Here is a 53,623-nt window from a genome sequence, read left to right on the forward strand (position 1 = left end):
CATCTGGTGCAGGAGTAAATATTATGACCCTTCAGGAAGCCCTCAACGTTTTCAACCTGTCAGGCACCATCACCACCGAAGCCATCAAAAACGCTTACAAAAAGCTGTGCCTGAAATATCACCCAGATCGCAACCCGGCCGGCAACGACATGATGAAGCTGGTCAACGCCGCCTATGAGTGGCTTAACCGCAACGCAGACCGCATTAACGAAGGCTTCAGCCACACCGAAGGCGCATATGACTACGCGGCGAAGTTCGGCGGCGTGCTGGAGCAGCTGCGCGCGCTGGAAGGACTGGAGCTGGAAATCATCGGCAACTGGATCTGGATCAGCGGCGAAACCAAAGCCAACAAAGAGGCGCTGAAAGAAATCGGCTGCCGCTATGCCGCTAAGAAGGTCTGCTGGTACTTCCGCCCGGAAGAGCACCGCAGCCTGGGGAACCGTAAAAGTCACTCAATGGATGAGATCCGCGACATGCACGGCACGCAGGGCCGAGAAAGCACTGGCGGCCGCCGTCACCTCAGCGGCCGTAAACGCCAGCCGGCAGCCCTAACAGGCGCGTAAAAATCCGGCGGCGGGCACGGCCCGCCGCCTTCTTCCGGGCCGGTACGCCGCCGCCCGCCTCCTTCTGCCAGAGTGAGCAACCCCATGACCAAGACAGATGATTATGTTTTTAACGTCCCGTGCGCTATCGGCACCCAGGGATCACAACCCTTCATGCTGCTCAGCGTGCCGTTCCGCGCACTGCGCCGCCTTCTTGTGCTGGACAATAGCGGTCACGTCCTGGACCGGTCACAGCGCGAGCTGAACCCGGCCCGCGTGCGCAAAATCGGTCGCTATCTCACCGATGCGATGCAGAACGGCCAGCCCTTTATCCTGCCGCCGCTGATTGGCAACTGTAACAGCCCGATCAGGTTTGTCGAGTCTGACGTTAGCGGCGTTGGTCGGGCAGAATTGCCAATGGATGCCGTGATAGAGCTGTTCGACGGCCAGCACCGCAGTAACGCGATCATTCAATACTGTAGCAGCGTGGACACCGGCAATCAGATCGGCCTGATGCTGTTCCAGAACGTTGGATTAAAGCAGCGCCAGCAATTTTTCTCAGACATCAATAACACCGCCACCAAGCCTAGCGCGGCGATCAGCATGGCCTATGACACCCGCGACGAGCTGGCGCGGACCGTAAAGGCGATGTTAGGTGACAGCCCGGCGCTGGCCGCAATCACGGACTATGAACACAACACCGTGCCGGCCAGCAGCGAACACCTGGTTAGCTTCAAACCGCTTTGCGATGCCACAGCGCGATTTATTGGTACAGGTGACGAGCGGTTAGACCAAGGCCAGATCGGCGCCATATGGACCAGCTGGATGCAGTTAACCGGGGCAAATGCGGTGCAGGGCATCAGGATCGGTGAATACCGCAAAGAATTCATCCAGTTCTACGGGGTAATGATCAATGCGTTCGGCTTGGCGGTCCAGGCGCTCCGCCAGTCACTTTCACCGTCCGAGGTGGCCGCACAGATAGCCCTGACAGCGAAGGGTGCTGACCAGGCAGCCAAGGAACGATTTTTTGCGCTGAGTGCATGGGAAGGATGCTGTGTGATGCAAACCGAAACAGGGCTGAAGATCCAGGCTGACATTGCCGCACAGCGCCGGGCTGGTGTCCGACTGACTGACGCGCTGCAGGCAGGCCAGCTGGGTTAGTCTGAAAAGGGCCAGGGAAGGCCAGAGCATCAGATAACCGCAGGGAGCAATTTAAAAACGCATACAAGCGCCTCAGCGCGCTCTCAGACGCTCAGATTTAAAATTCCCTTATCCCTGTAGTATTATCCTTTCCTCGTCTCAGAATGTAGCACAGCGCATTTTACGCGGTCTGTTAAAGCTCCGGCTTTGCGGTTTTAACCCTCCATAACCCCGACCCCGGGCCCCCTTCGGCTCCTGCCCTCGCGGGCAGTCGTCGAGCCTCACTCCGCTAACCGGCAAAGCCGGTAAGCTCCGCCGAACCCAGAAGCGGGTTCGGGCCTGCCGGCTAGAGTCTGATGGTAAAGGTCAAACCCTGCAACCGGCTCACGCCGGTGCGTAATTCACCCAGGCAGAGGTGCCGCCGGGGCCCAAAGGCAGACGGCCAAGGCAGTCTCTGACGCTTCCCTGCATTCCGGCCAATCTTTACTCATTTGCCCTTGCACGAATGACCAGACCGGAAAGATTAAATCCGCGTCAGGGAAGGTCTTAAAACCAAAAAGAGGCGTCAGAAAGACATAACGGACTGATAACAGCTAATGCTGGTAACAATATAATTAATATAAATCATGCGCTTATCAGATGACTTTTATTGCTTTTGGTGGTCAAGGGACGTATTATGCTTATATCGAAACGCGCAATGACGTTTCGCGGCAGCGCCCCGACTGGCGCAGGAGTTCACATTATGCATAGCAGTGTTTATAACCCGTCCGCCCTGGTCACCACGTACCGCAAATACAACGCGGGCATGTCATCCGGCCACACGCTTAATCTGACCGATTTCAGCGATAAAGATGAGTTCATTGCCCGTTTTCGTGAGTTAAACAAGGACGAAGCCGAGCCTGAGCTGATGATCCTTGATACAGAGGACATTCCCGGCCTGATGGCTTCAGAATCCAGCATTAGCTGGACTTTCATTGATGCGTTTCGCGCAGCACGTGACGAACGCTGTGAGGCGGCGTTGATGGCCTGGTATGACGCAGGCAACGAGGGCGATTTTGATGCCTTTCAGGCTGCCTATGTAGGCGAAGCAGAAAACGAAGAGGCGTATGCGATCGAATACGTTGAAGATCACTGCTTACTGGAAGGAATGCCCGCAGAACTGCGCATGTATTTTGATTACGAGGCATACGGGCGTGATCTCTTTCTCAACGGTCTGACGTTGTCCGGCGGCTACGTGTTCCGCTCCCTGTAATCATCATCGCCCCGTTAAGGGGCGATTCTCCCAGGCACAGAAGAAACAGAAATTATGAATCTGACCAGAATCGTTATGATCGGGTTAACCCTGCTCACGTTGACCGTTCACGCCAACGCTTTGCCGGTGCGGTTTTTTTTCCGGGATGCGGTGCCGGTGACCATCCCCCTTGACGAGCCTGCCACGGGCTGCAAAGTGTCCGGGCAGATTGTTCATCCGGTTGAGCGACCGGCGGCAAAGGTTGTCTGGTTCAGCGAGCGAACATGCGGGAAAGCGCGATTTGCTGTGAGCTTGATCAGCGGTGAGATAAGCGCGCCAGATAACATCATTCATAAAGGGGCAAAATTCGATGTCGCCCCGGCGAAGGTGCAAATCCTGGAGGCCTACAGTTTGTAGTAAAGAATCCGAGAACTGACAGCGTCAGAGAAGATGTAACACATTAAAAATAGGCGCATTTTGCGCCTTCCCTTTTTATCAGAATGATTGAAAATAGCTTGCAAGGGTGGTCAAAAGACGTATAATGTTCTTTATCGAGACGGCAAGAATGCAGTTTCGCGGCAGCGCCCCGACCGGCGCAGGAGTAGACAATATGGCTTCACATCATCAGACCTTTACCTCCCGCACAGATCGCCAGCCCACCCATAAAATTGTGATCAAAACAGACCCGGATGCTGAGCATGGCACAGCCTTTTTAGCATACTCAGTCGAAGAAATGACGGCTGTACGTAACGGAATATCAATTACCGCGCAGCTGTTTGAGCGGGCGATATTTATCGAGATTTTTGAGGCCGAAAAACCCCATTAATGATCGCGCGGGCCGTCAGTCTTCGGCCCGCAAACTAATCTGAACCAGCACAGGGCTGGTTTCACGGCAGCACCCCGACTGGTGCAGGAGAAAAATATGAGCTTTGAACCTACTATCCCCGCTATTACCGCCGCAGACGTCAAATCCAAGGAGCGCATGAAATTTCTGCCGACGCTCTTCGGGGGGGCTTATCTGCGGGGGGAATCAGCCGTTTACAGCCTGGCTCAATACTATAGCGAGGATTACCAGGGCGGCAGCTGGCGCTTTGCAGAACTGTCCTGCGGCGGCGGTTTTATGTACCCAGACGGCGACCGCACTTATCAGGTTGATGTTCAGGGGAATGGCTTTAACGGGCGTATGAGCGCCGAAGTTTTTGGCATGTTTATTACTTCTATGGCGCTAAATCGCCTCAGCTGGCAGGTTTATGAAGCCAGTCAGCAAGCGAAGGCTAAAAATCGCCAGGCGATGTATGACAGTCAGCAATCGCTATGCGACAGACTGATCAGGCACCAGGAGTTTTTAAAAGCCTATGCCGATCAGCACCCCGAATCGCATCAGTTTTATCGCGCCATCGACTAATCAGAAGCGCCCGGCAGGGGCGCTTTTTTATTATTATCGCTATTGATGATTGGTGGTCAAAGGACGTATAATTGACTTTGGGAACAGCAACAAAGCAATTCCCCGGCAGCGCCCCGACTGGCGCAGGATCAAAGGCTATGACCGAAAAAGAAGAACTGGAAAAGCTGGCACGCATCAGGGAAAAACTGGCGCGGGATATGGCGTCGCCATTACCTGCCGGATACCGGACATATACGGGGTACGCGCTGAAACATTGGGAGGCGACTGCCTACAACCGCTATACCGAAGAGGCAGCAAAACCCGGCAACAGCTTGGCAGCGACAGAGTTTTATCTCGATCGGCGGCACAAATTTTTTATGCTGTGCAGCGAAGAAATTTAAGACAGGGGGCGAAGCCCCCGACGTCAGAGAAAGCAAAGGGGTTAACGCCCTGAAGAGCTGATATAAGCCTTTTAAAGGGTGGTCAAAAGACGTATAATAGAATCCAGAAACAGCAATAACGCTGTTATACGGCAGCACCCCGACTGGTGCAGGAACTGACATCATGACTACTTCACACCATTCCGGTCCGCGCGCGAATATCACCGTTCTGGTCATTAGCCTGGCCACGGGTTACGGCATCCATTTTTGCTGTCATGAGAAGCTAAGCGGGCCAGATGCTGATCTCTGGTTTCCTATGTTCGCTGAAGCGGATCTGTTTAGCACCGTTGAAAATATTATGCTGATGAATAATGTTGCTCATAACGTGACCAGTATTTCACTGGTAAACAGCCACCCGAACTGTCGGGATTTCGACGTAATCTATAACAAGAAAGGATAATTAAAATAACTTGGAAGTATCAAAATGATACTTCCTTTTTTTATTTTGAATCACAAAATCATTGATTTGGTAGGTCAAAAGACGTAATATGTAATCTCGAAACGGCATCGAGCAGTTTCGCGGCAGCGCCCCGACTGGTGCAGGAGTTTAAAATATGACTACGATCCTTCCTTTTTACGTCGCCCTTTCTGCTTTCGCAGCCTCAGCAATTGTTTTTCCAAGAGTGACCCTAAAACAGGGCATGGAAGAGCTGGCCAAATTCCAGTTTCTCAGTACCTCAGCTTTAACATTCATTACCGGTAGCTTTCTGGTTTCCTGCGGTGATGCTCATCAGGCCTTTTCATTTGTTGAAGCTGTGATCACCTGTGCTGGCATCAGTTCAGTGGATTGCGGGCTTCTGTTATGGCGATACAGCAAACGCCAGAACCGTCGCCAGAAATATCAAAACAGCTAAATCTCAGGCGCTCCGGGAGGGGCGCCGCTTTGTTAAATGGGGAAAGAAAATGCCGGAATATTCCTTAGTAACGATTGATACGATCTCGCGCCGCCGATCATTAGGCAACTATCCGCGCGTACTGTATCACCCACGTAAGGCCGTCACGCTGATGCAGCTCCTTGACCAGGCTGCCGCTAAATGGGCTAGAAGTGAAGGGATTCATAGCAGGGTGAGCTTTGAATCATTGGACGAGCCGACAGTAACGCGAAACGGCAAAATCGAGATAGGGCTAGTCGTGGGGCGAATACGCAGTGTGCCGAAAATCAGAAACGGGATGGCGCGCGATCTTTCCGGCGTAGTTGAGATCCGATTTAAAGAAACGATGAAACCATAGCTTGCAAAAAGTAGGTCAAAAGACGTATAATGTTTTTACTGAAGCGGCACTATTGCCGCTTCACGGCAGCGCCCCGACTGGCGCAGGAGTTAAAAAATGGAAATGAAATTAGCCGAAGTAAAACACCTTCCCGAAGCCGATCAGAAAAAAGTGAACGCGATTCTGGCGCTCGCAGAACCCCACCTGATCGCCGATCAGTTTACCGTTATTTTTTATTCAGCCGACTCAATCCAGGTGGAATGGCGTACTAAATCAGGCCAGTTAATCTGGCGTGATTTTACGTTTGCCCGCGACTTCATTAAAGGCTTTCAGCAGGCCATTGACTCACACGTTCGCTACTGATTTTACGGGGGGCATAGCCCCCCAACTACAGATTTCTTTTGTCATATTTTTTTGCGAGCGTTAATGAACATGCAAAACATCAATGAAGTGACTCTTCTCGGCGAACTTACTGGCAATCTAAAGTTAACTTTTAGCGGTAACGAGCTGTATCTACGTTTCACCCTGGCAACTTACGAAAAACTGTATAACCCACTTCGTAAAAGGTATTTACCTGCGACAGAGCTGCATAACGTTGTAGTTTACGGCGAGCTTGCTAATAAGCTCGGTCATGAGCTGTCTCCGGGATTACAGGTTTATGTTCGGGGTAAACAAAAGCACACCGAAGAAGGCAATCAGACGACTGAAGTTAGCACTGTTAACAGTGGAGCGGCATTTGTCATGGGCGGTCTTGTGTCTAAAAAGGAGTTAAAAAGTAATACGAAAGATAGTGCTGTCGGGAAGAATAATATTCCGCCGTCTCAATCACTGAATTGTCCAGATCTGTGTATAGAGGAATGTCCTCGTGTAGCTGTTATCTGTACCGGACACATTAACGAGCAAGACGCGCTTATCATGCCAGAACTGTGCTGGAACAGCCTGGACGAACGGGGAAAATGCTGGATTCAAAACACGCCAACAGGATGGATTCTGCGAATAAATAACTGCATTGATTGGGAGGAGGAGTTGATACAAAGCGGCATCAGCTATTTTGCTATCCACAATCTGGCAACCCTTAAAAAGGCAGGTTTTGACTGGATCCATTTTGATGCAGGCGCGCAGGTGGTTAAAGGGCTTAACTACTGGGAATGGTAACTAGTCTGAGCATTGGGAGAGTGAGCATTACAGAGAACATTAGCTAAGGAGAAGGAGGAAAAGAAACAAAGAAGTGGTTTTGATAGGTGCCGGGCTGCTGTAACAGCCCGGCGAGTTGACAAAACAAAATATGAGGATTTTATATGTCGATTGCCATTGTACACCTGGCTGAAGATCTTGCAAAGGGAGAGCGGCGAAGAGTGCCGCCAATGAACGGGACTGAATGGAAACATTTCTGTTTCTGGCTTGAATATTATATGGGTTACAGCATGTAAAAAGGACGGCGCTCAGGTAGCGCCGTCACTTTATAGGATTACGGTTTTATGATGATTCACGCCGAACATCATTATCAGATCAGTTACTGATTATCGGCCGCTGTCTTACTATCGCCAGCCGATTTTGCCGCCCCCCGCTTTTCCTGACGCTTCTTTTTACCTGCTGTTATTTCCTTCAAATCGCGCAGTGTTACATCTACAAAACCAAAATTTTTCAGGTGCTCATGCACCTCGTTAAGGGTGTAACCTTTGCTTGTCATTAGCGCATTAATATCGTCGCGAAGTGCATCAAGTACGTCCTTTTTTTGCAGTCGTTCCTGCGTCACGTCCGGCAGATCGGAAAGTTTCCCTCGCATCGATTCAATGTCGGTCTGGCTATATTGCTTTGCTTTGCTGAGTGTCATCATAATTCCTTGATATGGAAAATTATCATTCTACTTTCCACTTTTACCATTTCAAGATAAAGCTCATCCAACCGCTTATTTAGGTCGGTATTTACTGCCATCCTCCAGATTTTCCCACCTCACTTGACGTTCTACACCCAAAAAGTGCCAGTCTAACCGGCTTTAATAGCACTAACATATGGCAAACAACCTTCAGGCATGTGGCGAACCGGCAGCTCATCTGGTAAAATTCTGCCATTGAATTAAAACATCGGACAGGAAATGTTTTGTCATTACCGCCTGCACGCAGACGGTAACGCCAAAACGACCTGCTCAGCGCTCCGCCCCGAGACCCGGGTAATGTGCCAAGGTTGAGTTATGTCGAAAAGCGAGAAGCGTCAGAAGAACACACTCATTCAGCTTCGCTGTACTGAAGCTGAAGCAGAGGCCATTAAGAATAAAGCGATAGTGGCCGGGCTGACGACGTCAGAGTATCTCAGGCGTACCGCACTCAACCGCCGTATTCAGGTGCGTACAGACATCCGGATGATGAATGAGATTAAACGCCTCGGCGGTTTACAAAAGCATCTCTACACGCAGATGCAGGAAGGCATGACGACTGAGCTAAGCCGTCAGTTTTCGGAGGTGCTTGTAGAGATTGCAAGAGCACTTAACGCGCTGGACATGACGCCAGTAGATGCAAAGGAAATAAAAGACTGATGAACGTCATCATTCCACCAAAGCGCCGCGATAAAAAAACCAGCTTTAAGAAGCTGGTTAACTATGTGAGTACGCGAGATGATAAGAAAGCTACTGACGTAGTCACGTCTGATAATGATGTGCATACTTCATCAGCTTCCAATGTATCAACTTCCGGATTTGGTCAGCTGGTTGATTACGTCGGACGCAAAACAACTGAGAGTAAATCCCAGATTTTCAGCATTTCACCAGAGGGCATTCAGCGCGTGCTTTCTGGTGAAGTGCTGTGTGAAACCAACTGCTTTTCACTTGATTCCGCTGCGTCTGAGATGAACATGACGGCGATGCAGAACCGTCGCTGTAAAGATGCGGTTTATCACTACATCCTTTCTTGGCAGGCTGACGAAGATCCAACTCCTGATGCCATTTTTGCTTCAGTGCGCCACACCCTTAAGGAGCTGGGGATGGCGGAGCATCAGTACGTTGCTGCTATTCATCGCGATACTGATAATGTGCATTGCCACGTCTCTGCTAATCGTGTTCATCCTGAAACTTTCCGCGCACAGAACATCTGGAATGATGCAGACACCTTGCAGAAATCCTGCCGCGTACTTGAACGTGAGCTGGGCTTTAAAGTCGATAACGGCAGCTGGCAAATGGATCCCAATGGCGAATTGCATCGTACTCATCGTGATATGCCTGCGGCTCCACGCGGTGCGGCTAAGCGTGAAATCTTTTCTGATAAAGAAAGCCTTCATGGTTATGCGGTTCGTGAAACTCGACAGATGATTAGTGACTTCCATGAGCAGGGATCTCTCAACTGGTCTCTGCTGCACAACCTGATGTATACGCGCGGGCTTGGCGTACGCGAGCAGAACGGTGGCCTTGCCGTGTTTGACCTGCTTAATCCTGATGGAGTAAGTGTGAAGGCATCAGATATTCATCCAGCCATCAGCAATCAGGCAATGACAGCACAGCATGGAGTTTTCCAGCCTGCACCTCCGGTTTCTAACCCTGATAGTGATGACGACGGCATTCTGCTGATTGATAAGTTTTACGTGCCACAGCTGCATGTTCGCGATCAGGAAGCCCGCCGTGAACGTCGTGAGGCACGTGCTGTAGCACGCGAAATTCTCCGCGCTCGTTATGATGCCTATCGCTCTGGCTGGCAAAAGCCTGATCTGCGTGGCAGTGAACAGTTCCGTGAGATTTCTGCACACTGCATAGCGATGAAATCACACGTACGTGAAGCTGTTCGCGATCCGCTAATGCGTAAGCTGATGTATCGTGTTGCTGAATTTGAAAAGTTGAAGGCTACTGCTGAACTGCGACTGAAACTGCGCGAAGAACGACAGACGCTGCACGATGCTGGCGCGCTTCGTCCGCTCAGCTGGAAGTCCTGGGTTGAACAGGAAGCAGTTAAAGGAGACGCGGCTGCACTCAGTCAGTTACGAGGCTGGTCTTATCGCAATAATCGTGCAGCACGTAAGCAACAAAGCTCATGGCCAGAAGCTAATGCTGTCATTCATTTTGGACCGGGCGATAATGTTCCGACATTCAGGTCGAGCGAACACGAGACGCGTCTATTACGTGACGGCACTGTAAGTTATTTGCGTGACGGACAACCCGCCGTGACTGATTTTGGTGACAGGGTAGAGGTCTATTCAGCGCCCGACAGTAAATCCGATCGTTTCAATAATGATTTAGCGGCTGAGCTTACTTCATGGCGCAATGGAGATAGTGTAACCCTGACTGGTGAGCAGAGAGCTGTGAACCGTGTGCTGTATTCGGGTGTGATACGTAATCTGACTAAGCGAGACGGGAATACATTTTCGGTCAGCGATCCCGAGCAGATGGCCAGCGTGCGTTCAACTGAAATGAGCTTAAGCCAATCTGGAGTGCAGCCGGAGCAGAAACAGGCACAGGTTCAGTTCAGCAGCGATGATGAATTGCGCCCTGTGAATAAAGATTTACCACGACCATGAGGAGATTTAAAACAAAGACATAACTCAAATTAAAGTTCTATGTCGCTGATTGCACAGGCTGGACCCCTGTACAACCAGCTAACCACATCAACCTGACTAGGAGGCTGCTATGGCTGCCGTGGATCCTATTGTATATGCACAATTGTGCAAGTATTTTCCTGCATTAACCCCAAAGCAGGCTACAAACGTTTGTTTCTATTCTATGGGTGCAAACCATCAGGACATCTCAAGCCTTCTTGAAACTGCTCCTGTCACAGTCAAAAAGTCTCTGGAGTCTGTACAGAAGCATTTCAATACTGACTCCCTTCCTGAGCTCAAAACTGTGTTTTGGGCTGGCTTCACTTTCCGGCAGATCTGCGCTAAGTACAGTATTAACTGTGATGAAGTATTTACTTCATTACGTACTGAAGCTCTTATCTCTCTTAAACCGTTCTTCCCCGAGCTTAATAAAAACCAAATGCTGGGTGCAATTCTTTACTCAGTGGGGTTTCCTGCAGCTGAGATAGCTGTCAAAGGTCGCTTCTCTGTTGCTCAGATTGAGCAACTGCTTGCTGAAGCAATGGCAGCTATGGGGGTTGCATCCGAGATCTTACTCAGGATGTTAATTACAAGTCGGTTTATTCTGGATTTGTGTTAGTTAAGGACAGTTAAGCTTCTGTAAGGTTTTTTAATTCAGGGTGCAAATTAATTTTTGCGCCTTTTTTTTGATTAAATATATGATAATTAATGTTTTTTATTCTTTGTGACTATCCTCATTGATACTGTTTATTTATCCAGTATCTTTTAAGGTAGTTTGAATTTTAGGACCAATCTTATCTAATACGCATCACTTACTTAATCCTTACAAAATTCGAACTCGGAGTACATATGGCGGCAAGCAAACCTCAGAAAGGCATCGCTATGATGCTGTACATGCCGTCTGAACTTAATGATCTTCTGACAGCCTCTGCTAAAAGGTCAGGTCGAGCAAAAACAACAGAAGCACTATTTCGGCTGGAAGATCATCTGAAGCTTTATGATTCACTCGCCTCACCAGGGCAACGTTTTACTGCCGAAGATAACGGCAAAAATTAAATAAGTAATCCTGCCGGTGTCTTTAATACCGGCTCTCTTATTTTGTCAAAAATGCGCAATCGCGCAGGGCATCCCATTATCTTTTTTCGGGGTCCAGCTCTTTAACAACGTGCCCGTTATTACCCTGATCTCAAGGTCCTCTCTTGCCGGCATGCAATACCGGTGCGCGGAAGATGTCCGGAGGCTACGTCATGGCCTGCAACACATCAGGGGAACCTGCCGGGAGGCGGGGCAGTGAAAGGAGCTACTGTACTCATTTCACTGGCCGGGACAGTGCAAAGTCGGAATTGTGGCGCGTTACCGTTATACCCCTACGTACAAATGCGATGTATTCATTTCAGGCCCCGGGGCGATCCGTCGGGCTCCCTGTATCTGGAGAAGATTAGCCCTGCACCAGAGTGCGGTCGTGAACGGGCATCCCTGACGGTATCAATCCACATAACGCACAGTGACACTTAGAAGTCTGTGCTTGCCCACTCAAGTGAGTGGGTAAGCCCGGAATTACTGAATTTTTGTTGATAGCTGATGCCCGGATGACGGGCAGAATTTTGGGGTGAATCGTGAATCTATCTAAAAACAAACGCGAAGCTCTGAGGAACCAGTTTGGTGGCTGCTGCGCTTATTGCGGTGAGCAGCTGCCCGATCGCGGCTGGCATGCAGAACTTATTGGCGAGGAATATATCAGCGGCGGGCTTGCGGCGGTTTGCCGAGACTGCAGTGTTACCAAAGGAAATGCAACACCTGAGGCTTTCAGAGCCATCCTGGCAGAGCAGGTTGAACGGGCGCAGCGCAGCAGCATCAACTTTCGCACAGCTTTACGCTTTGGCCTGGTCTGTAAGGTTAAAGAGCCGGTGCAGTTCTGGTTTGAACGTCAGCAGAGATCACAATCTATGACTACGCGCCCTTATACAGACTCAGCCTTCCTTAACAGCCCGCTTGCCTAACCTCAGCGCTTTACTCAAACCCGGGAAAACATGATTATGAATTCTCTTCAGCGCACCTGCATTCTTCTCGCGCTTGTCTCTCCTTTGGTTTTAACTTCATGTGTTCAAAAAGATGTGTCGCAGCCAGAAAAATCGTCCTGCAGCAATCAGTGTGGCAGCGGCGTTAACATTAGCGTGAGTGCATGGCGCTTCACCTCATCGCAGAGCAGCAGTCCTGAAGAGTTACTGAAAATACCTTCAGATTCTGTCATTCCGTCGCTGAATTCAGGATCTTTACGCGTCATCAGGCCCAATCAGGTAGATGCAACCAAGGTGCTACTGAATAAACGGGCTGAATTCATAACGTCTTCAACCGCATGGACTAAAGATATGCAGCCGCTGCCGGTAAGCGTAAATAATGCTTCCGAAGAATTGAACGCTGTGGTTATCCCTTATCCTCAGTTGAAAGAAAATGGCCCCCGCATAGTTAGTTATGAGCTGAGCTCCACGGTGCCTCTACGTGAAAGTAAATCGCCTGATGATAAATCGTTTAACCCAGGGCGGGTTAGATTGCCTTCAGGCGGGGCATTACTGCTTGTACAGCACAACACCGCGGGGAGCATTATCTGGCTCATACAGTCCGGAAAATGAACCTGATGATGCCGGCCGCACAACCGGCATTGTCACTTCTAAACATGACGCCCCATTGAAAAGCGCACTTGCCCTGACCGGCCAGTGCGCTTTTCGTTGCGGCGGACCTGCGGCCAGCGCACGCGGTCAGACTGACATCGGCTTAAATTTTTTTAATACGATGCGTAGAGTCTAAATAACGCCGCTCTGGCGTCTGTCAGTCTGGCCAGAGCACCGGGAGGCACCCGGCGCCGCAACATCCCTTCTGAATGGCGGGTATCCCGCTTTTTGCACAGTCAATGCCGGGCAGCCTGAGGCCACCGGGCAGACAGTGCCGGCCATGAGCTATCCGGAGTCTTCTCTATGTCACTTATTGAACGGGCAGGGCTGTTTCCGGCCCTGTTTCTGACCGGCTGTGCTCAGCAGGCGGTCATCACAGGGCCGCCGTCGGGCGGTGTGGTGGACGGCATGCTCTCGCGTAGCGCGGCCGACATCAGCGCCATGCAGTACCGCATACATCAGAGCAGCCCCTCAGCTCAGCGTCCCGTGTCGCAGGCAAGTGTGAAACCAACTGCGCCATTGTTATCACGTCCGGCTGTCGCCCCTGCTTCACTTCTGAAAACATCGGGCACGCTTTCGCCATCGTCAGCTGCTGGAGCGGGGCCTGCAGACGGCTTTGTGCGGCAGAGTGGCGTGGCGCCAACGCTCCGTGCAGCTCTACGCAAAATCGTCCCGCCCGGGCATACCGTCGTGTTTGATAAGGCTGTTTCAGCAGACGCGCCGGAGTTATGGCAATGGACGGGTAACGATCGCTGGCCGTTCGTCATCAATAAGCTGCTGGCCACGCGCGGCATGAAAGCGACTGTGAACGAGAAAACGGGAACGGTTACCGTTGAGCCTGCGCAGCGCGCGCAGACAACGCGCGCACGCGGTCAGGGAACGTCATCGCCCGTGCCAGCGGTGGGGCCCATTAAGCCAGTACCAGCCACTGTGCCCAATAATCCGGCCACGTCGGCGCCAGCAAAAACAGCTACCCGGACGGGAACCGGACGTAACCCGTTCCGCGACGATGCCACCGCAAAAGCCGCTGGCGCCGCGAGCGTGCCGGTTTTACCTGCCGCAATACGCGCTCCCGTCGTGCCGGTTACCCCGTTACCAGTAGTTCAGGTGCGACACTGGCGCATTGAAACCGGCAGCACAGTGAAGGACTGGCTTTACAGTCAGGCCGCTACAGAGACGTGTACCGTGCCCGGTATTAAAAACTGGACCGTCGCCTGGCTGACGCCGACCAACTACCGGATTGATGCACCTCTCACCTTTGACGGCAGTTTCCGGGAAATGCTGAACCGACTTTTCACCCTCTACGGTACGGCAAAGGTGCCTCTCTATGCCGGCGTACGTGCCGCACAGTGCGTGGTGTCGGTGGACGATAAGGAGGTTCAGTAATGTTCATGTACTGGCTGCTGGTTATCTTTGCAGGATTCCTGCTGGGCGGACTTTCTACTGACCAGCGGGCCGTGCATGAGGCAGGGCAGCTGCAGGACCAGACGCAAAGTCTCCAGGCTACGCAGATGGTGCGCTATATGAACCGCATCAACGACTGGCGCTATCTTAACCCCACGGCGGATAACGTCAGCGTCAGTGATACGCAGCTCACAGGCTGGAAGAGCGTTTCGGGCCTCAGTAACGTGATCGCCGGCGGCAGAACATACGTGTGGCGCGCCGGAGAACCCGGGCTGATGGCGGCGCTGCTGACGCAGACCCGTCAATCCGCCCTCGCAGGACACGTAGTCTCTCGCCGCCTGCTCGACAATAGTGGCACCGATATGCAGCTTACCGTTCCCTCCGTCATCCCCGACGGCAGCGTGGTATGGGTTAACTGACTTTCCCTTTCTTACAGGACACAGCAATGAAATTACCTCACCGGCTGACCGCGGCGGCGGCGCTCTGCCTGCTGGCCAGCGGCTGCAGCACGCTTGATCGCGTGGATGCCACTGAAAAACGGGCGGGCGCCGCCGAGGCGCAGGCCGATGCCCATAAACGCGCGCTTGAAAGCGGGCAGGTTGTGCGCGATCTGACGTCACAGTGGATTAATCCGGTTCCCATCAGCGGAGTTGCCGGGCAGCGCTCTGAGCTCCCTCCGTGCGCGATCAAAATCAACCGCCCGGGCATGGTGTCGCTTGCCTACGTCAGCTCCTTCATTACTGACCAGTGCCGCATTCCGGTTGTTGTAACGCCAGACGCCCAGGCAGCGATGGCTGGCAGTGGAGGTGGCGGCAAAACAGAAAAAATTTCCGGCCCATTGCCGGCTCCAGATGCCAGCGGCATGGTGCCGCTGGCTGCAATGGGACAGACCAGCAGTCAGCCGGTTGCTGTGCCTCAGGGCGAGGGCGGTCTGCGCGGCGTCAGCTGGAATGGCTCGCTCAGCGGCCTGCTGGACAACGTAACTACGCGTCTCGGTCTGTCCTGGCGCTACGAGTACGGACATATCGCTATCTTCTGGCTCGATACCCGAAACTTCGCCATCAACTTTATGGACAGCGACGCGAGTTTCGTGTCGAAAACGGTGAGTGGCACAACGACGTCTACCGGGACCAGCGGCGGAGGTGGCGGTAACACAGGAGACAACAGCACCAGTCAGACTACTACGGCGACCATCAAATCTAACATCTTTAAGGATGTGGAAAATACGGTGAAGTCGATGCTGACGCCGGGCTCCGGGCGTCTCAACCTGTCAGCCGGCGTCCTTACTGTTACCGATACGCCGCGCGTGCTCGATGCCATTGGCCGCTACATAGACGATCGCAACCGCGAGCTTAACCGTCAGGTGATGATTTCGGTGAAGGTCTTCAGCATCGAGAATCGTCATCAGAACCAGCTGGGCATTGACTGGAATGCGGTACTGAACACGGGCAGTGTCGGAATGTCACTGACCAGCCCGTTTACCGGTGCTGCAGCGGATGCGCTGAGCGGCGGTGTGGCCATTCTGGACGGCAAAGGCCAGGGCACGCAGACGTTTCTTAAAGCCCTCGACGAGCAGGCAAAGCTCAGCGTGGTTACCTCCGCCTCGGCGCTGACCACTAACCTGTCTGCCGTGCCGGTACAGAACGCCATTCAACAGGATTACGTACCAAATATCAGTACAAGCCAGACAGCGAACGTCGGGACCAGTACCTCAATTACCACAGCAACGATCACCACCGGCTTTAACATGACCGCATTGCCGTTGTTGTTCCCTAACTCACCGAAGATGCAGCTGGAATTCTCCATCAGCATGTCGGACGACCCGACATTCACGGCATTTACTTCCGGTGGCCAGAACGCGCAGCTGGCCAAGACAACCCCTAAAACCATCGTTCAGCGAGTGATCATTCAATCCGGCCAGACGCTGGTGCTGAGTGGCTATGAGCAGTTAAGTGACTCCGCTAACCGGCAGGGAACAGGCAGCTACAGCTTCTTTGGCCTGGGCGGCGGCGCGCGCGGCGACGACGGGCGACGCATGTTCATCATTCTCGTGACGCCTGTGGTGCTGGGATAAGGAGACGTTATGGCTTCTGAACTGACGCAGCCGACGATCAGTGTAGTCCCTTCGGGGAAATACGCGCTGATTGCTGGCCTGCACTGGCAGTGGGTAGCTGCGCGGGGTAGCCGGCGCATGAGAATTGAGGCCCGGGATCAACTGGCGAGCTACTGGCTGGCTCTGCCTGCGGGTACGGCTGATGAGCCGGCGACCTGGCTCGGCGCGCTTGCCGACGACGCGGCGGGCCTGCCAAAGGGTAAACGCCCGGCCTCGCTTACGGCAGCGGTGCTCGGGAGCATACCTGCCGACTGCTGGGGCATTTTTCTGCTTCCCGGCGGAAATTACTGGTTTATGGCAGTTACCGGCGGTCACCCCTCGCCCTATGGCGATGTGACGGGCGATGCTGCCACCGTTCTCCGGGCAGCTGAACAATTCCGGGACGCGGCGCCAGCGCCTTCTGCGGGCTGGGTAGTGTTCGACCCGGATTCAATGCTGGAGATGCCGGATGCACGCCGTGATCCGCTTACAGCTCTGCTTCCAGCAACTGTGCCATCCCGGGCACTGCTGAATAAAACTGACAGTCGTACAACATCCCGCTTACTGCTACTGGGCGTGGTGTGTGTGGTGGCAGCCTGGTATGGCAACCACTGGCTTGAAGTCAGAAAGAAAGCGCAGCATGACGCGTGGGTACAGGCTGAACTGACCCGCGCCCGTGAGGCGGCAGCACTCAAGCCTGCCACACTGGCTAAGCCTTGGGGCGGTCAGCCGGACTTCTCAGGCATGCTCAGCGCGTGCGTGAAGCAGTGGCGCCAGGCGCCGCTGTCGATTGCCGGCTGGGTATTCAGCCAGGTTATCTGCGAGTCAACGGGACAGCTCACGCTTCACTATGCTCTGCCGGATGGCGGAACGGTCGGTGACTTTGCCGCCCGGCTGCCACAGCTTTACGGTCCAGGTATGCAGGCTATTTTCAACATGCCCGGCCCCTCTGATGACGCTTCCTTCAAAGAATCTGTGCGTTTTACTCCGGTCTTGCCTGAGGCGCTGTTGCCTGGTGACGAGCAGCTGCGACGCATGACCAGCTATGCGCAACGCCTGCGGGCGAACCTGCGCTTCAGTGAACCAACCCTGCTGACTCAGACTGTCGGCCAGGACCAGATCCCGCTGCCCTGGAAGCGTTACAGCTTTACGTTCATTACCGATATCCCGCCGGACCGGCTGTTTGACGCCTCGCGTTTCCCGGGCAACGGACTGCGGCTGAGTTCCGTAAAGGCCGAGCTGCACAGCAGCCGGCTGACCTATACCCTGGAAGGAATGCTCTATGCAGAGAAATAAGTGGCGCCCCCTGCTGCTGCCCGCGGTTTTCATCAGCCAGCTGGCTGCTGCCAGCCCGACGGCATCAGTGCCGCCGGCCGTGCAGAATGAGGTTAAAAAGGAGAATGCCCTGATCGGTGCTGGCATTCCTGCATCCCCAGCTGAAGCCGTGAGGCCAGCGGATCCCGTGACGCAGGACAACAGCTTCGGACGTCTTGAGGATATTCAGACCAAAACGGTGCTGTATGAGTTCCAGCTTGCACAGGCTAAGGCGCTCAATGAACTACAAAAAAACGGTTATGACGCGGTGCTGGGTGGCCCCTTCAATCCGCAGCCGGCAACACCGACGAAGGACAGTGCCGCTGCAAAACCGGCGGAGGAAAGTCGCGCGCTGCCGCTGATTGTGGAGATATCCGGCGGACAGCAGCTTTCCGCGACGCTTCAGCTTGACGGTGGAAATCAGGTTCGCGTGCAGGCAGGCAGCCGCATTCCTGGTACTGCCTGGACGGTAGCTAAAATCACATTCGGTGAGGTGACGGTCAGCAGCCCTGACAAAGGCCTCGTGTCACTGGCATTCGCGGGGTAAGCGCATGGAATTCAGCGAAGAAACTGTGAATTTGCTTCACCTGGACGACAGAGATCCGGAGCAGGTGAGGCTGTACGTTTCAACCGAACACCGCGCCAGTCCGGCTGTGCAGTCTGAAATTGCCCGCGCCCGGCGCCAGATCCCGGGTCTCGATATACAACCTGTTCACCTGAGCGAGTTGCGCCGACAGCAGACTGGTCGCGCTGGCATCGCCACCGCAGGCGACTGGTCGCCGGAGCAGAGACAAGTTGTGAGTTTCATGCGTCGCGCAGGGGAACTGCACGCTTCTGACATCCACATCCTCATCGGAACCGATAACATCACGTCGGTAGTATTCCGCATCCACGGTGATCTTGAACTGCAAGCTGAGCTGGACGTTGAGGAGGGCATGAGCCTTGCCTCAACCATCGTCATGTCTATGTGTGACGTTGCGCCTCAGGCTTTCAGTGAAACCGATGAACAGGACGGACGCCTGCGTAATGAGTTCGTGTCGGCTCTGAACCTTTATGCGGCGCGCTACTCAGCTGTGCCTACAGAGTCCGGGCTTTACGTCGTGTTGCGCGTCATTCTTGATGAAAGTCAGGATATACCCTCGCTGGATACGCTGGGCTACCTGCCAGAACAGCAAAAGCTGATCCGTCGAATGCTTAAGCGTCCTGAGGGCATCATCATCACGGCGGGCCCCACTGGATCAGGCAAAAGCACCACAATGCGAACCTTTTGTCAGATGTATGTAGAGATGACCGGTGGCAAGCGCAGGCTGATAACTGTGGAAGACCCGGTTGAAGGTAAGGTGCCGGGAGCTATACAGACAACGATCATAGCCGACCGTAACGATCCTGAATCTGTAACCCGCGCCTGGCAGCGTCGCCTTTCTGCACTCAAGCGACTGGACTACAACGCTGCGGTGATCGGGGAGATACGTGATACCTGGTCTGCTAATGCCAGCATCAGCGAAGCAAAGAGTGGAACGCTGGTCAAGACAACGACGCACGCCAATGACGGAACCGGCATCATTGATCGCCTGACCGATACGCTGGGCATAGCGCCGGGGATGGTCCTGGATCCACAGGTAGTTATTGGCCTCATCGCGCAGCGCCTGGTACAGATGCTTTGCCCATCCTGCAAAAAAGGGTGGGCAGACGTCAGAGATACCCTTTCCGAAGACGATCGCGAGCTGGTTGAGACCCAATGCAACACTGAAACCGTTGCGTTTCGCAACCATGAAGGCTGCAGCGCACCGGGCTGCTGGCGCGGAATCACCGGGCGCAAGGTTATTGCGGAAGTCATCCGTCCTGACGCCCGCTTTATGCAGCTCTATCGCGATCATGGCAAGCTCGCGGCGCGAAGCTATTGGGTACATCACATGGGCGGTATTACGCGCGGAGCACACCTTATGCGTTATATCGCGGCCGGGGAGGCTGACCCCATCGATGCAGATAAGCTCAGTCCGCTCGATGAAGACGCCCTGAACCTTCTGCCGCCCAAAGCCCTGGCGCTTTACGGGGCCGGAGGTGGCCATGAATGACTTTATTCGCCAGTGGCGTGAGCGGCTTCAGGGATCGTTTGCGAAAGGCAGCGCGCGTTCTGAAGGGCTGGGCCGCTGGATAGGACAGAAAACCTTCAGCACAGCTGACCGCATGACGCTGTATGAAGATCTGGCATTTCTCCTGGAGAACAACCAGAAGACGGAGGACGCAATTGCGGGTATGCAGCGCACCCGGCGCCGGCGTAACGATGCCGTATCACTTTGTCTGGCTGACATCAGGCACGCGCTTACCCGCGGCCGCGGTCTTGATGTGGGGCTTGCCGGCTGGATCCCTTCTCAGGAGGCAACCATCCTGCGCGCAGGTCGCGCGGCGAAAGACCTGCGCGGGGCCCTGCTGCGGGCAATTGAGGTAGTGAAAGGCATTGGCGAGATGAAAGCCACGGCGGCAGTAAACCTGACCTATCCGGCGATGCTGCTGGCCGGAACGTTTTACATGATGCAGATGGTTTACGATCGCTTTCTGCCGCGGCTGGAACAGCTTGCTCCGCCCAATCTCTGGACCGGCCCGCTGTGGTGGCTTGGCGCCATTACCCACTTCTTTATCGGTAACAGGTACGTGCTTGCAGCGGGTCTTGCGGCCTTTTGCATATGGGTTATCTGGTCGCTGCCCCGGCTTACCGGGAAAATCAGACAACACGTGCTGGACAGGCTGCTTCCGTGGAGTCTTTACCGGGAGATGCAGGGTGTATCGTTTCTGCTAAATCTCAGCGCGCTGCTGCGTGCGAACGTGCGTACGGAGGAGGCGCTCGATATGCTCAGCCGCAACGCTACGCCCTGGCTGTATGAACGGCTGACAGCGACACGGCGTCAGGTAGCCCGAGGCAAACATCTCGGCCAGGCGCTGGCAGACAGTGGCTATGCGTTTCCTTCGCGCGAGGCTATCGACAGGCTGCTGCTGCTGACCTCCAATCAGGGGGGCGAAGATAATATCGAAAACTTCGCGCGCATGTGGCTCACCAAATCTATCAACCGCATCAAGCGGATTTCCCGGCTTTTGCAGCTGCTCGGCATGCTCGTCACCGCCGGTTATCTCATGCTCACGTTTATTGCAACCCAGGATCTGGGCTCGCTAATCGGCAACCGTTAACTTTTCATCCAATGAGGTCTTTATCATGTCACAACCTTTAAAACGATCTGCCGTCCACCGCGGCGCCCTTAACCTGCAGGAAGCGGTGATTGTGGGCATTGCTGCGCTTCTCGTACTTGTATATGTGCTGGCATCCGGTAACGGATTGTTCAGCCGGTCTGACTATACGGAGGAGATGTCAAACGCCGGTGAGCTGATGACAAACACCCGCGGCATGCTCAAAACCAGCGGCACGTATCAGTTCAGCTCGGCCGCCACCATGACCGGCGCACTGGTGCAGTTCGGCGGCGCGCCGGGCAGCATGGCAGTGATCGGGACCAAATCATCCGGCAGTGCATCGCTGAATAACCGCTGGGGCGGCAGCGTCACGGTTCAGCCGGTCGCAACCTCCGGCGGGCAGAATACCGCCTTTTCCCTGACCTATACGCAGGTACCGCAGGAAGCCTGCGCGCAGCTGGCGCAGAAAATGAGTGGCGCTAATAACGTAGCGTCAACCAGCATCAACGGGAGCGCGACAAGCGGTGCGGTCAGCGCGTCGGTAGCTGCCGCACAATGCACAGCTGACAGTGGCTCAACCGGCACTAACACGCTGGTCTTTACCAGCAGTACCTGACGGGAGGGCCGGGGGAAACCCCGGCCTGCACCTTCTTACTGATTTCTGCTCTTTTCACGGTATGCATCATGAAGAAACTTTTCACCCTGCTGCTGGCCAGCGGATTGATGCTGTGCGCTTCCCGCTCCGCGCAGGCATTCTGCTATAACGAAGCCGGCGCTCGTTATCACGTAGATCCACAACTACTGCGCTCTATCAGTAAGGTGGAAAGCGGCTTCAATCCTGTAGCTATCGGCTATAACCGCAATAAAAAAGGGCTGGTTACCAGTCGGGATTTTGGCCTGATGCAGATTAATTCTACGCACGTACCGCAGCTGCGTGCCATGGGCGTGCTGCAGAGCGAGCAGGACCTGCTGACCAAACCCTGCCTGAACGTTATGGTCGGTGCCTGGATTCTGGCCAAGCACCTTCAGGTTTGCGGTGTGACATGGGAGTGTCTTGGCAGCTATAACGCTGGCTTTGCCGACGACAATACCGCCCGCCGCATGATCTATGCGCGCAAGGTTTACGCCGATTACATGGCGCGCCGCTGACCTCCTACACGGAATAATTCATGACTTCATTTACAGACGGTCCGGCTACTGCTGTGTGGCTTGCCTGCTGCGCTGGGCTGTTTTCGCTGCAGGCACTTCAGGTCGGCCGCTTTCTGAGGATGCACGATGGTCCGCCCCTGACCTGGCCGCTTCTGACGCCGGTTGTCCTGATATACCTGCTTACAGCCGGCTGGCTGCTGGCGCTTGCTCCGGGTTTACCTTTCAGCTCCGTACTTAGAAGTGTCGCCCTGCTTGTGCTGGCGGTGCCGCTCACCCTTACAGACCTGCGCTGCCAGTGGCTGCCAATGCGTTACACGGTGATGTTCTGGCTCGGCGGGCTGACGTCTGCCGCGTTGCCTGATGCAGTGCTGCCGCTTAAGGATGCAGTGTCGGCCAGTCTGTTAGCGTTTGCACTCTCCGGCGCCGTGCGCTGGCTGGCTAACTTCCGTCAGGATGAGGAACGTATGGGGCTGGGTGATGTTTACCTGATGGCCGGTCTTTGTGCCTGGCTACCCTGGCGGAGCGCGTGCTACGCCGCCGCCGGCGGACTGCTGCTGTGTTGTCTGTGTGCCGCGCTGACGCGCCAGACATCAAAACCATTTGCACCGGCACTGTTTGGTTACCTGTGCGGCATAAGCCTTTTCTTTCCCCAACTACTGGCGGGATTGCTCTGATGAAATTACTGAAACGTAAGCCGCGGACGGTACATCGCGGCAACATGCTGCTTCAGCTCGGCATCGTGATGGCCATCATCCTTTTTATCGCACCGGGTGCCATGGATCGCTATGCCGGCATGCAGCAGGAAAAGGTCTGGACCGGGACGGCGTCGCACCTGAGCTTCGTGGCCCAGGCTGGCAAGCGCTACGTGCGCGATAACCGTGACAAGCTGCTGACGCAGGTCGCTGGCGGTCCGGTCATCGTTACCGGCGCCACATTACGCTCGCAGGGCTATCTGCCCGCCGGATTTTCGCTGACAAATGACAGTGGCCAGACTTATCAGCTGGCGGTGGCCAGAGACCCCGGACAGGCCAGCCAGCTGGTCGCGTTTGTGCTAACAACTGGCGGCAGCCAAATCCCTTATAAAGGTCTGCGTCAGATAGCTGCAGATGCTGATGGCATGGGTGGCTATATATGGCCGGCAAACAACGCGGTTGGTGCTGACGGTGGTTGGCAGGCAAAGCTCGGTGACTACGGGTTGAGCGCGCAGCAGGGGCATCTCGCTGCATTCCTTTCGGCCGATGCTCTGGGAACGGATGCTGACGAAAGCGACAGGCTATATCGTTATCAGGTGACAGGTCGTCCGGATCTTAACCGCATGCATACTGCCATCGATATGAACGGCAACAACATTAACAGCGGCGGCACGGTGAATGCGGCAACAGGTGCCTTTACCGGACAGGTGTCTGCAGGCAGCAACGTGACCGCTGGCGGCTCGGTAATCGCCAACGGCGATGTTAATGCCGGAAATAACGTTAATGCGAACAATGGTATCACTGCCAATAACGATATCCGTAGCAACAACGGATGGATAATTACTCGCGGAGATAAAGGCTGGCTTAACGAGTCCCACGGCGGCGGGTTTTATATGTCCGACAACGATTGGGTTAGGTCGGTAAATAACAAAAATATTTACACCGGCGGACAGATGAGGGCCGGCAGTCTGCGCTCCGACGGCGATGTTTCTGCAGGTGGCGTCCTGAGTCAGGATCAGGTGAACACAGTGGGGGCGGCCTGTGGGCAGTTAGGGGCAATAAGTCATGATGCAACGGGTGCGCTTCTGGCCTGCCAGTCGGGTATCTGGCAGAGTTCAGTCACTTCAAAAGATATTGTCTCAGCATCAACCATAACCAAACGATTTTCAGCGGCAACTGCAACATGTCCGGCACCAAAGAAAGTTGTGGGTGGCGGCGGAAATTGCGAAAGCATTACCAATCAGGGAACTGTGTGGCTTGTAACATCGATACCATCGGGTGACGCGTCCTGGTTTGCATATTGTGACTCCACAAAAGAGCAAATGATTCGTTCAACCAGTTATGCCATTTGTGAGTAAATCGGCCAACTGACATGCCTTCCTGGCATTCATCTAAATCATTTCCTGCACTGCCGCTGAGTTCTACTACGGCGAATGCGCCTCGCGCAAATCTAACCTCTCCGGAATCAACATGAAATTATCAATTTTCTCAGCCTGCCTGTGCGCTTTTTTGTTGTCTGGCTGTCAGTCCGCTACCGGTAATTACAATGGCAGAGATGTTAAGCAAGCGGAACAACCTCATCCGGCTGCTGATGCCAAAAACCGGGTTAAGCTCCAACTGCAACAATTATGGCTTGAAGGCGATATGAATGGTGCCTCATCGCTGCCTTTTGCTGCTATCCGTGCCGACAGCGATCGCATAACGCTTAGCTGGAACGGCGACGCGGTAGAGCTGCTGAGTGCGCTGGCCCGCGCTCGTGGACAGACGTTCAGCTACACCGGCGTGCGACTGCCGCTCCCGCTCGACATTGATGTGCAAAGCATCACTTACGCAAACCTGCTGCGCATCATCCAGATGCAGACTGCATGGCGCGCGGCGCTGGTGACGTATCCCGGTCAGATGGTGCTGCAGTTTATGCCTTCACTTCCTGCAGAACCCGTCCGCCATAAAAAAGGGAGCAGACGATGAAAGCCCGACTCTGTGTCCTGCTACTGCCTGCGTTGCTTGCAGGTTGTGCGGGATTTCACCTGTCAAAGCCGACCCCGGCATATGGCCCTGACGGCGCTCCGCCGCCCGGACCCGAGGCTTACCTGTCGCCCAAAAAACAGGATACGTCTGACGTCTCTGATAACCGCCGGCAAATGCTTACCGAAGGCGGGCGTACTACCGGTTTTCGTGGCGGTAAGGCACAGCGGGCGTGGGAGCTGCGCCGCGATCTTGACGCGCGCGCTAAGCAACTCGATGCCACTTATGACTTTCGCCCGCTTATCAGCAGCCGCGGATGGCTTCCGCCAGTTATCACGGAAGCCACCGACGTGGCGCACGTCACGCCCGATCAAATACGCACCGCGAGTCGCGTGTACGAAATTATCCAGCCTGAACGCTTTGTCAGTAACCCGCCAACGTGGCGCAGCTGGCTCATGGCCGGGCTGAGTACCGTCCCTCCGGACGAACCGACGGGCGGACTTGTGCCTGAAAACGGTGTGCAGCGGGACATATGGCAGGCTGCAGTAAATGAAGGCTGGGCGGAGGGGCGCCAGAGCGCTGACGAGACGCTGGAGGCCAACGTCAACCGGCTCACTCGTGACTATAACGGGATGCTTACTTACATCCTGCTGCGCCGGCAGAACCTCATCACTGCGCCGGTAGTTACGGAGCAACAGCAGACTGTTACCGGCAATAGTAACAAGCTCACTACCGGCGACCGCGAGCGTCGTCTGGAATCCCATGCAGGATTCATTACTGACAAATCGAAATGGAAACCGGTTATTAATACGGAGAAACGTTAATGTCAGCAGAATTCACCCCTTTTAACTTCAGTAGTGGCCTGAGCGCCGACACGCTGCGCAGCTTTATGGTCTGGTGCGCACGCAATCATGTAAGCGACATTCACCTGCAGGGCGACAATCATTTTGTGGTTGGCCGTTACGGGCGGCTGCTACGCGCAAGCCCGTTTTCCGTGGCTGATGACACTATGTCCAAGCTGATGGATGACATATTTTCTCCGGAGATGCGTCCTAAAGTGCGCGGGGGAATATCAATAGACCGTGCGCTGCAGCTCGACGGCGATGCAAATAATCGCTGGGGCCTGGATCGCGGTGAGCGAGTCCGCTTTCGCGTGAACCTGCTGCAGGGTACGGCGGGGCGTCAGAAAACGATAGGCTGGACGATGCGGGTTATCCCGTCAGAAATCCCGCCTCTTGAGGGCATGGGACTTGAGCCGGAACTGATGGAAAACATTCTGCCGGAAAAAGGCCTTGCCTTATGGGGCGGCATTACCGGATCCGGAAAAAGCACGGCGCTTGCTTCTACGTACCGGTACTGCCTGGACACCTTTCCAGACCGTAAAGTCACAACGAAAGAAGATCCGATTGAGTTTATCCTCGGGCGCCCGAACGATGTTTTGCCGCCGCTGCAGTCACAGGTAGGTGAAGACATTCCGGATTTTGCAACCGGTATCCGCGCTGACCTGCGCCGCGCCCCGTCGGTTATGGGCGTGGGGGAAATGCGCGACCGCGAAACTATCGATGCCGGTATCCGCGCCGGACAGCTTGGTCACTTATGCCTTTCCACAACTCATATCGACTCGCCCGGGGAGGTATTTGCTCGCCTGCTTATGGAATTCCCGCATGAAAGTCGTGATGCCATGGCGTGGGCGCTGCTGGGCGTGCTGCAGTATGTGGTAGTGCAAACGCTGTTACGTACAACTGATGGAAAGCGCACGGCGGTGCGAGAGTACATCGTTATTGATCATGCCCTGCGTGAAAAGCTGGGCGGCAAGCCCTGGTCACAATGGGGCGCGCACGTAAACAGCATTATCCGGCTGGAAAAACGCCGCATCGTGGATCAGGCCTGGCGGCTCTGTGTTGAGGGCCGTATTGCTCCCGCGGAGCTCAATATGGTGATGTCTCCAAGCCAGCGCCGCGAATTTGAGGTGGCGGCATGAATGACCTCAGGAAAGAAGACTATCCCCCCGGTTTCTGGCGCAATTCAGGCAAAAGCCTGACGTTTATAGGCATCCCCGCCTGGTTATTTCTGCTTTATCTCTTCTGGTTCCGTTTCCCCTGTATGGAGACGATTTATATCGTCTCCGGCGTGATAGCGGTTTTTCGCCTGCTGAAAATGTTTGGCTGGAGCCTGGTAGAGATGCTCACACGGCTTGTACGTCTGCTCCGCGGAAGGTCACTGAGCGGGCGCCCATGGTGGTATCGCCGTTTTACCGATGGCGAGTAGCCATTTCCCGACACATCGTAAGGAGGCAGTATGAAAACCGTTGATTACCCGGTCTGGCTTGCCGTGCTGCCGGATCAGCGTGACGCCGCGCGTGCTGACGCCGGAAAACATCCGGAAGGGGGAAACGCAATAAAGTGGAGCCCTGAAGATAAGCTCTGGTATGCCCGCCCGGGGGCCGACCTGGACCGGCTAAAGGCATGGATGCCGGATCCGGCCAGACGCAGTGGCGGAGGCGATCCGGAAACCGAATTCCTGGACGCCTTAACCGACGCAGGACTGATTATCGATGGTCTGCCGATTATGGATGGTGAGATACACCGCGTATCCGTTACAGACGGACCGAAGGGCAACGGTGACGGCGTCTACAAAGGGTTTCTTAACGGGAAAGTTCCTGGCGGTTGGTTTATCAACTACTGGACTGCTAAAACACATAAGGACATCACAAAATGGAAAGCGTCAGGGGGAGAATCAGATCCTGTCGCCCGCCTCCACATGCAAGCCGTTGCCCGACAGTCCAGGGATGACTCTGCCCGGGCGCTTGCTGCAACGCATGCCCGTCAGACAGCGAAGGCGCACGCGCTTTATGACAAGCTGCCGCCTGCTGATCCAGCGCACGCTTATTTCATCCGTAAGGGCGTGACGGCCGATGATGATATTCGGCAGACGCGTAACGGTGCGCTGGTCATACCGCTTTATGACGTTGACGGCCAATTCCGCACACTGCAGTACATCCCCCCGGACGGCGAAAAATACCTTTATAAAGAAGCGCCCAAAGCTGGCCATTTCAACGTGGTTGGGGGCGCGCTGCGCAACGGTGAACCTGTTCTTTATGCTGAGGGATATGCCACTGCGAGGAGTATTAATCAGTTAACCGGGCTTCCGGTCGTAATGACAGTAGATGCCGGCAACATGCTAAACGTTGCAGACGTTCTTTTTGCCAAATATCCGAACAGTCCTCACATCTTTATGGCGGATGACGATCACCAGAAACCGGTTAACACGGGCAAGGTTATGGCCGACCAGGCTGCCTTTACTACCGCCGGAATGGTGCTGATGCCGGAGCTCTCTGAGGCTGAGCGGCAGGCCGGAATGACCGATTTTAACGATATTCACCAGGCCCGCGGCGCAGAAGTATTACGCGCCACCCTTATTCCTCGACTTAATGATGCTCTTTATAAGCTCAACTACAAGGAAACAGTTATGGCTACTCCTGACGACATAACCCCTGCGCAAGAAAACACTCCGGAACCTTTAGCTGCATTACAGCCGGCGGCAAATCCTGCTGCGGCATCGCTACCGGTTGATGAGCCGAACGTCTCTCCTGCGGCAAAGCCTGACAGAGCACCGGAAACAAATGCAGCAGGCACGGAGTTGGCCGCTGAACGTGCAGACACTAAAGCGGTCCGTAATTCGGGGAGCGCGTTGGCGAAGTCAGAGGAAATACTGGCGCTGAGCGCGCAGGGAATGAAGGCCGGACAGATAGCTAAAGAGCTCGGCATCGGGCAGACCAGTGTGTACCGTATTCTGAAATCGCAAAAAGCAGAAGCGGATGAAATCACACCTTCTGTGCAGGAGGTATCGAACAGCGAAACGGCTAGCCGGGCCGTGCCGGAACCAGAACAGCCCCCTGCCGAGCCTCAAACCGTTTCCCCTCAGGCTCCGGATAAAGCAATCGCCGATCCCGAGCCTGCTACCGTTCAGCCGGATGTTAATGTTTCCCAGCCAGCACCTCAGATGGCCGAGGCGGAAACGATCGCCGTGCCGGCATCAACCGCTACGCAGGCGTCGCCAGCTCCCTCAGGCCCCTATGACAACTACATGGGACTTTATGGGACGGGGGCGGAATTGCGGGATCGGCTGGCTGCGCTGACTACGGGTGAGACTTCACCGGCGGCGTTGCTCAGGGACATTAACTCGCTTCGCGTGCGGGTAGACAGCGCTGGGATTGCCAGCGTCTATTCACGCGAGCACATGAAAGAAATGCAGCAGGTATTTAATCGTCTGACGCAGGGCGGGATGGCTGGCGCAGATGTGATGGATAAAGGTGCAGTCAGCCGCCTGCGTAGCCTGATAGGTCAGCGTGATACATGGAACTCACTGCATCCTACCAGCGGCAGCCTTGACGTTAATACCATACCGGCGAAGGTGGCGCAGCAATATGCGTTGCTCGCCACGGGAGACATTACGCGGGCGCAGTTTGATCGCGAAGTGCGGATGCTTTACGGCGAATTTACCCGGGCCGAACCGGAGCGATTTACCGGTAGCCGTCACGCAGAAACCCGCACAGTCTTTGATCGCATGGCAGCGCTTCAGAGCTCCGAGCGTGCGGCACAATTTACGGCGGCAACAGCGGTCAGCATGACTCAGCTTCCTCCGGCATCAGCGGAAGATCTGAACTCAACGGCGTTATACCGGCTCCAGAATGAATTGCGCGACGGGTTCGTGTCGCTGGCTCGCGGCGAATCGTCAGCGTCGTTGCTGACAGAAAATGTAGCGCGGCTTCAGGCAAAACTCGATGAGGCTAAAGCGCAAGGGGTTTATGCAGAAAGCCATCTGAATGAGATTCAGGGCGCGTTTGACAGGGTGACGCAAAACGGTCTCGCAGGCATGCCTGCTCAGGATTCAGCGGCACCACTCGGTGATTTTGCTTCGCGCTATCCCGCATCAGCCTCGCTCGATGTCGCCACAGTGCCGGCGCGCGTTGAAGCTCAGTATGCAATGCTAATCCGCGGCGACGTCAGTCGCGCACAGTTTGAGGAAAATCTGGCGGTTCTGCGCAACGAAGTTGTGCGTCAGACAGAAAGCGGACGAGTGAGCCCGGAGGCATTAGTGGCCGCAGAAGGTGTTTTTGCAAACCTGAGTGCGTTTTCTGCGACGGCAACTGCCTCTGACGTCATACCTCAGCCTGCAGCAGCGCAGCCCGTCATGCCAGCTGAATCCGCACCAGTAAATGCGGCTGCAGCGACCGCTGATGCCGCGCCGGCAGCACCGGAAGCTATGCGCGATCCAGCTCCAGAAGAGACTGCCAGCTTTACCGAGCCTGATAAATCCGGACCGGCACCGGAGGTTATCACCTCTGCAGCGGAATCCGCGCCGGCGGTAGCAGAGACGGTACAGGATGCTGCGCCAGCAATGTCTGCCGCACAGCCTGTGATTTCTGCTGAGCCTGAAACATCTGTACCAACACCGGATGCGACGTCCACGTCGCCAGTACAGGCAGAAGAGATACATGATGCGATTCCTTCAGAGCCGACGGCTCCTGCTGCAGAAGCGCGCCTGATGAGTGAAGTTCCGGCAGCAGAACGCAGTGCAGAACCTGACAGCAGCCCGGCAATCCCGGCAACGCCACTCACCGCTGCCTTCGGGGAAGAGAATGCCATTCTGGTAGAAGCCCGCCGTGTGGCGCCGCAGCCTGAAGATACCCCGGCGGCAAACGCCGCGCGAACCGACCAGGATAAGCTGCTGAGCCGGGTCTCACATGAAGATCACCCTGATGGCAAAAGCATAATTTATCGTCTCGATAGTGAGCCGGCGTTTATCGATCGCGGAAACCGTCTGGTCATGGCCGAAGGCGCCAGCGCACACGAAGAAAAGGTTCTGGCTGCACTGCTGACCGCTGCGAAGTTTTATCACGGCAAAATTGAGCTGACCGGCAGTGATGAATTTAAGGCGTTTGCCATCAGCGTTATCGTGAATAACGGGCTGCAGGTGAGTATGAAAAACCCGAGTCAGCAGCTTGCACTTGAAGAGGCAAGGCGTGCAGCGGGTCAGCCAGTCGTAACACCGGACACAGTTCGCGGGGATCCGATTGCGCCAGTCACCGCGTCTGCACCCGTTGCAGCCAGCACGGCACCGCCTGTTACTCCGGCTGCTGCTGCGCCGGCGATGGCAGAAGCTCCCGCTTCCGGAAAGATGACGCCGACACCGGAATCCTCATTACCGGTGAATCCAGAAAAACCGGCCATTCGTCCTGACATCCATACCCCCGCTGAAAAAGCGCGCGAGCCCGTTACAGGCAAGGTCACGGCCTGCGGACAGGCGCCTTTCCGCTTTGAGCAAGAAGAGCAATTAAGCACTTTCATCACGTTGCGCACCCGTGAAGGCTCGCAGACGTTCTGGGGGAAAGAACTTGCGGGTTTAATACGTGAAACACGCCTGCGAGAGGGCCAGATGGTGACGCTGCAGTGGATGGGGCAGCAGCCCGTGACGGTTAATAAGCCGGTAAAAGATACCCAAGGGAATTTTACTGGCCATTATGAAGAAATACAGACCAAACGGAATCAATGGGCGCTGACCTCTGCGCGTGGAAACCGCGTACAGACCGGCGGCGATGAAATGATTAAGCTCTCAGCCTTCAGTGCGAACCGTTATACGCAGGTGCAGCATGCACTGGTCAGCCAGCTCGGCATCAGCATTGACGCCCCGCCAAAACCCGCCGACGGCCTTTTCTGGATCCGGCCTGACGGGCAGGGCAGCGCCAGCGCCGGCGATGCGCTTTCAGCGCCGCGACCACCTCACAATGAGGATGCGGGTAAGCCGGTCATGACCGCATGGGGCGATGACGGCAAACCAGATTTATATCTGGTGCAGGGCGACGGTAACTATCTGCAGGGCGTTGTGCGTCAGAACGACAGCTATCAGCATGTGCTGGTCAGCCTGCCGGACAGTAAAGAGGCGCCAAAGATGGTTATCAACCTCCTGACGCCTGACGGTGCGCAGCCCATCGGCAGCGGTAACGGCATTAACCGGTCCGACGGTAAGCCGGTGCCGCGTGAGCACGTGGTCTTCCGCGTGACCGGGGATGAGAAGCAGCGAATTGCGAAACTGCATGAGCCTGCCAGCATTCCTCCGGCTCTGCATGCCCGCCTGGGTTATGACGAACGCTATAAAGCTGAAACTGTTTACCCAAAGGAGCAGCCGGCAGCAGCACCACAGGCAGCACCGGTCACGCCGCCGCGGCCGGCCCAGTAATCGATCCCACCGGAGTATTCACATGAAAAAAATCCCGACCGCCTTTATGGCGGTCTTTTTATGCTTCGCCTCTTTTACGACCAGTGCGGCCAGCTGTCGCGCTGCCTCTGCAGCACAGGCTGGCAGTGAGGCAGGCTATAACGCCGCGAAGAAGGCCAGCGATGCCTGGTCACAACGTGAAAGTCAGATGTCAGATCAAATGCAGAACTGTCTTTCAGGCATCCGGGATATTTCCGTGAGCCTGCCGCACTTCCCCAGCCTGCAGGACATCATGAATCAGGCGTCAGAGAAGGTCTGCAGTGCAATGACCGACAAAATCAACAGCTACCTGCCGGACAATATCGATCCGTGGCAGTCCTACGGCATGTAAGGAGTAACACATGCAAACCCCTGCAGCGGCTCAGCCGCCTGATGTTTCCGCTCCTGTCCAGATCAAGCCGGATATTTATGAGCATGCCGTTCAGGCTCAGCATGAGCGCACGCTGGGCGCTGAGTTCGCCCGCAAATGCCTGAAAAATTTAGGCTGGAGTCAGGTACTCAACGTTATCCAGGCAATCACTATCGGTTTGCTCTTTTGGGCCTACATACATCTGCCGCAGCATTACGTCGCGACGGAAAACGGCCGCATTACGCCTTTCTACCCGACGGACAAACCGGTCTGGAGCGAAAGCGACGTCAGGCAGTTTGGTGCTGATACGATCAGTAAAGCCTTTACGCTCGACTTCGTGCATTACCGCGATCAGATGACCGCCGTCTCCCCTGATTTCTCAGAGGAAGGTTTTGCCGGTTATAACCAGGCGCTGACGACGGGCTCCAACATTCTGTCGCTCGTCAGGGACAAGCGTATGAACCTCACCAATACCGTTGAGCCTGGTGTAATAGCGCGCCGGGGTGTGATTGGCGACCGGTACACCTGGGAGTTCCAGTACCCGGTTACGATGCGCCTTCAGGGACAGAACAGCAGCAGCCCGCCGCTGCGCTACATATTTACGCTGCGCATTCAGCAGGCCGATGTGCGACTGAAGCCGCGCGGTCTGGAGGTCACGCAGACTATCACCAACAATGCAGGATAAGGACGGTTTATGAGCAACATTCGCACTCTGGTACTGGCTCTGTGTCTGGGGCTGTGTGGCAGCGCGTGCGCTGCAACGACGGGTGAGACGCCGGCCGGCAGCAGTACGGCGGGGCCACTGCCCGGGCAGGCGCTCCCGCTGCCAACGTCTGCCGCATACGATGAGGCGCAGGCAACGCTGTCACCACTCTCTGCAGATGAAATCCGGCAGTTGCGCGCGCAGCAGGCTGAACAGAATCGGGCAATAGCCACGCCGGGCATCACGGCCGTGCCTCGTATCACAGCACAAACCTTAAGCCTGCAGCCGGGCGCGAGCCTTCCCCTGGTGCGTACAGCCGTGAACTGGCCTGCGACAGTCAGCTTTATTGACAGTACCGGTGCTCCCTGGAGTCTGCTCGGTGATCCGGTCAGCGGATCGCCGGATATCAAGGTGAAATGGTTGCCCGGAACCTCCTTCATGATTATCACGGCGAACCGCGACTTCGTGAGCACGCTCGTTACCGTGGGCCTGAAAGGGCTTTCCGTTCCGCTGCAGATTAGCGTGATGAGCGGTGAGCCAGACACAGCGAAAAAGACATGGACGGTTGACGCGCGGCTTGATCTGCGCGTGCCCCGCCGCGGGCCGGACGCTGTGGCCGACGCGCCATCGCCGTCACGCATCGGGCTTCACGATGATGTTCTGCAGGCATTTCTGGACGGGGTGCCGCCTTCCGGGGCTAAACGCCTGAAGACTACAGGCAGTGTGCCGGACACGGTGGTGTGGCAGCAGGGCGATGACCTGTATATCCGCTCGCGGGCAGATATCCGGGACGAATTCGATACCACGCTGTCCTCTGCAGATGGCACTCATTTGTGGAAGCTGCCGCTGACGCCTCGCGTCGCATTTTCCGTTGACGGGCGTACTGAGGCCCTCAGCATTGCCCTGGAGTAATCATGAGCGATCAACAAAATACCGGCGGGCGCAGTATCCGCCTGATGATGGGGCTGATAGCGCTTGGCGCAGTTGTGCTGACAGGTGGAGGTTATCTGTTATGGACATGGCTTGCAGCGCCACCGCCCGCGCCATCCAGCATAGATATGAACAACCTCGGTGCCACAGCTCAGAATAATGCGCAGGAGCAGCAGGCCTATCGCGATCTTATCCGTGAAAACAATGCGAGGGGTGCGCATGACGCCTCAGCGAGCAATCAGAGCTTTATCAGCAGCATTCCGCTGGAGCAGGACGTCATAAAACCTGCGGAAGTTAAGTTGAGGCCGGCTCAGGATAAACCGAAGGTTATACCGCCACCGCAAAATACCGGCAGTGGCCGCACGCAGGAGCAGCAGAAGGCGCTTGCAGAAGCCCGGCAGAAAGCGCTGGGCACACTGCTGGCGAAAATGCAGCAGCCTCCTGAAACGGGCGAGCTGCCGGGGGCGGAGTTACTTGGTGGAAAGGAAAGCAGCTGGGCCGCCTGGCGCGATTCGCTGCCCGGCAGCGAAGTTCAGCTGGCCGCCGCGCGCAGCCGGCAGGACACGCTGAATGCTCCGCCGGCATCTGTGGTAGTGGAACCTTACTGGCGAGGGCCCGGGGAAATCTGTACGGGTGTTGACTCAGATAACGGCGCCACGCCGGTGCTGGGCTGTATTAAAACGGGTCCGTATGCAGGAGCGGTGCTTAAGGCGCCCGAAGGCGCGAAGCTCTCAGGCGATGGCGTCATTATTCACTTTACCTCTATGACCCTGAACAGGAAGGCCTACAAAATCGATGCTTACGGGCTGGATGACAAGACGCTCGTGGCCAACATCGCATCTGACGTCAGTCATCACTACGGTCGTCGCATCCTGCTGCCCGCCATCCTCAAGGGGATCGGTGCGACAGGCGAGCTTTATGCGCAGTCGAATACACAGGTTCTGACTAACGGATTCAATACTGTTACCGCGCGGCCTTCTGCGCCGGACGGTTCAGCGGTAGCAGGCGTTATCGTTGGCGGTGCGGCAGAGCAGGCCGCGCAGGTGCTGACGAACGATGCGGGCCGTCTGCCGGATCGTACGGTCACGGTAGATTACGGCAAAGTAGTAGCTATTCAGTTCATGAGCGGCGTGTACAGCACCGATGCCGAAGCGCCGCACGGAGCAGCATCAGGTAACCCTGGTGCAGCAGCTCCGGCTGGCTGGCGCAACAATCCAACCCCTTCTGCAGCCGATCTGCGTGAAGAAGCACAGGCGCGCATTCGCGACGCCCGACAGAGAAAAACAGGAGACGCCCTTGAATGAGTTCCAGACATTACCGGCGGATAACGTCCCGCCGACCCCACAGCCTCAACAGTCTCCTCCGCTACCGAAAAAAGAGAGCCTTCTGACGCGACCTTTGTTTCTCGGGCAGTCGCTGCCGTGGCTTGCTGGCGGCGCTCTGTTAATTCTTGGCGCGGCCTTGTATCTGTACTGGCCAGCGTCATCAGCACCCGACGCCGGGCAGCTGGCATTCGGAAACGATGCAGGGTTCAGTGAGGTTAAACCAGCTTCAGTTAAGCCCCAGCCCAGCGTTGTATCTCAGAGGCCTGTAACAGCACCTCAAACCGGCGGGCTCAGCGTTCCCGTTGACGCTATCGGCAATGCTCCGGCTGGCGGCACGCTGCCGGAAGAAGTGGTGAAAATCATTCGTGAAGGACAGGAGTTTGAAGCGGCAAACCGCGAGGCCATTACCCGTCTGTCTGAGACGGTGCGGGCACAAACTGCGGCGCTGGCTGGCATGCAGCAGCGGCTTGATTCGATTGCGTCAGAGAACAGCCGGCTGGCCGGTCAGCTTACCGTAATGAATGCCCGTCAGGATCCGGCAGCCGGCGGTCACCACGCGGCAGACAAAAATATCCGACGCTCAGCACTTTCGGGTATGCGTCTTGAAAGCGTTCAGGACGGTATGGCGTGGGTCAGCTGGCAGGGACGGACGTGGGCGGTGCAGTCCGGGGATAGCCTGGGAGGTATTACCGTCAGTGATATCAGTACCGCAGATCGCAGCGTTACGACCAGCGCCGGCGTGCTGCGCTAAGGGGGCGTCATGGGTGGTTCACTCGACGGCATCACAATGTTGTCGAATCTGGCCTCTGGTCTGCTTGGCGCAGGTATTAACCTCGCGCTGACGCTCGGCGTGCTGTTCGCTGTGCTCGGCCTCAGCGGCTATCTCGTCCGGCAGTCCTGGCTTGCCCGTAAGGCGCCCGGTCAGGCGGCAGGTGGCGGCAGCGTAGTGGGGATGATTCTGCTGTGCGCCACCCTGGGCGCTATACAGCAGCTGATTCAGGCTGCTGCACATCAGGTGGGCTGGGAAGCATCGTTTGATGCCATCAGCTACGTTGATGTCGGCACCTTTGGACAAGGGGCGGTTGCGGCCAACGCAATCCTGACGCTGCTGCGCATGTTCGGCGTGTGGTTTGTGCTTTCTGGTGTCCTGCTGTGGCGCCGGGCAAAAAAGGATGGCCATACCGGTTTGACGTCAGGCAACGACGTTAACAGCGGCACCGTTAAATTTATTATCGGCGTGTGTTTTGTGTGCAGTCCCTATCTGCTCGACGCCATTCAGAAATCACTTGGCATGCACTAAGCAGCCTTAACTCTCGCGTCCGTCACGGACGATTTAACTGGCCGTCCGGCCATATTCTCAAGGAAATATCATGATGAACCGTATCACCTGCGCGGTACTTTCGCGCGCCCTTATGCTGTCTGAAACTCTGCGTCGCGCTTTTCTGCGTGCGCTTTTTGCCTGGGTCGCATTCATTTCACCGGGGGCCATGGCCGCCGGCGATCTCGCGGATATCGGCAATAACCTCGCTACCGGCGCCTCTTCCACCACAAAAAACGTACTCACTATCTGTCAGTTGCTGGGCGTGTGCGGCGTGGTCGGGAGTATTTTATCGCTTAAGTCCATGAAAAATAATCCGCAGATTAAGCCCTGGATGGTCGGGGTTGCTTTTGTCACCGGCCTGCTGCTGATTGTTGTTCCTGAACTGATTAAGCGTGGTCAGACCCAGATGGGTATGACGCCTGTCAGCGTAGGCTAACGGATAAACAGCTGTACCGCGCCTGTCCGTGTTTTACAGCGTGCCGGCAGGCGCTCTCCTTACTGTCCCAACTTCTTCGCAACCCTTTCTGTCGGGAACACACTATGACCGTTCTTAACGTGCCGGCACCGGATCTGCTGCAGCTCGTACCGGGCATCAGCGGATATGATGTCGCTCCTCCGCCCGTGCCGGTTGACGCAGGTCCAGCCTGCTGCGGCTGCGGTACGCGGGCACAGCGCCTCTGGCAGGGGCCTGACGCCGTGCCGCTCTGTACGCTCTGCTGGCTGACCCTCAATCTGGACAGCCCCACGGCTGCACACGGACACCTTGCCTGGCTGCCAGATGCGCCTGCAGCAGACATCATCAATCTGCAGCGCCGCGCTCTTATCGGACTTCACAGCAAGGTTAAAAGCGTGCGAAAGGAGTCACGAAAAATCTGGAACTGGCTCGCCCGGCACGCCCGGGAAGTTGAAGGCATGTGGCACACCTCACGCGCTGGGGAATTTGCTGCTGCCATGAAGCAGCTCCCGCCAGTACGGCGGGCGCAGATGCAGCAGAGGCTTGAAGGCTGTTTATTGATCCTTCCCCCTGACGTTTTCAGTGACCTTACCTTGCTGTTGCCGCTGGGGCGAACCGCAGAAAGCGCGGTGAATACCCCGGCATGGAATACCTATATCCGGAGTGACCTGTATGCCAAACCGCCTCATCCGCTGGACTGAAGAGGTTATTACCGCTGTAACGCGTTTTGCCGTTTCGCGCGATTTGCCTGATTACTGCGACCTTGAAACCGTCATAAAACTCTCGAACGACGATCGCGTTCGTCATCCGGAATTGAGCGCACCCTATATCATGGTGACGAATGGCGGAGACTTCCTGACTGTCTATGAGGTGGCCGGCAGCTATCGCGAAACCGACGAAGCAAAAGGCCCAGACAATGTTGACTCCTGGCAGGGTCGGCTGGATCGCATGACCGAAACCCTCACAGCTCTCTACCGCCGTCACGGCCATAAAATCAGCACGATTCATGAGTGCGATCCTGATGGCGGGGAGGCTGAAGTAAAACGCCTGCTGGCGCCACAGTACCGATCACTGAAGCGTACCGGGCTGGACCTGGCTTATCTGCTGGATGAACAGGTGACTACGCTCGCGCCCTGGGTGAATCGTGAGCGCACCTGGCTTGTCTGCTATTCCGGGCGTGGCGTTCTGGCAGGACATGAGCTGCGCGATGAGAATGCCCGCCTTAAAGAGCTTATTAATGCGAGCCCGCCCGCGGCGTTTGGCCAGAATCCGCTTACGGCACATCTGCCCGGCCTGAAGATACGTCACGATGCCTTTCTTTCGCAGGTTGAGCGGGCGCTCGGAGATACCGGCAAGGGCGTTCTGCTGAGACGTATAGATGCGCATGAGGCGGGGCGGGTGCTGCGCGCGCAAATTGATCCGAAAGGCACGGGCGAGGGCTGGCAACCGCTGCTGCCGGATGACCGCGTAATACCTCACGGCGTGCGTCAGGGGAAAGACGTGACCGCGCTGCTGGCACCCTGGCTTAAATTTCAGGTAATGAATTCCAGCGTCCAGGAGATACGCGACAACCTGCTGAAAATTCACGGCATCTGGCACGGAACGATTGCCGTTGATCTCGGCCCGCAGAATCCCCAGAGCTTTGCCCGATTACGCGAGCTTATCCCCCGCAGCGTGCCGTTTCGTATCCGCCAGGACCTGATGCCTGGCGGCATGCGCCGTCTGGCAGGAAAGCATGCCGTGCTGGGCTTTACAGAATGGGTGCCCGGCCTGAAGGCCATCAGTGAATCGGTAAATCTCCTCGCAGAGCGTGAGCGCATTGAACCTGTGTGCGTGAAAACTATTACCGTGGCCACCTGGGGCAAGACGCCAGAAGATGTCACGCGCAACCTGACGCTGCTCAGTCAGGCACTGACTTCATGGGGAGTTTGTGGCGTTACACAGACATTCGGCGATCCGGTGCGAGCATGGGTATCCACGCTTACCGCGTCATCGGCCTCGCCCGGACCCTGCCTGATGTATCCGCCCCTTTCAGAAGCGCTAAACCTGATGCCGCTGACGCGACCTGCGTCGCCATGGAATGACGATGGCGATGCGCTCTATCCCACACCAGACGGAAAAATCATCCCGGTGGGCCTGGCATCACCAAAACAGACCAAGCTCACTACTATCGTGGCCGGTGAGTCGGGCGGCGGTAAATCCGTACTTATCAACCGAATGACACTAATCCTCGCCAGCCGCGCACAGCAGCAGCTGCCGTTTTATTGCGGTATTGATAAGGGGTTCAGTTCTGAAGGTGCTGTCTCGATGCTTAAGGACGGGCTGCCGCCGGAGCGACAGGACGAAGTGCTGAATATCATTCTGCGTAATGAATCGCAGTATTGCCGCAATCTGTTCGATATTCAGCTGGGCCTCAGCATGCCGCTGACTTATGAAGCCGAGTTTATGGAAAACGCGCTAAGCGTTCTTTGCACAGACCCTTCAACCGGCTCTCCGCCTAATGCCCGCGATACGCCCGTTATTCTTCGTCGTCTTATCACTGAAGCATTCAAAATAGCGCGTGATGATCCGCGTCGCTATGAGCCTGGACTGGTGCCTGAAGTGGATCTGGCAATAGAAGAGGCTGATATCTGGGAAAAACATCCTGCCTATCGCGAACACTGCACCTGGTATGAAGTGCGCGATCTTCTGCAGGACGCGGGCAGGACTGAAGCAGCACAGCGCGCACAGTATCAGGCAGTGCCGGAGCTTGCGGATATGGCTCCTCTGCTCAGCAGCCCTGACTTTGAGAGTAACTTTGGCCGTGTCCAGCGCGACGGCAGCGGCGAGGCACTCATTGAGTACATGGCTCGCTGTCTGCGGGACGCCTGTGGCCAGTACCGGATGTTCGCGGGTCGCACGCGGTTCATGATTAGCCCGAAAGCGCGCGTCATAACGGTAGATCTGCAGTATGTAGCGGGCGGTAAATCCAAGGCCGGGCAGCTGCAGACTGGCTTAATGTTCCTGTTTGCAGGGCACATTGCCGGCGGCGACTTCGTGCTGCCGCAGTACCAGGATGAACTGTTTCCTTCTTTGCACCGCCGCTGGCACGCGCTGCACCGCGCTCGCGTGGAACAGCTGGATCAGGAGGTGAAAACGAAGCAGTACGACGAGCTCCATAACGCTAAAGACGTACCGTTTATTTTCCCGATGCTGGAAACCGCAGACCGCGAACAGCGCAAGTTTGCAGTGCGTACTGTGCTGTCATCGCAGTATTTCCGCGATATGCCTGAGGCGCTGCGCCAGTCAGCCAACTCCGTATATATGGTGGCGGTTGACCCTGACGACCGTGAGGCGCTGCAGGCGCGTTTCCAGATTCCTGACGTAACGCTCGACCGCTTCGCCCGTATGGGCAGCGGGCCATCAGCAGATGGCAGCGGCGTGCCGTTCCTCGGTATTTTCCGCGTGAAGGGTGGCAGCACTATTGCGCACATCATGAAAAATACTGTCGGTCCGCAGGAGCTGTGGGGCCACAACACCACGCCTGAAGATATGTCGCTGCGACGCAATATTCAGAAGGAAGTGGGCGCCGGCACGGCCCGCCGCATTCTTGGCCGGTTCTTCCCTGCAGGGTCCGCAGCTAAGGTCATCGAGCAGCGCCGGCGTATGGCGGGGGAAGCGCAGGGCGAAAGCGTTATCAAAACGCTGGCAAATGAGCTCATCAGCAAACAGGGCTACGAGCTCTGAAAGGAGATAGTGATGAAAATACATAACCGATGGCCAGTAAGCCGCAGGTTGCTGGCTGCCTGCGTGCTGGCAGCCATAGCACCGCAAGTGATGGCTTATCCAACGGAAGAAATGAGCAGCATCCCTATTCAGTCACAGGTGATGCCGGCGCTGCAGACGATGCAGGTCACGCTCGGAGAAATCCTGTCGGCTGAAACGGAAACCGGCACGGCCGTGGTGCAGTCCGGTGACAAAATCACCACGGCTATTACTGAGGCAGCGCGTACGCAGCGCGAGGCGGAAAACTTTAATCGCCAGGCTGACCGGCTGGAGAAGGCCCGCACTGCATACACCGTACCAGACAGCATCTGCACAGAGTCAGCGTCAGGATCGGCGGCGCAGGTAAGTCAGGCGACCCGGGCAACAGCGTCAAGGCTTTCAGGCGGGGGCGGGGTATCAAACAAGGTTGTGCGTGAGACGCTCGCAAGCCTCCCCGTCGCGCCGCGACAGGGCGGCTACCGCAGCGCGCTGGTACATGCCGGGTACTGCACGAAGGAGGAGGCCGCGCTGTATGGTGGCACCGGCCTTTGCCCGGGCGTCTCCTCGCTGCCGGGCGGGGATACCGAGGCGCGATCGCTGTATGACGGAGCCGGGCAGCCTGGTAAGGATCCGGAACTGACATTTACGCAGGCCCAGACAGATGCGGCAATGGCCTATGTAAACAACTCGGCGAAGCTCGATGCCGGGCGTACGCCTGGCAAAGGCGAAATCCAGACCGCGACCGGGCAGGAGTATCAGGGGCTGCTCACTCAGTATAAGGCGATGCAAAGTGCTGCGATGCAGCCCCAGCTGGACATGGTAGCAGCGAGTCAGCCGCAGGATGCGACGCGCGAGGCGCTGACCGAAGCCCGGCAGGCGCCGTCCGCAGAAACCTATTTCCAGCAGACCGCCTCCGCGCAGGCAAAGCAGACCGGCACCATGAGCGAGCGTGAGTTTGAGGCGTTTGAAGTGGGGCGCCGCTATGCCAATACGGAGTGGGTAAAGGACCTTCAGAGCATGGAAGGTGACAACCTGCTGCGTGAAATGGCACGTCAGCAAAGTCTCGCCAACTGGCTGGCCATGGGTATCAAGAACGAATTGCGTCAGGCAAATATCATCAGCGGCCAGCAGCTGGCGCTTGCTGCAAAAGAGCAGTACGCACCACAGCTACAGGCACTGTCAGCCCAGCTTAGCGCCGGCGTGAGCGCGCATTAATGTCTACGGAGATAACAATGATAACGAGCGGAACCTTTGCGCCGAATGCCGGCGCACTTGAAACGCTGCTGGATGCGGGCGAGGGGCCGGTGATCGTACTGGACCCCTGCGGAGCACTCTGGAACACCTTTTTTCAGACGCCTCGATGGTCCCGGTTATGGCAGGCATGGCGGCTTTGTCCAGGTCAAACGCAGGAGGGCGACGTCTGGAACGTCATCAGCGCGCTGAAGGGCGTTAACGCACTCGCCGGCTCGTCAGCTCTTGCTGCAGCACTTTTTCCGTCGAATGAATACAGCGATCTCACCCGCGAACTGATGAGCTGCCTACTGCAATTTACAGACGAGACAGACCATGTTCGCGATCTGCCGGCGCTGGCTGGCCAGCTGTGGGCTGATGAGCTGTGGATAGCGATTGCGCGCTGGAGCCGAAAACATCCGCACAGTGCTTCACTTCAGATGGCGCGTGCGCTGTTGACACGTGACGGCGCGAGCGAGGCGGCTGAAGCCATCCGCCGCCGCATGACGACCTACCATCACCCTCACGTTGCTGAGACGTTCTCAGGCGCTCCCGGGCTAAACCTGAACACGCTCCGGCAACGACCCGGGCAGATTATCTTTCTGACGCCAGATATTCGCAGCATGGAAAGCCAGGAGCTGACGGATGTCTACGGCTTTCTTGTGACTTCGCTGCGCTCGATAGGCGCGCTTCATCACATCATGTTTTCAATGGTTGAGCCTGCGCTAGTCGCGCATGGAGGCGTTTTATGAAAAGTGCTGATACTGAAGCTCCGGCAACTGGCGAAAAGAAAGCCCGAATCACGCCGAAGCGCTTAGGCTGGTTTGCTTTGAATATATTCATGCCGGCGTATGAAATGACTGGCATGGCTCGATACACCGGACGTAACGTCTCGCGAATCTGGCAGCGCATCCGGGAAGTTACTGCTGGCCGCAATGCCGATGGCTACCGCCCTGCTGACTGGTCACAGGCGGTTTCTGACAGTGGGCTTAGCCCGGTGCATCTGGCGCGCAATTTTCGCATTACGCGCTGGCTATGGTGGGGGCTGATGTGGCTCACAGGGTTGCCGGCGCTGGGATTTCTGGCGCTGTTGATCGCTGCAGGTAGTAACGTCAGCGGAACCGGCTGGCTGCGCATAGGTTGTGTACTGCTTGTCATGAGCCTGCTGGCAGCCACCGGCTTCGTTCAGGTGCTGGCAGCAAGCTACAGGCTCTGGCAGCTCACGGAAAAAAGGGTCTCGGCGTCAGAAGAAGGCAGTTTTCAGGCGTTCCTTCAGGAGACGCGCTGGTGTCGCACAGTGTTAAGCGGTGGCTTACTGAACAGGAAAAAAAATGCGTGAAAAAAAACGTGATCAGATGCTCAACCTGCTCTGTACCCAGTTGGCAGATGCCGAACTTGCCGGGCGCCGGGAAAAAATAATGCACCTGATGCACAACGCACGTCGCGCCAGTAGTAATCGTGAAATTTACAAGGCTACCGAATATTGTGTTCAGGCACTGAAGCAGCTACGCAAAGTGCGCCATACGCTGCGTATAGCTGGCGCTGAAGCTGCCAAATTGGCGCCGGTTGAATGTGCGATCGCTCAGCTTGAGCCGATTTATGACGAGGCAAGAAAGGATGGGTTCGCAACCCTGTTCGTCGATCCATATCAAGGGCGGTTTTATGCAGGTTTAATGCTGCTGGTTACTGGATTAATCATGCTATACGCAGTTGGCGAGACCAGTGGCTGGTTTCAAACCTGATAGCCTCACGTCAGAGGAGATTTTTGATGTTTATGCGGCTTGATATGTTTGCTGCACTGCTCGATATCCGACCCGGTGAACTGCTGCATGCGGTCCGGACTGACGGTCTACTTGGTGGAATGGCGCTGCCGGCACGCCGACAGGTGCGTGGTGCAGCGGTCATGTTTAATCATGAAGAGGCGATAACTTTCGCGAAACGCTGGCAGACGCGGGAGATTGGGCCATCACCTGCATCGTCGGGCCAACCGCTGATTGCACTGAAATCGCTGCTGAAGAGGCGGGGATCGCGCCACTGGAACTGTGGCAAGCGGTGCAAACCGGAAAAAAACTACAGGGGCTTATGCCGCCACCGGCTGAAAAAAGCTGTAATGGCCAGCTGCTGTTTGATCCAGTAGCCGTAACGCAGTTTGCATTGCGCTATCGTAACGTGCTGAAAACCCGTAAATGAGCACGATGCGCCGCCAGACATAATTCTGATTATAGCCGCTTCGCCGGCACCTCCTTTTCCCACCGGTCAGATCTGACCTGCAGGTTAACTATGAAGCTACTGAAAAAAATTCAGGCGGCAGTATTGCTGTGCGCCGCGTCCTGCCCGGCCCTCGCCGACAGCGTAAATTATCAGACCATCAGTGATGCGGCGCAGAAGACAGGAGACTTATCGCGGCAGGCGCTGGTGATGATCTTCGGCGATGTCGTGATCTCACCTTTTCAGCCAGGTCAGCCCACGCTTATCGGCTCTTTGTTCGCCCTCCTGAATGGCGTGTTGTGCTCGGTGGCGCTGGCGTGGTTTCTGATAGTGACCCTGAAAACGCTGTTTAAGGGCGGGCAGGACGGTAAGGTGTTTAGTGCCGGTCGTTCCATGCTGCACCCGGTAATGAGCTTTGCCGGCTTCATTACGCTTATTCCTACTGCATCAGGCTGGTCGCTCTCTCAACTGGTTATGCTATGGGCCGCATCCACTATGGGTATAGGCAGTGCGAACCTGCTGACTGATAAAGCGGCCGACATGATTAGTAATGGTATGTCGCTCGTCGTTCAGCCTACCGCGCCATCGACCCGATCGGCTGCGCGCGCAGTGTTTGAAATGAATCTGTGCAAGTATTCTACAAACCGGGAGCTCAGCTCGTTGTATGAGGACGGGCAGGCCAGAACAGCGCTGATGACGACGTCAGGGGGTAACGGTAGCTATACCACCGGCAACGGCAGCGCAGTTTGCGGTAGCGCCCGTATCCCAGCCCCTTCTAAAGGCATAACTGAAAGTCTTTTTGGTTCACAAGTGAATACCGATAGCGTCACAGCTGCTGAACGGAGCGCATTGGACACTATGCAGTCTACTCTGGATTCTGCCGCTCAGGCCTACGTAGATGCCTACCTGAGCCGGCGCGATCATGACACAGGTACAATGTCCGATGCAGAGACTGTTATCCAGCAATCGGCGGCGGCGTACGAAACAACGGTTAACAACGCGCTGAATCAGCTGAACTATAAAGATTCATTACAGGGCCAGCTTACCTCACAGCTGAAAACCCACGGCTGGATGTCGCTGGGTGCGTGGTACAACACGTTTGCTACGGCAAACAGTAAAACCAATTCGGTCGCTAATGCAGCTCCTGTAACTTCAGGGCCGAGCTTCCATGGCGAGACAGGCACAGGTGATCTTTATCACCAGGTTTTCGCAGCTTATCGTTCACAGACGCAGAACAGTTCTTATACTCCACCCTTAGGCACACTAAGTGCAGAAGATGACAGCATCGGTGGCAGCTCATCCGATCCTGATGCAGTCTTCGTAGGCTTTTTAAAAAGTCCCGTTCAAAGGCTGACAACCTTTTTTGCGACAAGTGCTACCGGAACCAATTCTGACTTTTCTAATCAGGTTAATCCGCTGATAAAAATGCAAGCTATTGGTGATTACACATTAGGAGCAACTGAAACGGCGCTGACTGCATATGTTGCTGCTTATGGGGTTGCTGCTGCAGTAGATCACTCTTTAGTAGGAAAGTTTGGTGAACTAACACAAAACCCTGCAGGAACAGTAAAAGATATTTTAGGAATGCTATCGCCTCCATTCTATTTTTTAATGCTGCTGTTATTTGCGGTCGGTTTTTCTCTGGCAGTCTTTCTTCCGGCAATACCTTTTCTTTACTGGATGGTTGGATCCTTTAATTGGATCGTCAGTGTGATGGTCGGTTGTGCAGCCGGGCCGATGTGGTCCGCTACGCATTTAGGCGCAGAAGAAGATAAAGGAAGCCGCAGCGCCTATGGTTATATTTTTCTGATTGATATGATGCTCAGGCCTTCCCTTATGGTGTTAGGTTTCTTTTTTGCATCAGTAGCAGTAATGGCTGGCGGGACACTGCTGAATTTATTATTTGGCACGGCAGTTGCTAACTCAAATGCTGATTCAATCATGGGGATCGTTAAATTGGTTGGATGGCTTATGATGTATGCGCGCATTGCCACTTTTGGCGTTTCTCGCGTATTCGGGTTACAGGCAACGCTCGCAGACTACGTGATTACTTTCTTAGGTGGTGCAGGAATGGCAGGCATCATGGGCGGAATGGTAGACGACGTCAAAGGGATGTTTGCTTCTGCAGGCAGTGGTTCGCGTCAGACTCCTGGATTAAAGAGTATGCCTAATCGTCAGACTCCAGTATCTGAAGATGGAATTAAATAATTATCCTGGATTTGTAGATCCTTAAGCGTATAATTTAAACAGAACAAAATTTGGCAGGAGGTTGCCATGAAAAAATTTATTAGATCTGGAAACAGCGTTAACCTTCCCTGGGCATTAATTCGCTCAGCTTATTATCTGGTATTTCTGCCGTGCGCAATTTTCTTTGCAGCAGTTACATTAATAGTTTTTTTTGGCGCCCCTTTCAGGCATGAAATTTATCCGTCAGATTATTTTCTTCTGGCTATGCTCTGGATGTTTATCATTTTACCTCTAGGTTTTCGTTATATCAGCATAAAAATGCGGCGTAAGAAGTTGCTTCACATTGTTGACTTCCTTAAAAGCGATAGGCGTTTCAATCCTGCAGAGAATCATGAAGTCTTCAGTGCTGCTAAAGGTAAATATCTTGGCATTGACACTAAGCGCGGTACTATTTTGTATGTTCACATGTATCGAAAAGGCGTCATTGACGTTATTGGCATGACGATGAATACATGGACCAATACCGAGCTTGAAGGTAGTGCATTACGGATATATACCTTAGATCCTGATTTGCCGATGCTTAGTATCACTGCGCCGCCTGCAGTTGCCAGCAATCTCTATGACACGCTGGGTGCGATGCGTCATCAGTCTTACAGCGAACCGTATCCGGACGAACCATGGACGTTACACGTTGCCCGGCAGAGCAAATTTATTGAGTTCGAGCATAAAGTTGTGGTGCCGCAGGTTACTGCCTGATTTACCCCTGACATTCTGACGCTGTTCCTCTGACACCGGCCCCGAGCCGGTGTTTTCTTATCTGCAGTTCGGCGGCCATCCGCATCCGCCGCTTCCGGAAATTCTCCTATGTATTCTCAGAACCCGAACGCTGCCGGCCATAATGAGCAGGCGGCGATGGTGATCACCCTTTTAATCACGGCACTCCTGTGCTGGCTTTTCTTTAGTGACTTTGTCCGCTGGTCCTGCTGGTTTCTTTACTGGCTCTGGCGCCTTGCAGATTTCCCGCAAATTCATCGTTATGCCGCCGAACGGATCAACCTGCTCGCTGCTACCGGAAACGGCGCTGAGGCAGTGGGGCTGACAGAATGGAGGGACGTCATGAACCGGACTGCCGGCATCCTGTTTGTGCCACTGATCCCACTGCTTGCTGTAGCGGGCTGGCTGCTGGCATGCCATCCCGGGCTCGGTTTTCGCAGCCGCAGGGCTATTAACATTCATTCACTACCTCGCGTGATGCTCACCTTTGCCCCCTCTGTAATACCGGTGATGGCCAGCGATCAGAAAGATGGGTTGATGAATGACACAACACCGGAAAATGCATGGGCGCTCACACCTGAGGAATTTGCTGAACAGCATGGGCTGATTCAGCGTCGGGTACTTGACCGTGACGCGGCCCGGGCTGTTTTTGATGCGCAGGCTGGTCCGGAGATGACGGCACCGGCAGACTGGCAGCCGCACGAACGCGCGTTGCTCGCCGTCTTCGGCCTGCAGGTCTTCACCGGCGACCGTAAAGCGGCCACGAAGCTGCTCGATGACCTTAACCGCTCCTGTATGACAAAACGTCCCTTCAAAGCACCCATTTTTCGCAGAACGCCTGAATGGCGCATCGCTGAGACCCAGCTCATGCGCGTACTGGCAAGCCCGGGCATCAATGAATGGCTGAATACGCATAGCACCGTACGATCGGCGCTGGCGGGCCTGTACGGGCGCGACCTTCGCCTGCCGCCAGCACGGTTCCGCTGGTTAAAGGGCTGCGATCGCACCCTCTGGTACGGACTGCACACTGCAGATACAGCAAAGGTATTTGTTGAAGGATCGGGGATCATCGCGCAGGCACGTGCAGAGATAAAGGCCGCAAAAATGGGACTGCCAAGACCTGCACTGATGACGGATGAGGCTATAGCAGGGCTGCAGCTTGAGCTGGAGCAGCTGGACCTTGTTTATCCGCGGGACCAGCGTCAGCTGCCTGTAAAACGTAAGCGCGAAGCCGCCTTTCCTGACTCTCTCTATATGCCCGGACAGGGCGATGACGAACTTTCTGACAGCGCCGGCGCGCGCTGATACAAGGACATCAATATGACTATTATTCGCAAAGAAGGCCTGTTCGTGGCTGAAATCAGCGAAGGACTGCTGAGCACCCGCCGTTTCATTGCAGAGCAGGGCTGGGGTAAGGGCGGAGAAAGCTATACCAATTGCGCAACTCGGCCGCTTTTTACCTTTCCCGTATCAGGGCTACCGTGGTTCGTAGTGCATGGTGACGGTCTGTACGCTCAGAACGCACACGACGCGCTGACTCCACTGTACAGAGGAGAAGATGCCGCGCAGCTGCTGGAGTGCATAACGAACGCACTGCGTAACACATCAAAGCGCCGGCGCCGCAGGGAGCGAGGATTATTGATCGCGGCTGTGTTACTGGCAGCAAGTGCTGCAGTGTCAGTGTCATTCCTGTTTCCTCACTACAGTGAACGCCCTCAATTTCAGGTCGGACCCGTTAACCTGGCACCGCCCGCGCCAGTAGCATCGTCGCCTGTCAGAAATGAGGCTCCGATGGCCGAACAGGGCGCAGTGCCTGCTGATAACTGGAGCCTGCCCGCTTCCGCGCGCCTTACATTGCCTGCGAAGCTCAGAAGTGCGGCGTCACGAGGCATATTCACGATTCCACTGTCCTCAGGTCACGCTCGCACCTTGTACGTTTTTGCGGATCCGTTATGTGCGAATTGTCAGCGTATGGAGCGTCATTTCGAAACGGCGGCCGGCATGGTTAACGTGGTGATATTCCCGGTGACTATTGAAGGGCGTAACGCTTCATTGCAGACACTGACACCTGTCATGCTGCTGCCGGAAGCAGAGCGCGCAGCTGCCTGGAAACACCTTTTTTCAGCTGATGCCGGTATGCCCGTGCCTGGCAGGACGCAGGATACTGCGCCGGCTTCAGACAAAGAAAAAACAGAGCTGGCGCAGGGCGCCATAGGCGTCAATGAAGTGGCATACCGCGCCTACAGGCTGCCCGGAACACCCTGGACGATATCCGACGACGGACGCTACGTACCACAGGCGGTGCTGAGTTCTCCCGCCTCCCTTGAAGCTTTTTTGAAGGAGGGAGCAGCTGATGGACAATAAATCGGCTATAGACAACGATCGTATCAGCCGGCATGTCGGGCGCTCATGGATTACCGAAGCTCTGGCAGAAATTGGCACGCTCGCTTTTGGCATGATTGCGCTCACCTGCGCCGGTATTGTCTGGCCGGTTACTCTGCTGCTGAGCCTGCCGGTACTGCTGTTCTGGTCTCTGGCTGTAGTGCCTTCCGGACGCTGGAAGATGCCTATGCGCATGCCTGCCGACATGAACCGGCTCGATCCGTCCACTGAGCGAAAAGTCCCGGCAAAAGTGCTGGGTTTTCTGCCGGTGACGACTATGCGCATTTACACCGGACGCGCAGCAGGAATTCTGTACGCGGGTTATCTCCGCGGGAAAGACGCCGGCCGTGAGCTGTGGCTCTCAATGGATGATCTGACACGACACGTGCTGATGTTTGGCACCACCGGCGCCGGCAAAACGGAGACGCTACTTGGCTGGGTACTGAACGCACTCTGCTGGGGTAAGGGCGTTATCTTCTCCGACCATAAAGCGCAGAACGATGTGGCGCTGGCCATGATGTCTATGGCCCGACGTTTCGGCCGCGAGGATGATCTGCGCATTATGAACTTCATTACAGGTGGACGCTCGCGTGCGCAGGAGCTGCTGGATAACGTGAAAACCCGCCCGCAGACGAACACTACCAGTATCTTTGGGCTGGCGCAGGAAACCTACATCGTTAACCTGATGGATTCCATGCTGCCCAAAACTGGCGGAAACGGCGGGGAATGGCAGGAGAAAGCAAAAGCGATGAACCAGGCGCTGATATTTGCGCTGGTTTATAAGTGCCGGCGGGAAGGCACTGTGATGTCCCAGCGCACGATCCAGACGCACCTGCCGCTACGTAAAATAGCCGGCCTGTATATCCAGGCGGTTGAGGAGCAGTGGCACGAAGAAATCCGACACGCGCTGGAGAACTACCTCAGCACGCTTGCCGGTTTTGACATGGAAAAGGTCTCAACTCCATCAGAATGGCATCCTGATTCAAATCTGCAGCACGGCTACCTGATGCAGCAGTTTACGCGCATGCTGACGCTTTTTAACGATACCTACGGGCACGTGTTCGCCCGGGATGCGGGGGATATCGACCTGCGCGATGTGGTCCATAACGATCGCATCATGATAGTCCTCGTGCCGGCACTGGAATTGTCGGCCGCTGAGGGCTCCACGCTTGGCAGGCTCTATCAGTCTCAGCTGGCCATGATCCTCAGTCAGGACCTCGGCGAAAAACTGGAGGGGCGCCCTCAGGACAACATGAAGGTCCGTAAGTTTAAAGACCGCTTTCCACTGCTCTGGATTATTGATGAGGTCGGTGCCGGCTACAGCGAAAAGGTTGGGGAGCTGGCCACACAAATCCGCTCCCTTGGTTACTGCCTCCTGCTGGCCGGTCAGGAAGTTCAGCGCCTTAAAACGGCCGCGGGCGATGCTGTCTGGACGCTCATTGCCAACATGGGCACGCGTATTACCGGCAAGATTATGGATCCCAAGGATACGCTGGAAATTCTGCAGCTCATGGCCGGTACAGAGTATCGCGCGCACATGGGTTCGATGGTCCAGCAGGGCGGATTAATGGGGGGCTGGAGTGATGACACGCGCCTGCAGGTAAGCGAAAAGAAAAAAGTAGACGTCGAAGAGGTCCAGGCCCTGCAGGAGGGCGAGCAGGTTACCCTCTTTCAGGGAAAGATCCTGCGGAACAGCTCACTTTATATTGAGGATACCGATAAGTTTTCGCAGGCGGACGTGCGTATTAACCGCTTTGTAGAGGTTTCAGCACCGTCAGAGCGGGCCATACTGGCCACGATGCCATTCCGGCAGCGCCGTAGCTTTGTGCGCGAGGAGAGGGTACAGCACATTCTGCGCGTCTTAGACGCTGCGCCGGGCGCTCATGACACCAGTGGACTGGTGCTGACCGATCCAGCGCTGGCTGCAGTGGGCGAATTTAATATGGAATGTGCCTTCGTCTGGCGTCGCCCGCCGTCAGCAACTGTGCGCTCAGCCATCCTCTGGCGCATGGTTCAAGAAAGCCTGCCTGCCAGAGGCAAGGGCTATAGCACTCGTCTGCGCGTGCCTCGTTCGCTGGGAGCATCCACCGAGAGTATTGCGGCTGCAATGCTTAATCACGTTGAGCCAGTGCGGCAGAAATCCGACTCCGACCGGTCCAAGCAGTTTGTCTGACTGCTAGCGCATGACGAGCAATCGCCCGTCGCCGGTCCTCAATGGGCGGATAAGCCCCCTCACACATTACCGCAACGGAAATGCTATGAGCGCATTACCCACTCGCAATTATCTTCACCTTTACAGGCTGGCCACGATGGAAGGCGAACTACTGGCCAGCGCTGCGCTGAATCGCATTTCAGGTCAGAACCCAAACGATGTATGCGCCATAACGGCTATGGCTGGCTTCCGATTTGCCAGCTGGCGCTATGACTGCAGGACTGATCTGAGTTCTGCCTGTAGGGCAGCTGCAGAATGCATACAGAATCTGGCGCTGCGGACAAATCCTGCAGGCTGGAAGTGGGCCGTTGAAATCGAGCAGGCCCGTCGCTCGCAACCCCCAGCTGTCTGACATCATCCCGCTTATTACCTTTTCACGAACGGAAACAACATGAAAAAAACACTACTTACAGCCGGCTTATTCGCGGCGTTAATTTTTGCTACAGGGTCCACCATGGCCGCCGCTTCAATTGACGCGGGCTTTTCACCCGAAGGCAGTGCGCAGCAGCTGGTACTGCGTACTCTTGATGACGCGCACGAAAGTATCCGTCTCATGGGCTACAGCTTTACGTCGCCGGAGGTGGTTAAGTCGCTGGTTAATGCCAGGCGGAGGGGCGTTGACGTCAGAATAGTGATAGATCAGAACGGCAACCGCAGTAAGGCGAGTATCGCGGCCATGAACGTGGTTGTTAATGCCGGCATTCCTCTACGCACCAATGGCCAGTACAAAATCATGCATGACAAAGTGATCATCACCGACGGACAGAACGTGGAGCTCGGCTCGTTTAATTATTCCCGCAGCGCAGCTGAATCAAATTCCGAGAATGCGCTGGTCGTGCGGGAAGTTCCGGCACTGGCGCAGACTTACCTGGCGCACTGGCAGTCACGCTGGGAGGGGGGAACAGACTGGCACTCTTCATACTGAGCCACGTCCTCACTATTCATCACCATTCCAGACAGGCTGCGCGCCAACGCAGCCTTCCCCGCTTTAAAGTTAAGTCGCTGATTTAGGGGATATGTAGTATTCTCAGCCAATTCGTTTTAGAAATGCTGGAGGCACGTATGCCGCAGACTGAAAGTCCTACTCAATCTGAGGTAAAACCTTCCCGCCCAGCGCCTCTGAGCCCCAGAGAGCGTAAAATGCGTTCAGTTGCGCGTAAGCGCGAAACACATTCTCCATTGAACGTGTTTATTCATAACAGCACCAAGCAGAAGCTTGATGAAATCTGCAGAGAGTCCGGGTTGACGCAGGCTGAAGCGATTGAACGATTAATTGAAGGCAACAAAAGTAGCGATTAATGAAGGTGACTATTCACGGAAATTGATTGTGCAAACCTGTGGTGATACATTAGCTCGCAATTAAGTTCCTGGTTTGCCACGCCGAAAGGTGGCAGAAGTCTGGTGCTGACTGATTAGTTAAGGCCAGAAAAAAGAAAACCCCGATAATCTTCCTTGAGTTTGGCGACCTAGGAGAAGACTAACGGGGCTCACTGAATCTGCATAGAAGCTGTTGCTCTATGCGGGGAGTATAGTTTCATGCCCGAAAAACTGCAATACCCTCGGTGCTTACTCCGTCTGTGCAACATAAGCGCAGGAAGGC

Annotated in this window: 55 protein-coding genes; 54 read left to right on the top strand and 1 reads right to left on the bottom strand. The window is 55.5% G+C overall.

Annotated features, from left to right (window positions below; all coding sequences use genetic code 11):
• Nucleotides 1-23 precede the first annotated feature (23 nt).
• The 12 genes from ACXKZD_RS20140 (at nucleotide 24) to ACXKZD_RS20195 (ending at nucleotide 7,101) form a co-directional block, all read left to right on the top strand.
• Entirely contained in the window at nucleotides 24-563 is a 540-nt protein-coding gene (locus ACXKZD_RS20140) for a J domain-containing protein (RefSeq protein ID WP_488982113.1), read from the top strand.
• 84 nt (nucleotides 564-647) lie between these two features.
• Complete coding sequence (locus tag ACXKZD_RS20145) at nucleotides 648-1,703, top strand: DGQHR domain-containing protein (RefSeq protein ID WP_488982114.1); 1,056 nt, start codon at nucleotides 648-650, stop codon at nucleotides 1,701-1,703.
• Between the two features lie 721 nt (nucleotides 1,704-2,424).
• Complete coding sequence (locus ACXKZD_RS20150) at nucleotides 2,425-2,934, top strand: antirestriction protein ArdA (RefSeq protein WP_488982169.1); 510 nt, start codon at nucleotides 2,425-2,427, stop codon at nucleotides 2,932-2,934.
• A gap of 54 nt (nucleotides 2,935-2,988) precedes the next feature.
• Nucleotides 2,989-3,330, top strand: coding sequence for a hypothetical protein (locus ACXKZD_RS20155; RefSeq protein WP_488982115.1), 342 nt, complete (start codon nucleotides 2,989-2,991; stop codon nucleotides 3,328-3,330).
• A 124-nt stretch (nucleotides 3,331-3,454) separates the two neighbouring features.
• The gene (locus tag ACXKZD_RS20160) at nucleotides 3,455-3,739 is read left to right on the top strand and encodes a hypothetical protein (protein WP_488982116.1); all 285 of its coding nucleotides are present in this window, start codon (nucleotides 3,455-3,457) and stop codon (nucleotides 3,737-3,739) included.
• 96 nt (nucleotides 3,740-3,835) lie between these two features.
• Nucleotides 3,836-4,318 carry an antirestriction protein gene (locus ACXKZD_RS20165; protein ID WP_488982117.1) on the top strand — a complete coding sequence of 161 codons (483 nt, stop codon included), beginning with the start codon at nucleotides 3,836-3,838 and terminating at the stop codon, nucleotides 4,316-4,318.
• A gap of 137 nt (nucleotides 4,319-4,455) precedes the next feature.
• The gene (locus tag ACXKZD_RS20170) at nucleotides 4,456-4,698 is read left to right on the top strand and encodes a hypothetical protein (protein WP_488982118.1); all 243 of its coding nucleotides are present in this window, start codon (nucleotides 4,456-4,458) and stop codon (nucleotides 4,696-4,698) included.
• A 163-nt stretch (nucleotides 4,699-4,861) separates the two neighbouring features.
• Entirely contained in the window at nucleotides 4,862-5,137 is a 276-nt protein-coding gene (locus tag ACXKZD_RS20175; protein ID WP_488982119.1) for a hypothetical protein, read from the top strand.
• 154 nt (nucleotides 5,138-5,291) lie between these two features.
• Nucleotides 5,292-5,591 carry a hypothetical protein gene (locus ACXKZD_RS20180; protein WP_488982120.1) on the top strand — a complete coding sequence of 100 codons (300 nt, stop codon included), beginning with the start codon at nucleotides 5,292-5,294 and terminating at the stop codon, nucleotides 5,589-5,591.
• Nucleotides 5,592-5,640: 49 nt separating this feature from the next.
• Nucleotides 5,641-5,967: a hypothetical protein gene (locus ACXKZD_RS20185; protein WP_488982121.1), complete on the top strand. Its 327-nt coding sequence runs from the start codon at nucleotides 5,641-5,643 to the stop codon at nucleotides 5,965-5,967.
• Between the two features lie 96 nt (nucleotides 5,968-6,063).
• Nucleotides 6,064-6,309: a hypothetical protein gene (locus tag ACXKZD_RS20190; RefSeq protein ID WP_488982122.1), complete on the top strand. Its 246-nt coding sequence runs from the start codon at nucleotides 6,064-6,066 to the stop codon at nucleotides 6,307-6,309.
• A 69-nt stretch (nucleotides 6,310-6,378) separates the two neighbouring features.
• Nucleotides 6,379-7,101 (top strand): DUF5983 family protein, encoded by a 723-nt coding sequence (locus ACXKZD_RS20195; protein WP_488982123.1) that lies wholly within the window; start codon nucleotides 6,379-6,381, stop codon nucleotides 7,099-7,101.
• Nucleotides 7,102-7,459: 358 nt separating this feature from the next.
• On the opposite strand, the gene ACXKZD_RS20200 is transcribed toward ACXKZD_RS20195, so the two are convergent.
• Nucleotides 7,460-7,783, bottom strand: a complete 324-nt coding sequence (locus ACXKZD_RS20200; protein ID WP_488982124.1) for a MobC — start codon at nucleotides 7,781-7,783, stop codon at nucleotides 7,460-7,462.
• A 354-nt stretch (nucleotides 7,784-8,137) separates the two neighbouring features.
• Between ACXKZD_RS20200 and mobA the strand changes: the two genes are divergently transcribed.
• From mobA to repA, 42 genes are all read left to right on the top strand, one after another.
• On the top strand, nucleotides 8,138-8,479 hold the full coding sequence (gene mobA / locus ACXKZD_RS20205) for a plasmid mobilization protein MobA (protein WP_094106196.1): 342 nt from the start codon (nucleotides 8,138-8,140) through the stop codon (nucleotides 8,477-8,479).
• Nucleotides 8,479-10,443 carry a TraI/MobA(P) family conjugative relaxase gene (gene traI, locus ACXKZD_RS20210; RefSeq protein WP_488982125.1) on the top strand — a complete coding sequence of 655 codons (1,965 nt, stop codon included), beginning with the start codon at nucleotides 8,479-8,481 and terminating at the stop codon, nucleotides 10,441-10,443. Before mobA ends, traI begins: the two co-directional genes overlap by 1 nt.
• Before the next feature lie 109 nt (nucleotides 10,444-10,552).
• Nucleotides 10,553-11,080, top strand: coding sequence for a hypothetical protein (locus ACXKZD_RS20215; protein ID WP_128088245.1), 528 nt, complete (start codon nucleotides 10,553-10,555; stop codon nucleotides 11,078-11,080).
• 230 nt (nucleotides 11,081-11,310) lie between these two features.
• A complete protein-coding gene (locus tag ACXKZD_RS20220; RefSeq protein ID WP_094106199.1) occupies nucleotides 11,311-11,517 on the top strand; it encodes a TraY domain-containing protein in 207 nt (68 codons plus the stop codon).
• A gap of 974 nt (nucleotides 11,518-12,491) precedes the next feature.
• Nucleotides 12,492-13,091: a hypothetical protein gene (locus ACXKZD_RS20225; RefSeq protein ID WP_488982126.1), complete on the top strand. Its 600-nt coding sequence runs from the start codon at nucleotides 12,492-12,494 to the stop codon at nucleotides 13,089-13,091.
• Between the two features lie 342 nt (nucleotides 13,092-13,433).
• A complete protein-coding gene (locus ACXKZD_RS20230; RefSeq protein WP_488982127.1) occupies nucleotides 13,434-14,516 on the top strand; it encodes a TcpQ domain-containing protein in 1,083 nt (360 codons plus the stop codon).
• The gene (gene pilM, locus ACXKZD_RS20235) at nucleotides 14,516-14,953 is read left to right on the top strand and encodes a type IV pilus biogenesis protein PilM (protein WP_425019436.1); all 438 of its coding nucleotides are present in this window, start codon (nucleotides 14,516-14,518) and stop codon (nucleotides 14,951-14,953) included. The genes ACXKZD_RS20230 and pilM overlap by 1 nt, the downstream gene beginning before the upstream one ends.
• 26 nt (nucleotides 14,954-14,979) lie before the next feature.
• Complete coding sequence (pilN, locus tag ACXKZD_RS20240) at nucleotides 14,980-16,608, top strand: PilN family type IVB pilus formation outer membrane protein (protein ID WP_425019435.1); 1,629 nt, start codon at nucleotides 14,980-14,982, stop codon at nucleotides 16,606-16,608.
• 9 nt (nucleotides 16,609-16,617) lie between these two features.
• Nucleotides 16,618-17,922, top strand: coding sequence for a type 4b pilus protein PilO2 (pilO2, locus tag ACXKZD_RS20245; RefSeq protein ID WP_425019434.1), 1,305 nt, complete (start codon nucleotides 16,618-16,620; stop codon nucleotides 17,920-17,922).
• Nucleotides 17,909-18,487 carry a type IV pilus biogenesis protein PilP gene (gene pilP / locus ACXKZD_RS20250; protein ID WP_488982128.1) on the top strand — a complete coding sequence of 193 codons (579 nt, stop codon included), beginning with the start codon at nucleotides 17,909-17,911 and terminating at the stop codon, nucleotides 18,485-18,487. Before pilO2 ends, pilP begins: the two co-directional genes overlap by 14 nt.
• Before the next feature lie 4 nt (nucleotides 18,488-18,491).
• Nucleotides 18,492-20,015, top strand: a complete 1,524-nt coding sequence (locus ACXKZD_RS20255) for a GspE/PulE family protein (RefSeq protein ID WP_488982129.1) — start codon at nucleotides 18,492-18,494, stop codon at nucleotides 20,013-20,015.
• Complete coding sequence (locus ACXKZD_RS20260) at nucleotides 20,008-21,123, top strand: type II secretion system F family protein (RefSeq protein WP_346460355.1); 1,116 nt, start codon at nucleotides 20,008-20,010, stop codon at nucleotides 21,121-21,123. Before ACXKZD_RS20255 ends, ACXKZD_RS20260 begins: the two co-directional genes overlap by 8 nt.
• Nucleotides 21,124-21,148: 25 nt before the next feature.
• Nucleotides 21,149-21,736, top strand: a complete 588-nt coding sequence (locus tag ACXKZD_RS20265; RefSeq protein ID WP_094106211.1) for a type 4 pilus major pilin — start codon at nucleotides 21,149-21,151, stop codon at nucleotides 21,734-21,736.
• A gap of 68 nt (nucleotides 21,737-21,804) precedes the next feature.
• Nucleotides 21,805-22,269, top strand: coding sequence for a lytic transglycosylase domain-containing protein (locus ACXKZD_RS20270; protein WP_094106212.1), 465 nt, complete (start codon nucleotides 21,805-21,807; stop codon nucleotides 22,267-22,269).
• 20 nt (nucleotides 22,270-22,289) lie between these two features.
• Nucleotides 22,290-22,943, top strand: a complete 654-nt coding sequence (locus tag ACXKZD_RS20275; RefSeq protein WP_488982130.1) for a prepilin peptidase — start codon at nucleotides 22,290-22,292, stop codon at nucleotides 22,941-22,943.
• On the top strand, nucleotides 22,943-24,319 hold the full coding sequence (gene pilV / locus ACXKZD_RS20280; RefSeq protein WP_488982131.1) for a shufflon system plasmid conjugative transfer pilus tip adhesin PilV: 1,377 nt from the start codon (nucleotides 22,943-22,945) through the stop codon (nucleotides 24,317-24,319). Before ACXKZD_RS20275 ends, pilV begins: the two co-directional genes overlap by 1 nt.
• Before the next feature lie 112 nt (nucleotides 24,320-24,431).
• On the top strand, nucleotides 24,432-24,929 hold the full coding sequence (locus ACXKZD_RS20285) for a DotD/TraH family lipoprotein (protein WP_346460358.1): 498 nt from the start codon (nucleotides 24,432-24,434) through the stop codon (nucleotides 24,927-24,929).
• Nucleotides 24,926-25,750, top strand: a complete 825-nt coding sequence (locus tag ACXKZD_RS20290; RefSeq protein ID WP_425019430.1) for a type IV secretory system conjugative DNA transfer family protein — start codon at nucleotides 24,926-24,928, stop codon at nucleotides 25,748-25,750. Before ACXKZD_RS20285 ends, ACXKZD_RS20290 begins: the two co-directional genes overlap by 4 nt.
• On the top strand, nucleotides 25,750-26,907 hold the full coding sequence (traJ, locus tag ACXKZD_RS20295) for a plasmid transfer ATPase TraJ (protein WP_488982132.1): 1,158 nt from the start codon (nucleotides 25,750-25,752) through the stop codon (nucleotides 26,905-26,907). Before ACXKZD_RS20290 ends, traJ begins: the two co-directional genes overlap by 1 nt.
• The gene (gene icmT, locus ACXKZD_RS20300) at nucleotides 26,904-27,194 is read left to right on the top strand and encodes an IcmT/TraK family protein (RefSeq protein WP_094106217.1); all 291 of its coding nucleotides are present in this window, start codon (nucleotides 26,904-26,906) and stop codon (nucleotides 27,192-27,194) included. Before traJ ends, icmT begins: the two co-directional genes overlap by 4 nt.
• Before the next feature lie 30 nt (nucleotides 27,195-27,224).
• A complete protein-coding gene (locus ACXKZD_RS20305; protein WP_488982133.1) occupies nucleotides 27,225-32,165 on the top strand; it encodes an LPD7 domain-containing protein in 4,941 nt (1,646 codons plus the stop codon).
• 22 nt (nucleotides 32,166-32,187) lie between these two features.
• The gene (locus ACXKZD_RS20310; protein ID WP_346460362.1) at nucleotides 32,188-32,535 is read left to right on the top strand and encodes a conjugal transfer protein; all 348 of its coding nucleotides are present in this window, start codon (nucleotides 32,188-32,190) and stop codon (nucleotides 32,533-32,535) included.
• Nucleotides 32,536-32,545: 10 nt separating this feature from the next.
• Nucleotides 32,546-33,238: a DotI/IcmL/TraM family protein gene (locus ACXKZD_RS20315; RefSeq protein WP_488982134.1), complete on the top strand. Its 693-nt coding sequence runs from the start codon at nucleotides 32,546-32,548 to the stop codon at nucleotides 33,236-33,238.
• A 9-nt stretch (nucleotides 33,239-33,247) separates the two neighbouring features.
• A complete protein-coding gene (locus tag ACXKZD_RS20320; RefSeq protein ID WP_488982135.1) occupies nucleotides 33,248-34,168 on the top strand; it encodes a DotH/IcmK family type IV secretion protein in 921 nt (306 codons plus the stop codon).
• Between the two features lie 2 nt (nucleotides 34,169-34,170).
• Nucleotides 34,171-35,490, top strand: coding sequence for a conjugal transfer protein TraO (traO, locus tag ACXKZD_RS20325; RefSeq protein ID WP_488982136.1), 1,320 nt, complete (start codon nucleotides 34,171-34,173; stop codon nucleotides 35,488-35,490).
• Nucleotides 35,426-36,262, top strand: coding sequence for a conjugal transfer protein TraP (gene traP / locus ACXKZD_RS20330; RefSeq protein WP_488982137.1), 837 nt, complete (start codon nucleotides 35,426-35,428; stop codon nucleotides 36,260-36,262). The genes traO and traP overlap by 65 nt, the downstream gene beginning before the upstream one ends.
• Before the next feature lie 9 nt (nucleotides 36,263-36,271).
• Nucleotides 36,272-36,811: a conjugal transfer protein TraQ gene (gene traQ, locus ACXKZD_RS20335; protein WP_346460367.1), complete on the top strand. Its 540-nt coding sequence runs from the start codon at nucleotides 36,272-36,274 to the stop codon at nucleotides 36,809-36,811.
• A gap of 70 nt (nucleotides 36,812-36,881) precedes the next feature.
• The gene (locus tag ACXKZD_RS20340) at nucleotides 36,882-37,268 is read left to right on the top strand and encodes a DUF6750 family protein (RefSeq protein WP_488982138.1); all 387 of its coding nucleotides are present in this window, start codon (nucleotides 36,882-36,884) and stop codon (nucleotides 37,266-37,268) included.
• 104 nt (nucleotides 37,269-37,372) lie between these two features.
• A complete protein-coding gene (locus tag ACXKZD_RS20345) occupies nucleotides 37,373-37,987 on the top strand; it encodes a conjugal transfer protein (protein WP_425019423.1) in 615 nt (204 codons plus the stop codon).
• Entirely contained in the window at nucleotides 37,959-41,012 is a 3,054-nt protein-coding gene (locus ACXKZD_RS20350; protein ID WP_488982139.1) for an ATP-binding protein, read from the top strand. The genes ACXKZD_RS20345 and ACXKZD_RS20350 overlap by 29 nt, the downstream gene beginning before the upstream one ends.
• 12 nt (nucleotides 41,013-41,024) lie before the next feature.
• Nucleotides 41,025-42,245, top strand: a complete 1,221-nt coding sequence (traW, locus tag ACXKZD_RS20355; RefSeq protein WP_488982140.1) for a conjugal transfer protein TraW — start codon at nucleotides 41,025-41,027, stop codon at nucleotides 42,243-42,245.
• 17 nt (nucleotides 42,246-42,262) lie between these two features.
• Nucleotides 42,263-43,012 (top strand): prepilin peptidase-dependent protein, encoded by a 750-nt coding sequence (locus ACXKZD_RS20360; protein WP_488982141.1) that lies wholly within the window; start codon nucleotides 42,263-42,265, stop codon nucleotides 43,010-43,012.
• A 113-nt stretch (nucleotides 43,013-43,125) separates the two neighbouring features.
• Nucleotides 43,126-43,599 (top strand): conjugal transfer protein TraX, encoded by a 474-nt coding sequence (traX, locus tag ACXKZD_RS20365; protein ID WP_488982142.1) that lies wholly within the window; start codon nucleotides 43,126-43,128, stop codon nucleotides 43,597-43,599.
• Nucleotides 43,592-44,002: a hypothetical protein gene (locus ACXKZD_RS20370; protein WP_488982143.1), complete on the top strand. Its 411-nt coding sequence runs from the start codon at nucleotides 43,592-43,594 to the stop codon at nucleotides 44,000-44,002. Before traX ends, ACXKZD_RS20370 begins: the two co-directional genes overlap by 8 nt.
• A gap of 26 nt (nucleotides 44,003-44,028) precedes the next feature.
• Nucleotides 44,029-44,397 carry a hypothetical protein gene (locus tag ACXKZD_RS20375; protein WP_488982144.1) on the top strand — a complete coding sequence of 123 codons (369 nt, stop codon included), beginning with the start codon at nucleotides 44,029-44,031 and terminating at the stop codon, nucleotides 44,395-44,397.
• A gap of 143 nt (nucleotides 44,398-44,540) precedes the next feature.
• The gene (locus ACXKZD_RS20380; RefSeq protein ID WP_488982145.1) at nucleotides 44,541-46,676 is read left to right on the top strand and encodes a DotA/TraY family protein; all 2,136 of its coding nucleotides are present in this window, start codon (nucleotides 44,541-44,543) and stop codon (nucleotides 46,674-46,676) included.
• Between the two features lie 66 nt (nucleotides 46,677-46,742).
• Nucleotides 46,743-47,411, top strand: coding sequence for a plasmid IncI1-type surface exclusion protein ExcA (gene excA / locus ACXKZD_RS20385; protein ID WP_488982146.1), 669 nt, complete (start codon nucleotides 46,743-46,745; stop codon nucleotides 47,409-47,411).
• A gap of 156 nt (nucleotides 47,412-47,567) precedes the next feature.
• Nucleotides 47,568-48,734 carry a secretion/conjugation apparatus DotM-related subunit gene (locus ACXKZD_RS20390; protein ID WP_488982147.1) on the top strand — a complete coding sequence of 389 codons (1,167 nt, stop codon included), beginning with the start codon at nucleotides 47,568-47,570 and terminating at the stop codon, nucleotides 48,732-48,734.
• Nucleotides 48,735-48,749: 15 nt separating this feature from the next.
• Nucleotides 48,750-49,793 (top strand): thioredoxin fold domain-containing protein, encoded by a 1,044-nt coding sequence (locus ACXKZD_RS20395; protein ID WP_488982148.1) that lies wholly within the window; start codon nucleotides 48,750-48,752, stop codon nucleotides 49,791-49,793.
• Nucleotides 49,783-51,984: an F-type conjugative transfer protein TrbC gene (trbC, locus tag ACXKZD_RS20400; protein WP_488982149.1), complete on the top strand. Its 2,202-nt coding sequence runs from the start codon at nucleotides 49,783-49,785 to the stop codon at nucleotides 51,982-51,984. Before ACXKZD_RS20395 ends, trbC begins: the two co-directional genes overlap by 11 nt.
• A 430-nt stretch (nucleotides 51,985-52,414) precedes the next feature.
• On the top strand, nucleotides 52,415-52,948 hold the full coding sequence (locus tag ACXKZD_RS20405) for a phospholipase D-like domain-containing protein (RefSeq protein ID WP_094106240.1): 534 nt from the start codon (nucleotides 52,415-52,417) through the stop codon (nucleotides 52,946-52,948).
• A 137-nt stretch (nucleotides 52,949-53,085) separates the two neighbouring features.
• Nucleotides 53,086-53,322: a replication regulatory protein RepA gene (gene repA, locus ACXKZD_RS20410; RefSeq protein ID WP_094106241.1), complete on the top strand. Its 237-nt coding sequence runs from the start codon at nucleotides 53,086-53,088 to the stop codon at nucleotides 53,320-53,322.
• Nucleotides 53,323-53,623 lie beyond the last annotated feature (301 nt).

The organism is Pantoea sp. ABR1s, assembly GCF_057812235.1.

Coding starts and splice junctions, on each gene's coding strand:
- ACXKZD_RS20140 (WP_488982113.1), top strand. CDS start 24: ATGACCCTTCAGGAAGCCCTCAACGTTTTCAACCTGTCAGGCACCATC.
- ACXKZD_RS20145 (WP_488982114.1), top strand. CDS start 648: ATGACCAAGACAGATGATTATGTTTTTAACGTCCCGTGCGCTATCGGC.
- ACXKZD_RS20150 (WP_488982169.1), top strand. CDS start 2,425: ATGCATAGCAGTGTTTATAACCCGTCCGCCCTGGTCACCACGTACCGC.
- ACXKZD_RS20155 (WP_488982115.1), top strand. CDS start 2,989: ATGAATCTGACCAGAATCGTTATGATCGGGTTAACCCTGCTCACGTTG.
- ACXKZD_RS20160 (WP_488982116.1), top strand. CDS start 3,455: ATGTTCTTTATCGAGACGGCAAGAATGCAGTTTCGCGGCAGCGCCCCG.
- ACXKZD_RS20165 (WP_488982117.1), top strand. CDS start 3,836: ATGAGCTTTGAACCTACTATCCCCGCTATTACCGCCGCAGACGTCAAA.
- ACXKZD_RS20170 (WP_488982118.1), top strand. CDS start 4,456: ATGACCGAAAAAGAAGAACTGGAAAAGCTGGCACGCATCAGGGAAAAA.
- ACXKZD_RS20175 (WP_488982119.1), top strand. CDS start 4,862: ATGACTACTTCACACCATTCCGGTCCGCGCGCGAATATCACCGTTCTG.
- ACXKZD_RS20180 (WP_488982120.1), top strand. CDS start 5,292: ATGACTACGATCCTTCCTTTTTACGTCGCCCTTTCTGCTTTCGCAGCC.
- ACXKZD_RS20185 (WP_488982121.1), top strand. CDS start 5,641: ATGCCGGAATATTCCTTAGTAACGATTGATACGATCTCGCGCCGCCGA.
- ACXKZD_RS20190 (WP_488982122.1), top strand. CDS start 6,064: ATGGAAATGAAATTAGCCGAAGTAAAACACCTTCCCGAAGCCGATCAG.
- ACXKZD_RS20195 (WP_488982123.1), top strand. CDS start 6,379: ATGCAAAACATCAATGAAGTGACTCTTCTCGGCGAACTTACTGGCAAT.
- ACXKZD_RS20200 (WP_488982124.1), bottom strand. CDS start 7,783: ATGATGACACTCAGCAAAGCAAAGCAATATAGCCAGACCGACATTGAA.
- mobA (WP_094106196.1), top strand. CDS start 8,138: ATGTCGAAAAGCGAGAAGCGTCAGAAGAACACACTCATTCAGCTTCGC.
- traI (WP_488982125.1), top strand. CDS start 8,479: ATGAACGTCATCATTCCACCAAAGCGCCGCGATAAAAAAACCAGCTTT.
- ACXKZD_RS20215 (WP_128088245.1), top strand. CDS start 10,553: ATGGCTGCCGTGGATCCTATTGTATATGCACAATTGTGCAAGTATTTT.
- ACXKZD_RS20220 (WP_094106199.1), top strand. CDS start 11,311: ATGGCGGCAAGCAAACCTCAGAAAGGCATCGCTATGATGCTGTACATG.
- ACXKZD_RS20225 (WP_488982126.1), top strand. CDS start 12,492: ATGATTATGAATTCTCTTCAGCGCACCTGCATTCTTCTCGCGCTTGTC.
- ACXKZD_RS20230 (WP_488982127.1), top strand. CDS start 13,434: ATGTCACTTATTGAACGGGCAGGGCTGTTTCCGGCCCTGTTTCTGACC.
- pilM (WP_425019436.1), top strand. CDS start 14,516: ATGTTCATGTACTGGCTGCTGGTTATCTTTGCAGGATTCCTGCTGGGC.
- pilN (WP_425019435.1), top strand. CDS start 14,980: ATGAAATTACCTCACCGGCTGACCGCGGCGGCGGCGCTCTGCCTGCTG.
- pilO2 (WP_425019434.1), top strand. CDS start 16,618: ATGGCTTCTGAACTGACGCAGCCGACGATCAGTGTAGTCCCTTCGGGG.
- pilP (WP_488982128.1), top strand. CDS start 17,909: ATGCAGAGAAATAAGTGGCGCCCCCTGCTGCTGCCCGCGGTTTTCATC.
- ACXKZD_RS20255 (WP_488982129.1), top strand. CDS start 18,492: ATGGAATTCAGCGAAGAAACTGTGAATTTGCTTCACCTGGACGACAGA.
- ACXKZD_RS20260 (WP_346460355.1), top strand. CDS start 20,008: ATGAATGACTTTATTCGCCAGTGGCGTGAGCGGCTTCAGGGATCGTTT.
- ACXKZD_RS20265 (WP_094106211.1), top strand. CDS start 21,149: ATGTCACAACCTTTAAAACGATCTGCCGTCCACCGCGGCGCCCTTAAC.
- ACXKZD_RS20270 (WP_094106212.1), top strand. CDS start 21,805: ATGAAGAAACTTTTCACCCTGCTGCTGGCCAGCGGATTGATGCTGTGC.
- ACXKZD_RS20275 (WP_488982130.1), top strand. CDS start 22,290: ATGACTTCATTTACAGACGGTCCGGCTACTGCTGTGTGGCTTGCCTGC.
- pilV (WP_488982131.1), top strand. CDS start 22,943: ATGAAATTACTGAAACGTAAGCCGCGGACGGTACATCGCGGCAACATG.
- ACXKZD_RS20285 (WP_346460358.1), top strand. CDS start 24,432: ATGAAATTATCAATTTTCTCAGCCTGCCTGTGCGCTTTTTTGTTGTCT.
- ACXKZD_RS20290 (WP_425019430.1), top strand. CDS start 24,926: ATGAAAGCCCGACTCTGTGTCCTGCTACTGCCTGCGTTGCTTGCAGGT.
- traJ (WP_488982132.1), top strand. CDS start 25,750: ATGTCAGCAGAATTCACCCCTTTTAACTTCAGTAGTGGCCTGAGCGCC.
- icmT (WP_094106217.1), top strand. CDS start 26,904: ATGAATGACCTCAGGAAAGAAGACTATCCCCCCGGTTTCTGGCGCAAT.
- ACXKZD_RS20305 (WP_488982133.1), top strand. CDS start 27,225: ATGAAAACCGTTGATTACCCGGTCTGGCTTGCCGTGCTGCCGGATCAG.
- ACXKZD_RS20310 (WP_346460362.1), top strand. CDS start 32,188: ATGAAAAAAATCCCGACCGCCTTTATGGCGGTCTTTTTATGCTTCGCC.
- ACXKZD_RS20315 (WP_488982134.1), top strand. CDS start 32,546: ATGCAAACCCCTGCAGCGGCTCAGCCGCCTGATGTTTCCGCTCCTGTC.
- ACXKZD_RS20320 (WP_488982135.1), top strand. CDS start 33,248: ATGAGCAACATTCGCACTCTGGTACTGGCTCTGTGTCTGGGGCTGTGT.
- traO (WP_488982136.1), top strand. CDS start 34,171: ATGAGCGATCAACAAAATACCGGCGGGCGCAGTATCCGCCTGATGATG.
- traQ (WP_346460367.1), top strand. CDS start 36,272: ATGGGTGGTTCACTCGACGGCATCACAATGTTGTCGAATCTGGCCTCT.
- ACXKZD_RS20340 (WP_488982138.1), top strand. CDS start 36,882: ATGATGAACCGTATCACCTGCGCGGTACTTTCGCGCGCCCTTATGCTG.
- ACXKZD_RS20345 (WP_425019423.1), top strand. CDS start 37,373: ATGACCGTTCTTAACGTGCCGGCACCGGATCTGCTGCAGCTCGTACCG.
- ACXKZD_RS20350 (WP_488982139.1), top strand. CDS start 37,959: ATGCCAAACCGCCTCATCCGCTGGACTGAAGAGGTTATTACCGCTGTA.
- traW (WP_488982140.1), top strand. CDS start 41,025: ATGAAAATACATAACCGATGGCCAGTAAGCCGCAGGTTGCTGGCTGCC.
- ACXKZD_RS20360 (WP_488982141.1), top strand. CDS start 42,263: ATGATAACGAGCGGAACCTTTGCGCCGAATGCCGGCGCACTTGAAACG.
- traX (WP_488982142.1), top strand. CDS start 43,126: ATGGCTCGATACACCGGACGTAACGTCTCGCGAATCTGGCAGCGCATC.
- ACXKZD_RS20370 (WP_488982143.1), top strand. CDS start 43,592: ATGCGTGAAAAAAAACGTGATCAGATGCTCAACCTGCTCTGTACCCAG.
- ACXKZD_RS20375 (WP_488982144.1), top strand. CDS start 44,029: ATGTTTATGCGGCTTGATATGTTTGCTGCACTGCTCGATATCCGACCC.
- ACXKZD_RS20380 (WP_488982145.1), top strand. CDS start 44,541: ATGAAGCTACTGAAAAAAATTCAGGCGGCAGTATTGCTGTGCGCCGCG.
- excA (WP_488982146.1), top strand. CDS start 46,743: ATGAAAAAATTTATTAGATCTGGAAACAGCGTTAACCTTCCCTGGGCA.
- ACXKZD_RS20390 (WP_488982147.1), top strand. CDS start 47,568: ATGGTGATCACCCTTTTAATCACGGCACTCCTGTGCTGGCTTTTCTTT.
- ACXKZD_RS20395 (WP_488982148.1), top strand. CDS start 48,750: ATGACTATTATTCGCAAAGAAGGCCTGTTCGTGGCTGAAATCAGCGAA.
- trbC (WP_488982149.1), top strand. CDS start 49,783: ATGGACAATAAATCGGCTATAGACAACGATCGTATCAGCCGGCATGTC.
- ACXKZD_RS20405 (WP_094106240.1), top strand. CDS start 52,415: ATGAAAAAAACACTACTTACAGCCGGCTTATTCGCGGCGTTAATTTTT.
- repA (WP_094106241.1), top strand. CDS start 53,086: ATGCCGCAGACTGAAAGTCCTACTCAATCTGAGGTAAAACCTTCCCGC.